Raw genomic sequence first — 56,121 nt, forward strand, 5'->3', positions numbered from 1 at the left:
CGTAGTGCATCTTGCTGTCATCCTGCGGGTTGTACTTCTGGCCGCGGATATAGAACCAGCCTGCCAGAGCAACCAGCAGCGAGATAATGACCGAGAGCAGGATCCCTTCGTTGTCGGTCAGGTGCAGACCGACGTGGGAGAGTCCCTTCTTGATGGTCACCAGGCAGATCACCAGAGAGGTGAGGAACATGTAGAAGGGGACGTAGCGCTTGGCGTTGGCGAGCGGGTTGTCGGTGTTGAAGATCAGCTTCTGCACGCTGATGAACATGAAGTAGGCGATGAGGCCGGAGAGGGCCGGGGTGATCACCCAGGAGCCGACGATGCCACCAAACTTGTCCCATTGTACAGACTCAGGGCCAATGCTCACCACGCCGAAGCCGACGATGGCGCCGACGATGGAGTGAGTGGTAGAGACAGGCCAGCCGAAGTAGGAGGCCAGGATCAACCAGGCACCGGCCGCCAGCAGGGAGGCGATCATGCCGAGCACCAGCAGATCGGGCGTATCGGCGAAAGCTGCCGGATCTATGATGCCGTTACGGATGGTCGCCGTCACTTCGCCGCCCGCCAGATAGGCGCCGGCGAACTCGAAAATCATGGCGATGATGATGGCCTGGCGGATGGTCAGGGATTTGGTCCCGACCGAGGTTCCCATGGCGTTGGCCACGTCGTTGGCACCGATCCCCCACGCCATCATGAAGCCGAACACGGCCGCAATGAGCACCAGGGTGGTGCCATAGTTCGCAATAATATCCATCAATGTCTACCAGTCTGTGGATTAAGAACGAGCCAGCATCAGTTCCAGGCGCTCGCCAACGCGTTCGGCCTGGTCTGCCAGATCTCCTACCCATTCAAGGATCTTGTACAGGAACATCATATCGATCGGGTTGTACTGCTGCTCCACTGCCTGGAGCTTCTGGCGCAGCCCAATCTGCATAACATCCGTGTCGTCCTCGATCAGATCCAGTTGATGGATCATCTCTGCAACCAGCTCAACCTCGCGGCCCTTGAAGCCAGTCTCGAGGAGATCGTCGAGCTCTTCGATGGCTTTCTTGGCCTGTGCCGTGGCATCGATGCAGCGCTTGAGATAGGCCATGAAGTCGGCCCGCATCTCGACGGGAAACTCCATATGACGGCCCAGCATGCGGCCCGAGATGTCCTTGGCGCGGTTGGCGATCTTGTCCTGCTGGGTCAGCAACTCCAGCAGATCGGTGCGCGCGACAGGCATGAAGAGACCGCGTGGCAGCTTGAGACGGATCTCGCGCTTGAGCACATCGGCTTCTTTCTCGAGCTGGGAGATCTGGGCACGAACCTGTTCGGCCTGGTCCCAGTGACCGTCGGCAACGGCGTCGAAGAAGGGAATAAGCTGCTCGCAGCAGGTATGCACTTTGGCAATATGCTTCTGCAGCGGTTTGATGGGGGACTTGGCAAAAAGTCCCAAGATAGTATTTACTGGCATAGCCAAACCTGTGTCGGTGAAAAAACACGCGATACGCTGTTGTGAGGGGCGCATGGTAACCGAACTGGGAGGGCAATAAAACCGGCAATTGGACGCGAGTTCTCTTGTGTATCCCATTCGCTATCCCCATCCCCCCGCAAACCCGCCTGCTGTCTGCCCGGAAGCCTAGATGAGCCAAGAGATTGAAATTAAATTCTGTTTGAACCGGGTCGGTTCAGAAATGTTAGCCGATTTTTTGCCGACGTTACCGATAGTGGCGCGCACTTGTTGCGAGTTGGGGAACCGCTATTTCGATACCCCGGATCTGGCGTTGCGCCACCTGGACATGGGGCTGAGGATCCGTCGCTGGGGCGAGGAGGCAGAGCAGACCATCAAGTGCCGGGGTCAGGTGGTGGGTGGACTCCATGCCCGACCCGAGTACAACACCCCTATCGAGGGAGAGGTACCGGATCTCTCCCGTTTTCCTGACGAAATTTGGCCAGATGGGGAGACGGTTACTCGTCTCCAGCCGAACTTGCAGCCACTTTTTCGTACCGATTTTCGGCGTGAGGCGCTGCAATTTGAGACTCCCGGTGTGGCCATCGAGCTGGCCCGGGATGAGGGGGAGATAGTCGGTCGCCTCGGTCGCGAACCCATCGACGAGCTGGAGCTTGAACTCAAGTCTGGCCCCGCCTCGGCCCTGTTCGATCTCGCCGAGCGTCTGGCGGCGCTGGGGGGATTGCGCCCCGGTTCCCTCTCCAAGGCGCAGCGGGGTTATCGACTGGCGGGGCAGGCCGCACCCTGGGCACTGCGGGCCAGCCATCCGGTCGCAGACGACCTGAACGCCCTCATCGACGATCTGCAGTACCACGAGTCCTGCTGGCTGGCTGGCCTGAGCGGGGCCGCAGAGCGCATGAGCGAGGATGCGCGCCGGTTGCTGCCGATGGGCGAGGGGAGTCGTTGGCAGGCGCCTCTGGCGAGCTGGCTCCAGCACTGGGAGAGATCGCCCGATGAGGCGTCGCTCTACCGAAGCGACTATGCCCTCTTCCTGCTGCGGCTGACTCGCCAGCTGCACGGTGCCTGAATCGTCACAAAAAAGCCCCTCGTCGAGGGGCTTTTCATCAGTAGCGCGGGGGCATGCCTTCCGGCACCGTCTTGAAGCGGCGATGTAGCCACATGTACTGCTCGGGGGCGCGGCGTACCGCGGCCTCGACCACCTGATTGGTGCGGGCCGCATCGGCCATGTCGTCGCCGCTGGGATAACCCTCGAGGGGGGCGCCGATGTGCAGCACATAGCCTTGCTCGTCACGGATGTTGTAGCAGGGCAGGGTCACCGTGTTTTTGACCCGGGCCAGAGTTGCCGTGCCTGTGATGGTGGCGGCCTGCGCGACGCCGAAGAAGGGGACAAAGACGCTGGCGTGGCTGCCATAGTCGTGATCCGGTGCGTACCAGAGGGCGTCGCCATTGCGCAGTGCCTTGATCATCCCCTTCACATTGATGCGATCGACCAGATACTTGTTGGACTTGCAGCGCCCGTGGTACTGGGCGAACTCCAGCACCGGATTGGTGTTGGGGCGATAGACGCCAACACCGGGGCGCAGCAGGCCGAAGCAGCGGGCGTTGAGTTCGAGGGTCAGGAAGTGACAAGAGAGCAGCAAGATCCCCTGTCCCCGCTCCAGCGCCGCGATGAGGTGCTCTTCCCCCTCGACCCGCATCAGGCTGCGCATACGCCAGTCTGGCCAGAACCAGGCCATGCCCACCTCGAAGATGGCACAGCCGACACTCTCGAAATTACGGGTCAGCAGCGATTCCCGCTCCTGTAGCGAGAGCTCGGGGAAGGCCAGCTCGATGGAGCGACGGGCCACCTTGACCCTGGATTTGATCAGCTTCATGGCCAGACGGCCGAGCCCACGACCGAGCCGCATCTGCCAACGCCAGGGCAGCAGCACCAGCAGCCAGAGCAGCGACAGCCCGAACCAGTGCAGCCAGTAGCGAGGGTGGAACAGTCGAGGCTCCAGACGGGGAAGACGTTCGGCGGACATGGGGGCTCCTTGTGGGGATTCAGAGGGCGGATTCTAGCCGAAAAGTGCCGCACAGGGGGAGGATATGTCACGGGAAAGCTGCCCTGATGGGGGAGGCATGCTAGAATCCCGCCCAGTTTTTTTGTTCCGAGAGCTCATCAGATGAAGATCACCCTGCCCGATTTCAAGAAGGCTCGTGTCCTGGTCGTTGGCGATGTCATGCTGGATCGCTATTGGCATGGTCCGAGCAGCCGCATCTCGCCCGAGGCACCGGTCCCCGTGGTCAAGGTGGAGCACATCGAGGAGCGCCCGGGGGGCGCCGCCAACGTGGCGCTCAACGCCGCGGCGCTGGGCGCCCATGCCACCCTGCTTGGCCTGACCGGGCAGGATGAGGCGGCCGATGCCCTGGAAGGCAAGATGGCGGGCGTCAAGGTCGCCTGCGATTTCGTGCGCCTGACCGATTACCCCACCATCACCAAACTGCGCGTCCTCTCTCGCAACCAGCAGCTGCTGCGTCTGGACTTCGAAGAGGCCTTTCACTCGGTCGATGCCGGCCTGCTGATGGCGAAGATCGAGGCCGCTCTGCCCCAGAGCGATGTGATGATCCTCTCCGATTATGCCAAGGGTGCGCTCAACGATGTGCCCGGCATGATCCACCGTGCCCGCGCCGCCGGCATTCCCGTCTTGGTCGACCCCAAGGGGACCGATTTTGAGAAGTATCGCGGTGCCACCTTGCTGACCCCCAACATGTCCGAGTTCGAGGCCGTGGTGGGCAAGGTGAAGAACGAGGAAGAGCTGGTCGAGCGTGGTCTCGAGCTGGTCCGCCGTTTCGAGCTGCAAGCCCTGCTGGTGACCCGATCCGAGAATGGCATGACCCTGATCCGTGCCGGTCAGAGCGAGCTGCATATGCCGGCTCAGGCCCATGAGGTGTATGACGTGACCGGTGCCGGTGATACCGTCATCTCGACCCTGGCCACCGCCCTGGCGGCCGGCACCTCGCTGGAGGAGGCATGTGCCCTGGCCAACACCGCCGCCGGCATCGTGGTCGGCAAGCTGGGTACCTCCACCGTCAGCCCGGTCGAGTTGGCCAATGCCCTCTACAACGAGCATGAGACCGGGTTCGGCGTGCTCTCCGAGGAGCAACTCAAGGTGGCCGTGGCGGCCGCGCGTAGCCGTGGCGAGAAGATCGTCATGACCAACGGTTGTTTCGATATCCTGCACGCCGGCCATGTCTCCTATCTCGCCAGTGCGGGCAGGCTGGGCGATCGCCTGATCGTGGCCGTCAACACCGACGAGTCGGTGCACCGCCTCAAGGGGCCGGGCCGTCCGGTCAATCCGACCGAGCGTCGCATGGCTGTGCTGGCAGCGCTGGGTGCGGTGGATTGGGTGGTGCCGTTTGGTGAAGACACCCCGCAGCGCCTCATCGGTGAGATCCTGCCGGACCTGCTGGTCAAGGGCGGCGATTACAAGCCCGAGGAGATCGCCGGTTATGCCGAGGTGACGGCCAATGGCGGAGAGGTGAAGGTATTGAACTTCGAGGATGGCTGCTCCACCACCGACATCATCAAGACTATTCGCGAGCGCGGCTGACGCGGCGCGCGACCCCGAAAAGACCGGCCCTTGGGCCGGTCTTTTTTATTGGCCTGGGGCACGGCGACGCCGTGCCAGGCGCGGTTATTCGCGCTGTGCTTGAGAGAGGGGGCCGGGCAGCAGGCGTGCGCGCAGGGCCGGCCAGCTGTCCGGGGTGGCAACCAGGCGCTCCTTGGTGGCGCGGGTCTGGCGCTTGAGGCGGTATTCGAGGCGAAGGGCCTGACCATGGTCGCCCACCTCGGCCTGCCAGGCCAGGGTGAGGGGGCCCTTGCCACGCAGGTTGCGTGCGCCTCGCCCTGCCTGGTGCTCGGCCAGGCGGCGGACCGGATCGGTACTGATCCCTGTGTAGAGGTGCCCCAGTCGGGTGCGAACCAAGTAAAGATGCCAGATGCTCATGGACGGCAGCCTAGCGGTCCGGGGCGCGCCTGACAACTGGGCGGCGGCATCTGTGCCATGCTTTTCGGTGAATAGGGGGGTGGCATGGCGAAAGGATGGTGGCTCTGTTTGTGGCTGTGGCTCGCCTGCGGGTGGGCCGAGCCGGTGCGCCTCTACAACTACCACCAGCATCCCCCCTTCATGACTGGCCCGCAGAGCGGGCTCACGTGGGAGCTTGCCGATTACCTCAACGCCAAGTTAGGGGAGAGGGTCTTCGAGGTATGGACGGTCAATCGCTACCGGCTGCAGCTCGAGATGAAAGAGCCGGACTTTCGCGGTGTGGTGGCCTGGGTCAATCCCTCCTGGTTCGATGACCCGGCCCGGGTGCGCTACCTCTGGAGTCTGCCCATGATGCGTGACACCAATGAACTGGTGTCGAGCCGCGACCGCCCGGTCGACTATCGCGGACTCGACAGCCTGCTTGGTCTGACCTTCGGCGGCATCATAGGTTACCACCTGGTGGGGGTGGATGAGGCGGTGGCGCGCGGCGAGATGAAGCGGGTGGATGCCAAGCTTGCCAAGACCAATCTGGATCTGCTGCTGCGCCATCGTATCGACGCCACTCTGATCCCGGGATCCGCTTTGGGCTGGTTTATCGACCGGGCCGAGTACCGGGGAAAGCTGTACGTCTCTCCGTTTCCCCACTCCAGCTACACCCGTCACCTGCTGCTCTCAACCAACTTGGGTGAACTGCAGCGACGCCTGATCCCCATCATAGACGCCATGGACACGGACCCCGCCTGGCACCGTGTTCTCGATAGCTACCGTCACTGAACGGGTTGGCGCCGACGCAGGCGGTGCAGGGGTAACAGACTCACCAGCAGGCCCGCCCAGACGAACATGAAGCCAACCTCCTTGACCGGGTCGGGGCGCTCGCCAAACCAGAACACGGCCAGCAGGAAGGCCAGGCTCGGCTCTATGTACTGGAGCAGGCCGACTGTGCTGAGGCGAGTACGGATCATGCCATAGCAGAAGAGCCCCACCGGGATCAGGGTTGCCGGTGCGCTGCCGATCAGCATCAGCCTGTCGCCCCAACTGCCATCCATGAAGAGGCTGGGGTGGCTTGACAGGGTCAACCAGAGCACGAACAGGAGCGCCAGTGGTAGCTGCACCAGAGCCTCAAGATAGAGACTCTGATCGGTCGGGTAGTGAATCTTCTTCTTGATGAGGCCATAGACGGCGAAGTTGCCCCCCATCAGGATGGAGAACCAGGGCAGCTCCCCATACTGGAACAGCATATAGGCGAGTCCGGCCAGCGCCAGGGCGACGGCCAGATGTTTCTGGGGCGTGAGCCGCTCCTTCAGAAAGATCACCGCCAGCACTATGTTAAACAAGGGGGTCATGAAGAAGGCGAGGCTGGTGGCGAGTACCTGACCCGTGGTGAGGCACCAGGTAAACATGCTCCAGCTGATCGACATCACAGGGCCGGCACAGAGGATCAGCAGCAGTTGACGCGGCTCTGCCCGCAGCCTGGCCCAGGGCATGGGGCGTGCGGTCAGCTGCATCAGCAGGGCCAGCAAGACCACGGACCAGATCACCCGGTGCGAGAGTAGCTCCCACATGTTGATGGTGGGCAGGAACTGATAGTAGAGGGGCAGCAATCCCCACAGGACGAAGGAGAGGGCAACCACGCCTGGTCCGAGTATGAGTGGCATCATGTGTCTATTAAATTAAACGGTTGTGGCCCAGTTTAGGTCTCTCACCCCTCGTGGACAAGCGGTCACGAAGGAAAAAATCGGTTAGCATGGGCGAATGGAAACCTTGCCCTGTCTGTTTGAGCGTATCCGCGCCTGTCGCCTCTGTGAGGCACAACTTCCCTTGGGTCCACGTCCTGTCATCCGTGGCAGCGAACAGTCACGCCTGCTCATCGTGGGTCAGGCACCGGGTACCCGGGTGCATGCCAGCGGCATCCCTTGGGATGATGCCTCCGGTGAGCGACTGCGTCACTGGCTGGCCCTGGACAAGGATCGCTTCTATGACGAGTCACATATTGCCATCATGCCCATGGGGCTCTGTTACCCGGGGCGCGGTCGTTCCGGCGATCTGCCGCCGCGTCCCGAGTGTGCCCCCCTCTGGCATCATCAGGTGTTAGCCCTGATGCCCAACATAGAGTTGACCCTGTTGGTGGGGCAATATGCCCAACAGTTTTATCTGGGGAAGGGCTTTCGCGGCTCACTGACCGAGACGGTTACTCACTGGCGAGCCTTTGCGCCAACCCTGGTCCCCCTGCCTCACCCCTCACCGCGCAATACTCTCTGGCTCAAGAAAAATCCCTGGTTTGAGGTCGAGGTGGTGCCCTTCCTGCGGCAGCGTGTCGCTCAGCTGTTGGCCACCTGAGGCTGAGTCTCGGGCGCCTTGCGCCCTCCACGGGCCATGGCCACCAGGGGCAACACGATACAGAGCCCCCCCAACAGCAGGGGCAGACCGGGTTGCTCGTTAAAGAGCCAGATGCCGACGGCCACGGCGGCCAGCAGTCCAGTGTACTCCGCCGCCGCAATCTTGCTGGCCTCTGCCTTGCGGTAAGCCAATACACACAGGCCCGCATAGACGACGATGAGGGCCGATGAGCCGAACGCCGGCCACAGCATCTGCCATTGCCAGGGGGCGCCCTCCCACCAGACCAGCCCAAGCACCAGAGGCATGCTCAGCACGTTGGTGAGAAACAGGGTCTGCACCACGGGTTGTTGCTGGGGCAGGCGTTTGATCAGCAAGTTATTCACGGCCATGGTCAGCGCGACCCCGAGCGCCGCCAGGGCGGCCCAGTTAATCTCGGTCGGACGCAACACGATGAGCACGCCGGCAAAGCCGAGCAGGGCGGCCACCACCTTCTGGCGCGACAGGGCCTCCCCCGCCAGCCAGACCGCGAGCGGGACCATCAAGAGCGGCGCGGCATAGAAGAGGGCGTTGGCGGTGGCGAGCGGCAGCCGGGTCAGGGCGACCACCATCATCACCACGCCGACGGCCCAGATATGGGAGCGCAGCAGATGCCAGCGCAAGGCCACCGGTGGATGGCGGCGCAGAGACCAGAGCAGCAACGGCAGCAGCATGATGGCGGCCGACACCTGGCGAAAGAAGACAAACTGGAACACGGGTTGATCCGGCTCCAGCACCTTGACCAGGGCATCGGAGAAGACTGCGACTATGTTTCCCAGCACCAGATAGAGGATGCCGATCCCGACTGCGTTCATACCACCTCCACGATCATTGGGGGTAGGGTAGCCAGGGCTATGCCATCTAGTAAAATGATGAAAAATGACGACCCATGAGGTTTTTAGATAATGAAACTGCCCCCCCTGCGCGCCGTGCACTATTTCGAGGCGGTGGCCAGACTGCAGAGTTTCTCGCGAGCCGCGGCCGAGCTGATGGTCAGCCAGAGCGCCGTCAGCCATCAGATTCGTCTGCTGGAAGACTATCTGGGGGAGGCCTTGCTGCTGCGTCAGGGGCGGCGCGTCTCTCTCACGGCGGCAGGGGAGAGCTATCTGGAGGGGATCACGGCAGGATTGGGGATGATCGCCCAGGCGAGCGAACAACTGCGTGGCGGTGGTGAGATGCGGGTTCGCCTGGCGCTCTATAGCTCGTTTGCGGTCAAGTGGCTGATCCCACGTCTGAACGGACTGCGCCAGCAACATCCTGAGCTGGAGCTGGATCTGGAGATGGTGGCCGAAGATCCCCAGCTCTCGGATCGGGTGGCCGACTGCTTCATCACTGTATCGCCTCAGGCGCGCGGGTATAGCCACGATCTGCTCTATCGGGAGCGGCTGATGCCGGTGTGCAGCCGCCGTCTCTGGCAGCAGCTAGAGGGGGAGTGGCCCGCCTCTCTGTGGCAGTTGCCTCTGCTCTCGATTCAGGCCATCTACAAGGAGAAGGGGGAAGATTGGCGGCGCTGGGCCGAGGTCGGTGGACTAACCATTCCCCCCGAGGCGCGCATGCACCACTTCAGTCATATTTTGTTGGCGTTGGAGGCGGCCAACTGGGATCAGGGGGTGGCGCTCATCAACGATTACATGCTGCGCTCTGATGAGCCCAATCTGGTCAGGCTCCCTCTCCACCCCCTGGAGACGGGAGACAGCTTTTACTTCGTCTGCAAGCGCTCGCGCCTGCACGAGCCGGCCATCAGCCGGCTGCGCCAATGGCTCTGGATGGAGACCGAGGGAAGCCTGCGTCCACGGGACTAGCTGCGCTTGAGCTGCGCCGCCACAAACAACAGGGCGGCACTCACCACCACCGAGGGGCCGGCCGGAGTGTCCTTGAACCAGGAGAGCAGCAGCCCCCCCACCACGGCCAGGCAACCGATCAGGGAGGCCAGCGCGGCCATCTGCTCTGGCGTGCGACTGAAGCGGCGCGCCGTAGCGGCCGGGATGATGAGCAGAGAGGTGATGATGAGGGCGCCGACAAACTTCATCGCCACCGCGATCACCAGGCCAATGAGTAGCATCAGGAGGGCGCGCAGCAGATCGACCCTGACCCCCTCGACCCTGGCGAGCTCTTCCGAGACCGTCATGGCCAGCAGCGGATTCCACCATCGCCACAAGACCAACAGCACCAGAGCGCCACCACCGTAAATCCAGAGTAGGTCTTGGGGTTGCACCGAGAGCAGATCCCCGAACAGATAAGCCATCAGATCCACCCGGACACTGTCCATGAAGCTGAGGGTGACCAGTCCCAGAGAGAGGGCGCTGTGGGCCAGAATGCCGAGCAGGGTGTCGGTGGCGACCAGCTGGTTGCGGCTCATGATGAAGAGCAGCAGGGCCATGGCCAGGCAACAGACCACGACCGCCAGGGTCAGGTTCACTTGCAACAGGATGCCCAGCGCGATGCCAAACAGGCAGGCATGGGAGAGGGTATCGCCAAAATAGGCCATCTTGCGCCAGACCACGAAGCTGCCGAGTGGGCCGGCCAGCGCGGCGATGCCGAGGCCGGCTGCCAGGGCGTAGAGAAGGAAGCTGTCCAAGGGTTACTCCTGGCGAGAGGGGATGCGGATAATGGGTGTGTCGTGATGGTGATGATGCTCCCCGTCACAGTGGTGATGGTGGGTATAGACCGCCAGTTGTTCCTGTTCGGGACGGCCGAACAGCCGGGCGAACTCGGGGTGGCGGGCAACACTCTCCGGTGCGCCGTGGCAGCAGACGTGGCCATTGAGGCAGATCACCTCGTGGGTGCTCGCCATCACCAGATGCAGATCGTGAGAGACCATGAGGACGGCGCAGTCGAGCTCTCGAGCCAGCTCGCTGATGAGCGCATAGAGCTCGACCTGGCCGCTGACGTCGACCCCCTGCACCGGCTCGTCAAGCACCAGCAGCTCAGGCTCTACGCGCAGGGCCCGGGCCAACAGGACGCGTTGCAGCTCCCCCCCGGAGAGTTGTTGCATACGATCCCCTTGCAGGTGCGTGGCTCCGACTCGGGCCAATACCTCGGGAATAGAGCGGCGTGCACCCCGTGCCAAATTGAGGAAACGCTCGACCGTCAGGGGGAGGGTGGGGTCCAGATAGATCTTTTGCGGTACATAGCCGATACGCAGACGAGGCACTCGCGTTATGCTCCCGCTACCCGGGGTGAGCAGACCCAACACCAGTTTGCTGAGGGTGCTCTTGCCGGCCCCGTTAGGGCCAACCAATGTTGTGATCTTCCCCTTCTCGAGGGAAAAGGAGACCTTGTCGAGCACGGTACGTCCCTCAAACGCGAGAGAGACATCCTTGAGCTCCACCAATGGGTTCATGAAGCAACTCCGGGGTTTACTGCAGCAAGAATTGTTATACTATAACATTTTATGACGACAATGTTACCACGCCTGCCGAGCCGCCGAGAGCCCATGAGACGCCTTTTTTTAACCCTGCTGATGCTGGGGACAAGCCTGCCCACCAATGCCATTGAGGTGTTGGCCACCCTCAAACCCATCGCCTTTATCGCCGCAGCCATCACGCGTGACGTGGCCGAGCCAGAGGTGTTGCTGCCGACCGGTGCCTCACCGCATGACTTTGCCCTGCGTCCCTCTGATCTGCGGCGTCTCAAGGAGGCGGATCTGGTCATCTGGGTCGGTCCCGAGTTGGAGAGCTTCCTGGTCAAGCCGCTGGCGGATCAACAGAGTGTGTTGACGCTGCTGACCCTGCCCGGCCTGCCGGTACATCGTTATGCCGAGGGTGAGGCGCATGATCACGACGAGCACGACGGCCATCACCATCACGGCAATCTCGATCCCCATATCTGGCTCGGACCCGATCTGGCGGGGCCGATCGCCCGGGCGATTGCTGCTCGCCTCGGTGAACTCGACCCGACCAACGCGGCTCGCTATCAGGGTAATCTGGTGCGTTTCGAGCAGGCGTTAGCCGCCAAGGATGCGCAGGTCAGAGAGAAGATGAAACCGGTACAGCAGAAGGGATACTTCGTGTTCCACGATGCTTATGGTTACTGGGAGCGCCATTACGGCATGCAGTCCAGAGGGCACTTCACCGTGAGCCCGGACCGGCGTCCCGGCGCCAAGACGTTGGTTACCATTCGCCGTGCCCTCGAGCAGCATCAGGCTCGCTGCGTCTTTGCCGAGCCTCAGTTCAGACCCGATGTGATTGAGTCCGTGGTGCGCAACACCGGGGCCAGGGTATTACTGCTCGACGAGTCCGGGGGGAGTTACCCCGTGGGGCCGGATGCTTACCTGTACTGGATGGATGGCATGGCAAATGCCTTTTCTGCCTGTCAATGACCCCATTGCTTGCTGGGGTACGGCGCAATGAGTCGATCAAACAGAGGACTGAAGTAAAAAAATAAGCAACACAGTGCTTCTTTTTGTTGTCTATAGCTGCTACCAATTTGTAACAACTTGTTATTCTTTGCTCCCGTTTAATTCGAGCGGGAGCAGAAAAATGAAAAAAAATGTATAAATTTGCCTGCTTTTCTGCGCAATCCAGCAGTTTATGCATAAAATGCTACAAATTTGCCTTATTCGCTGAACTCTCCCGGATAACCTTGGTCCAAACAAAAAGTTCAGTCGTTCAGGCAAGCCAGATCGGCTAAAGGTAACAATCGCAATGCAGGATAACGGATGAAACGTCTCCGCCCCCTCGTGGCTCAGGCGGCCAGTTGGGAGCCACCGGTTCCTAGAAAACACTTCTACGCCATCCTCCTGTTGACTTGGGTCACCCTGTCAACCGTTGCCCTGTTGCCCGCTCCCGGTGACATACTCGAACAGCCCCTGCGCCTCGAGTTACCACTGGTCTCCCATGGCACGGCGACGAACGAAGACAACACCGAATTTAACACCATCCCGGATCATGAACTGGTCGATCCGAACGCAGAACAGAATGAAGGCGATGACATTCCCGCCGTGACCGAGCCCCAGTGGCTCGAGTACAAGATCCGCAGCGGTGAGACTCTCACCACCATCTTCAACCATCTCGGTGTCTCCACCACCACCCTGTACAAGGTGCTGGATGCTGACAACAAGCACTATCTCTCCCGCCTCAAGCCCGGCCAGGTGATCGAGGTGCTCATCGATGAACAAAACCTGCTGCAGCAGGTCAAGATGCGCCTCAACATCAAGGAGACCCTGGTGTTGGAGCGTAAGGGTGAACAGTATCTGCCGCGAATGATCACCGAAAAAGTGACCTGGAAGCAGAACTCCATGGAAGGGACTGTGCGTGGCAGCTTCTACCAGAGTGCTCGTAACGCCGGCATTTCCCCCTCTCACATCCAGAAGATCGCCAACCTGTTCCAGTGGCGCATGAATCTGGCGAAGGAACTCAAGCAGGGTGACACCTTCCAGGTGCTGGTAAAGAGCGAGATGGTGGATGACCAGACTACTGGCAACAGCCAGCTGCTGGGGGTCGAGTTTGTCTCGGGTAAGCAATCGGTCTCGGCCTGGCTGGCCGATGATGGCAACTACTATGACGGTCAGGGGATGAGCCTGGAGCGCGGTTTCCGTCGCTACCCCCTGCACAGTCGTTACCGCATCACCTCCAACTTCAACCCGGCGCGTAAGCACCCCATCACGGGTCTGGTGCGGCCGCATGAAGGCACCGACTTTGCGACGCCGATCGGGGCACCTGTGCTGGCGACCGGGGATGGCGTTGTGCTCAAGGCGACCAGTCACCCTCTGGCCGGTACCTATGTGGTCATCCGCCACAGCCGGACCGTTTCCACCCGTTATCTGCACCTGAGCAAGCTGCTGGTCAAGCAGGGTCAGCGGGTGAAGATGGGCGACAAGATTGCGCTTTCCGGTAACACGGGCCGTTCAACCGGCGCCCACCTCCACTACGAGGTGCGCATCAACAACCGGCCGGTGGATGCCATGAAGGTGAAACTGCCCATGGCCGAGCCTCTGTCGGGCAAGGCCAAGCGACAGTTCCTTGCCAAGGTGAAGAGTTATCGCAAGCAGCTCAGTGCCGGTTAAGAGAGAGCCCCTCGATGAGGGGCTCTCTGTTTATGGGGCTCAGTAACCCTTGTCGAAATCTATCTTCCCCTCGAGGGGCTGCCCCTCGATGAAACGGATGTAGTTGCGCACGAAGATCTGGGCCACATCCTCGGGAAAGCTATAGGCGCTGTTATGGGGGGTGATGACCAGATTGGGCTGGTTCCAGAGAGAGGAGTTTGGCCCCAGAGGCTCCTGTTCGAACACATCGAGTACAGCGTATCCCAGCTTGCCGGTACGCAGTGCCATGAGCAGGGCGTCGCTGTCGACCGCCGCACCACGCCCGACGTTGAACAGAATGGCGCTCGGTTTGCAGTGAGCGAAGCGCTCGGCGTTGAAGATGTGGCGGGTCTCGCGGGTGGCAGGCAAGACGCTGACGATGACGTCGGCCTGGGGCAGCAGCTTGTTCAGCGCCGGCAGCTGATAGACTTGGGCAAAACCGGGGCGCTCGCGACCGCTGCGGCTCACCCCTAGCACCCGCATGCCGAAGTGCTGGCCGGTTTGGGCCAGGTGCTGGCCTATGCTGCCGGTGCCGAGGATCAGCAGGGTCTTGCCACGCAGGCTCTCGTAGGGGCGGCTCTGCCACACCTTCTGGCGTTGCAACTCACGATAGTGGGCGATCTGGCGAGTCAGGCTCAGCAGGTGGCCGAAGACATATTCGCTCATCAGGGGGCCGAAGATGCCGCGTACATTGGTGAGCTGATAGTCACGCCGCTCGCTCGGGCCGAGCAGGATATCGACGCCGGCATAGGTGGACTGCAGCCAGGTCAGTTTACGGGCCTGGGCCAACAGCGGCCTGGCCCGGGCTGGCTCGGCCATCAGGATGTGGGCCTCGGCGATGTGGGCCTGGGCCTGGGCTTCGTTGTCGGCGCGCAAGATACGCAGATGGGGCAGGTTGGCCCCCTTGAGCAGCCGCTCGTAATGGGCGTTATCCTGGCTAAGCAGGAGCAGGGTGCGTTGGCTCATCAGCAGTTCCTTTCTTGTCGAGCGTGATGATCCCATCTTACCCTACCGGGTCTCGCAAGATAGCCGACCAGCGCTTTTCGTTTCTCGCACAAAGGCGCTTGCGATACAATCTTCGCCAATTGATGAAGAGGAGTCCCCCGTGTTCGGTGAGAAGTTCTACAAGCGGCTACGAGAGCTGCAACCCTGGCAGCAGACCGTCTTTGCCCTGGCCCTGGCCGAGCGCATGTATCCCAACTACGCCCTGTTCGCCCAGGCATCCGGTTTTGGTCATGCCCAGGCCTTCCGTCAGACCCTGGACCAGATGTGGGAATACCTCACCGTCAAGGGCTCCCGCGTGAACCTGAGCGCCCTGCTCGAGGAGTTCGAGAGTAACATTCCCGAGCCCAACCGCTTCGAGAGCTATGGCGCCTATCCGGCCCTGGATGCCTGTGTGGCCCTGGGCTGCGCCTATAACTCGGTGATCTGCCGGGTAGGGGAAGAGGCGGAAGAGGCGAGCCACGCCTCCATCGGCTGTGTCGCCGGCTTCGTCGAGATGCTGGAAGGACGCGAGATGGAAGATGACGAGCTCTACGAGCACGAGCTCTTCGAGGCGGAGCTGGAGTTCCAGGTCGAGCTGCAAAAGCGGGTTGCCTTCGAGCGTGACAGCGACCGCATCCTGGCCATCAAGGCCTTCGCCGGTCAGGAGGGGGTCTCCAACATCGGCATCACCCTCGAGGATTAATATTCCTCTCATGAAAAAAGCTCCCAATCGGGAGCTTTTTTGTTTTCAGGCTTTCTCTTCGGTCAGTGCCCGGACCGTCAAGACCGGGGCGGCGTCGATATCGCTCGCATTCATCATGCTCGAGATGCGCTGGAGCGACGAGAGCAGCAGGGTCTGCTCCCACTCCTCGAGGGACTGGAAGCGCTGGATAAAGCTCTCCTGTAGCGGGGTGGGAGCATCGCTCAGTATGGTTCGGCCCGCCTCGGTCAGGCTGGCGTGAACCTTGCGCTTGTCGCTGTCGCTGCGCAGCCTCACCACCAACCCCCGGCTCTCGAGCCGGTCCATGATGGTGGTGGCGGTCGCCTGGCTCATGTTGGTGTGGTCAGCCAGTTGACGCATGGAGGCGTTTCCCAGCTGTTCGACTCCTTTGAGCAGAAAGAGTTGGGGGGCGGTCAGGCCGGCCTCCTTGATGAGTCGCTTGGAGTGCAGATCGATGGCACGGATGATCTGGCGCAGTGCGACCAGGAGCTCGTCATGTCTTTCCAATGGGGGTCGTCCGGATCAGGAAGGAAGCGGCGCATTTTCCTCCGACCCGAGCGCCTGGTCAATAATACTTTGAGCTAAAAGCTTTCTGTTCGAAGTATGTTGTGCTAGTTTATGCCTCTTTTTTCCACAAAAGTCGTTCACAAGGAGGCAAAACATGGCACAGGAGATCGACATCAAGGCCCTGGTTTCTGAGCTCAGAGTGGTGCGAGTTCGCTATGAACTCCCTGATACATCAGCCTTTGTCCGTTATCAGCCCGCCTATGACGAAGACCCGAACAATCTTAAGGTGCATCACTACGATGGCGAATTGCCCCTCTCCTGCAGCGAGACTGGTACTTTCAACCTAAAGGAGTTGGTCAACGAGCTGCGTTACGCCTACATCCTGGTGCACCTCTTCCCGAGCGAGAGCGCCATGCACTTCTACCTCTCCGGCCTCGACAACGGCCTGGCCCAGCTCGAGTTCATCGGCGGCAGCTACGACTTCAACCGCCTCTGGATCACCAGCGGGGTCTCCAACGTCGGCGTGCCCATGGCGATCTTCCTCGGCAAGCGCCACGCGGTGAACGGCCAGCCCTCGGTGACCCTGGTGGATCACCGGACGCATCCGGTCGGCCAGCTGGTCTATCGCGCCATTGGCGGGGCCGGTGAGCACGTGGGTGAAGAATTCTTCAATCAGGACTAAGGAGGGCGGATGCGAGCGACACAAGGCTTCTTCAAGGGGCTTAACCCCACTATGGCGGTCACGGCGTTGACCGTGGTCACCCTGTTTTTGCTGTTCGGCGTATTCGATCCGGACACGGCGGGGGCCTGGTTCACCGGCGCCAAGGACACCATCATTGCCGGCTTCAAGTGGTACTACATTCTGGTGGTCGCCCTGTTCCTGTTCTTCGCCATCTATCTGATGTTCAGCCGCTTTGGTAGCATCAAGCTGGGTGACGACGATCAGGAACCGGAGTTCGGCTACTTCTCCTGGTTTGCCATGCTGTTCAGCGCCGGCATGGGCATTGGCCTGGTGTTCTGGAGCATCGCCGAGCCCATCTACCACCTGCAGGCCAATCCCTTCATCAAGGAGGGGATGACCCCGGAGGCGGCCCAGGTGGCGATGCGCCTCACCTTCTTCCACTGGGGTCTGCACCCCTGGGCCATCTATGTGATCGTCGGCCTGTCGCTGGCGTTCTTCAGCTACCGGCGCAAGCTGCCGCTGGCGATTCGCTCCGTGCTCTACCCCCTGCTCAAGGAGCGCATCTACGGCTTCTGGGGCCACGCCGCCGACGTGCTGGCGGTGTTTGGCACCGTGTTCGGGGTCGCCACCTCCCTCGGCCTCGGGGTTGCCCAGATGAACACCGGCCTCAACCAGATGCTGGGGCTTGAGGTCTCCCAGAGCAATCAGCTGTGGCTCATCGGCATCATCAGCGTGATCGCCACCCTGTCGGCCATCTCAGGGGTGGGGCGCGGGGTGAAGATCCTCTCCGAGCTCAACGTCTGGCTGAGCTTCTTCATCCTGGTGCTGTTCCTCGCCATGGGGCCGACCACCTACATCCTCAACGCCTATGTGCAAAACATCGGTGACTACCTGCAGAACATCATCCGCCTGAGCTTCTGGACCAACACCGAAGCCAACGGCACCTCGGCCTGGCAGTCGGCCTGGACCGCCTTCTACTGGGGCTGGTGGATCGCCTGGGCACCCTTTGTCGGCATGTTTATCGCCCGCATATCCAAGGGGCGGACCATTCGTGAGTTCGTGCTCGGGGTGCTGCTGGTGCCCTCCCTGCTTGGCATGCTGTGGCTCACCGTGTTCGGCGGCAGTGCCATGAACCTGGAGCTGTTCGGCCCGGGCGGCGTGGCGACGGCGGTCAACAATGACGTCACCCTTGCCCTCTACAAGACGGTCGATCTGATGGATTGGGGCGCGATTGGGCTGATTGCCAAGGGGGTGCTGACCCTGCTCATCTGCACCTACTTCATCACCTCCAGTGACTCGGGCACCCTGGTCATCACCACCCTGCTCTCTATCGGGGATCAGGACCCCCCTGTGCTGCATCGCGCCGTGTGGGGGCTGGGTCAGGGACTGGTGGCCGCCATTTTGCTCATCTCCGGTGGGCTGGCCGCCTTGCAGGCGGCCAGCATCATAGCCGCGCTCCCCTTCTCGGTGATCATGCTGGCCATGTGCTATTCGCTGATGCTGGGCCTCAAGCGCGAGAGTCAACGCCAGCTGGAATACCGCCAGCACCTCAAACGTCAGGGGGGCGTGCCGCACCTCAACCTGGTGGATCGCATCGGTCCGGCCTAAGCGTCGGCCAATGCAAAGGGGAACCTCGCGGTTCCCCTTTTTTCATGGCTGTCAGACCAGCTGTTTGAGGCGATAGAGCAGATCGAGCGCCTGGCGTGGGGTGAGCTCGTCGGGGCGGATCCCCTCCAGCTCCTCCACTACCGGGTGGGGCAGGGGAGTGGGCAGGGGACGCGCGGTGGCACGTTCTGCCGGCGGGGTATGGGCACCGCTCTCGAGCTCGGCCAGCTTGTGGCGCGCCTGGTGGATGACGCTTTTGGGCACCCCGGCCAGGGCCGCCACCTGCAGGCCGTAGGAGCGACTGGCCGCGCCCTCTTGTACCGCGTGCATAAAGGCGATGGTGTCGCCGTGCTCGACTGCATCCAGGTGGACGTTGGCCAGCCCCTCGAGCAGCTCCGGCAGCCGGGTCATCTCGAAGTAGTGGGTGGCAAACAGGGTGTAGGCGCCGATTTTGCTTGCCAGCTGCTCGGCGCAAGCCCAGGCCAGCGACAGGCCGTCGTAGGTGCTGGTGCCGCGGCCGATCTCGTCCATCAACACCAGGCTCTGGGCGGTGGCGTTGTTGAGGATGTTGGCGGTCTCGGTCATCTCCACCATGAAGGTAGAGCGGCCCGAGGCCAGATCATCCGACGCCCCGATCCGGGTGAAGATGCGATCGATGGGGCCGATCACCGCCCGCTCGGCCGGGACGAAGGCGCCGATATGGGCCAGCAGCACGATGAGGGCCGTCTGGCGCATGTAGGTGGACTTACCGCCCATGTTGGGGCCTGTGATGATCAGCATGCGGCGGGCGCGGTGCAGGGTGATGGGGTTGGCGATAAAGGGATCGCTCATCACCTGCTCCACGACCGGGTGGCGCCCCCCCTCGATCTCGATGCGATCCTCGTGGATCAGCTCGGGGCAGCAGTAGTTCAGGGTCTCGGCGCGCTCGGCCAGGTTGCCGAGTACGTCCAGCTCGGCCAGGGCGGCGGCGGACTCCTGCAGCTCGGCCAGGTGCGGCAGCAGTTGATCGAGCAGCTCCTCGTAGAGGCGCTTCTCCAGCGCCAGTGCCTGGGCCTGGGCGGTGAGCACCCGGTCTTCGTATTTTTTCAGCTCGTCGATGATGTAGCGCTCGTTGTTCTTGAGCGTCTGACGGCGGATGTAATGGGCCGGCACCAGGTGGCTGTTGGCGCGGCTCACCTCGATGTAGAAGCCGTGCACCTTGTTGTAGCCCACCTTGAGGGTGCTGATGCCGGTGAGGGCCTTCTCGCGCTCCTCGATGCGGGCCAGGCTGGCGGTGGCGCCGTTGGCCAGGTCGCGCAACTCGTCGAGCTCGGCGTGGTAGCCGTCGTTGATGACGCCGCCGTCGCGGATCACCACGGGCGGGTTCTCCATCACGGCACGCTCGAGCAGATCGCGCAGCTCCGGGAAGGTGCTGGCGCGCTCCGCCAGCCGCTGCAGCGCCTCGTGCTCGCTGCCCGCCAGCAGTTGCTGGATCTGGGGCAGCTGGCCGAAGGCCTGGCGCAGCCGCGTGAGATCGCGCGGACGGGCCGAGCGCAGTGCCAGGCGTGCCAGCACCCGCTCCACGTCACCCACCTGGCGCAGCATCTCGGCCAGCTCGTCATAGAGGTTCTGGTCGATGAGTTCCTTGATGGTGCACTGGCGCCCGGTGAGGATCACCCGATCGCGGATGGGCTGGTGCAGCCAGCGCTTGAGCAGGCGGCTGCCCATGGGGGTGGCGGTGCGATCCAGCACGTCGGCCAGGGTGTTGTCGTGGCCACCGGCCAGGTTCTGGGTCAGCTCCAGATTGCGGCGGGTGGCCGCATCCATGATGACGGCGTGATCCGGCTGCTCCAGGCGCACCCCGCGGATATGGGGCAGGGCGGTGCGCTGGGTGTCTTTCACATACTGCAGCAGGCAGCCGGCGGCGCACAGGGCGGTCTCGCTCTGGTCGACGCCAAAGCCCACCAGATCCTGGGTGCCAAACTGCTGGCACAGCAGCTTGCGGGCGGTGCCAATCTCGAACTCCCACTCGGGGCGGCGGCGCAGGCCGCGGCGCCCTTCGATGTGGCGCAGGAACTCGAACGACTCGGGGTAGAGCAGCTCGGCCGGGTTGGTGCGCTGCAGCTCGGCCAGCAGTGTCTCTTCCTTGGCGAACTGGTTGATGAAGAAGCGGCCCGAGCCGATGTCCAGGGTGCCGTAGCCGAACAGGCGCCCATCGTGATAGACGGCGGCGATCAGGTTGTCCTGCCGCTCGGTGAGCAGCGCCTCGTCGGAGACGGTGCCGGGCGTCACGATGCGGATCACCTTGCGCTCCACCGGTCCCTTGCTGGTGGCCGGATCGCCGACCTGCTCGCAGATGGCGGCGGATTCGCCGAGTTGCACCAGCTTGGCCAGATACCCTTCGATGGCGTGATAGGGCACGCCTGCCATGGGAATGGGGGTACCGGCGGACTGGCCGCGCTTGGTCAATGAGATGTCGAGCAGTTGGGAAGCCTTGCGGGCGTCATCGTAGAACAGCTCATAGAAGTCACCCATGCGGTAGAACAGCAGGATCTCTGGGTTCTCTGCCTTGAGTGTCAGATACTGTTGCATCATGGGGGTGTGCTGGCTCAGGGCCGCCGACGGGGCACTGAGAGCGAAGTCGAGTTCGGTCATGGTCATTCCAGAAGGGGGGCGTTGGCCAATGGCGGCTATTCTATGTTGCCTCGCCATCGGTTGCGACCCTGATCCATAATGGCCCCTCGGCCAAGGGAGGAAAGCACCATGCATCAGCAGCAACACAACCTGGATCTGGCGGCCCGCCTGGGGGATGCCTTGCAGCGTCAGGGACTCTGGGTGGCGACGGCCGAGTCCTGTACCGGTGGCGGCATCGCCACCGCCATCACCGAGATCGCCGGCAGTTCGGGCTGGTTCGATCGCAGCTTCGTCACCTATACCAACGAGGCCAAGCAGGAGATGCTGGGGGTGGCCGCCACCACGCTGGGCGATTACGGCGCGGTCAGCGAGGCTGTGGTGCTGGAGATGGTCCGCGGCACCTTGGCTCACTCCCGGGCCGATCTGGCGGTGGCGGTGAGCGGCATCGCCGGCCCCGGTGGTGGCAGTGAGCTCAAGCCGGTCGGCACCGTCTGGTTCGCCTGGGCCTGCCGCGATGGCCGTGCCGAGGCACTGCTGGCCCGCTTTGACGGGGATCGTCACGCGGTGCGTCAGCAGGCGGTCGGTCAGGCCCTGTCGGGTCTGCTGGCGCTCGCCACCCAAAATAGACTTGATACTGTATGAATAGACAGTATACTTGTCCCAACTTTCCCATTACCTCATGACGTCCAGCGGAGATAGGCATGGATCAGAACAAGCAGAAGGCACTGGCGGCAGCGCTGGGCCAGATTGAGAAGCAGTTTGGCAAGGGCTCCATCATGCGTCTGGGCGACTCCCAGACCATGGACATCGAAGCCATCTCCACCGGTTCCCTCTCCCTGGACATCGCCCTGGGTATCGGTGGTCTGCCGTGTGGTCGTATCGTCGAAATCTACGGTCCGGAGTCTTCCGGTAAGACCACTCTGACCCTGCAGGTGATCGCCGAGGCCCAGAAGATGGGCAAGACCTGTGCCTTCGTGGACGCCGAACACGCCCTGGATCCTGTCTATGCCGCCAAACTGGGCGTCAACGTGGATGATCTGCTGGTTTCCCAGCCGGATACCGGTGAGCAGGCCCTGGAGATCTGCGACATGCTGGTGCGCTCCGGCGCGGTGGACGTCATTATCGTCGATTCCGTGGCGGCCCTGACCCCGAAGGCGGAAATCGAGGGTGAGATGGGGGATTCCCACGTCGGTCTGCAGGCCCGTCTGATGTCCCAGGCCCTGCGTAAGCTGACTGCCAACATCAAGAATGCCAACTGCCTGTGCATCTTCATCAACCAGATCCGGATGAAGATCGGCGTCATGTTTGGTAACCCCGAGACCACCACAGGTGGTAACGCCCTGAAGTTCTACGCCTCCGTGCGTCTGGACATTCGCCGCACCGGCGCCATCAAGGATGGCGAAGAGGTGGTGGGTAACGAGACCCGCGTCAAGGTGGTCAAGAACAAGGTGGCCCCCCCCTTCAAGCAGGCCGAGTTCCAGATCATGTACGGTGCCGGTATTTCCAAAGAAGGCGAGTTGGTGGATCTCGGCGTCAAGCACAAGCTGATCGAGAAATCCGGTGCCTGGTACAGCTACAACGGCGAGAAGATCGGCCAGGGCAAGGCCAACGTCATGAAGCTGCTGGTTGAGAACAAGGCGCTGGCCGGCGAGCTTGAGGCCAAGCTGCGCGAATTGCTGCTGAGTGGTGAGCACCAGGCCGGCGAGGCCAAGGCCGGTGACGAAGAGGAACTCTTCGACGAGCAAGAGCAGGAATTCTAAGTTGAGCAGGCCGGGATCATCCCGGCCTGATTGTTTTTATGCACGAAGAGAATGAGAAGAGCCTGACCGAGGCGATGAACTTCGCCATGCGTAGCCTGGCCAGCAAGGAGAGCGGCGAGCGTGAGCTGGCCGAGCGCCTGCTGCGCCAGGGGGTGGACGAGACGATGGCCGCCGAAGTGGTGGCCCGTTGTAAAGCGAGCGGCTGGGTCGACGATGCCCGCTATGCCGGTATGCTGGTGCGCTCTCTGGCCCGGCGCCACTATGGACCCCAGAAGGTACGCTTCGAACTCAGGCGCAAGGGGATCACAGGGGGGCAGGCCGAGGCCGCACTGGACGCAGAGGATATCGACTGGTTCACCCTGGCCGCCGAGTGGCTGGCGCGCAAGGGGGCGGGCGCTGACCTCGCGGATCCCAGGATGCGGGCCAAGCTGACCCGTGCCCTGCTAGGGCGGGGGTTTGCCCAGGATCAGGTGCGTCACGCCCTCGAAGAACTCAAGGCGGGCCAGCAGCAAGACGAGTGAGACAGACAGGCCCCGGTGTAAACGCGCCGGGGCCTGTTTTTTCACCCGTGGCGGGCCCCGTCTGTTTTACTTTACGAGGCAGAAAACATACATTATTGCGGTCAAAAGTCCGTTTACGTATCTAGCAGGATTTTCCATGTACATGTCCACGTCAGAGATTCGCCGCGCGTTTCTCGAGTATTTCCGTTCGCAGGGGCACCAGGTTGTCTCCTCCAGCTCCCTGGTTCCCCACAATGACCCGACCCTGTTGTTCACCAACGCGGGTATGAACCAGTTCAAGGACGTTTTCCTCGGGGGCGACAAGCGCGCCTACAACCGCGCCACCACGGCCCAGCGCTGTGTGCGTGCCGGCGGCAAGCACAATGACCTGGAAAACGTGGGTTATACCGCCCGTCACCACACCTTCTTCGAGATGCTGGGCAACTTCAGCTTCGGCGACTATTTCAAGCAGGATGCCATCAAGTTCGCCTGGGGTTTCCTCACCGAGGCGCTGCAGTTGCCGAAAGAGCGCCTGCTGGTGACCGTCTACGCCACCGACGACGAAGCCTATGACATCTGGGCCAAGGAAGTGGGTGTGCCGACCGATCGCATCGTGCGCATTGGTGATAACAAGGGCGCTCCGTACGCCTCCGACAACTTCTGGGCCATGGGCGATACCGGCCCCTGTGGTCCCTGCACCGAGATCTTCTACGACCACGGCGATCACATCTGGGGTGGCCCTCCCGGCTCGCCCGATGAGGACGGCGACCGTTTCATCGAGATCTGGAACGTGGTCTTCATGCAGTTCAACCGCCAGGCCGACGGCGTCATGGAGCCGCTGCCGCGTCCCTCCGTGGACACCGGCATGGGGCTGGAGCGTATTTCTGCCATCATGCAGGGCGTGCACTCCAACTACGAGATCGACATCTTCCAGGCCCTGATCAAGAAGGCCGCCGAAATCGTCGGCACCACCGATCTGACCAATCAGTCCCTGCGCGTCATCGCCGACCACATCCGCTCCTGCGCCTTCCTGGTGGCCGACGGTGTCATGCCCTCCAACGAGGGGCGTGGTTACGTGCTGCGCCGCATCATCCGCCGCGCCGTGCGTCACGGCCGCAAGCTCGGTGCCAAGGACGTCTTCTTCTACAAGCTGGTCGGAGAACTGGCCGCTCAGATGGCCGACGTGGGTGAAGAGCTGATCGCCCAGCGCGCCCTGGTTGAGCGCGTGCTGCGTATCGAGGAAGAGCAGTTCGTCCGTACCCTGGACCGCGGTCTGCTGCTGCTCGAAGACGTGCTGGCCAACCTGGGCGATGCCAAGGTGGTCCCGGGTGACGTGGTCTTCAAGCTCTACGACACCTATGGCTTCCCGGCGGATCTGACCGCCGACGTGGTGCGTGAACGCGATATCAGCATCGACGAAGCCGGCTTCCACGCCGAGATGGAGAAGCAGCGTGCCCGCGCCAAGGAAGCCTCCAGCTTCGGTGTGAACTACAACGAAGTGCTCAAGCTCGACATCGAGACCCCCTTCACCGGCTACAAGAGCCTGGTTGAGCAGACCCGGGTGGTCGGCATCTACAAGGGAACCGACGAGGTGAGCGGTCTCATCGCCGGTGACGAAGCCGTTATCGTGCTGGAGCAGACCCCCTTCTACGCCGAATCCGGCGGCCAGGTGGGTGACACAGGTGTCATCAAGGTCGACGACGGCGTGTTTGCCGTGACCGACACCCAGAAGGCAGGCAAGGCGATCATCCACAAGGGCTACATGGAGCTCGGCACCCTGGAGAAGGGCGCTGCCGTGCTGGCCGAGGTCGACGGTGAGCGCCGTCAGGCCATCGCCCTGAACCACTCAGTGACTCACCTGCTGCATGCCGCACTGCGTCAGGCTCTGGGTGATCATGTGACCCAGAAGGGCTCTCTGGTGGGCGCCGAGCGCATGCGCTTCGACTTCTCCCACTTCGAAGGGCTCACCATGGCGACCATCCGCCGCATTGAGGAGCTGGTCAACGCCCAGATCCGCGCCAACCATGAGGTGGCAACCCGCGAGATGGATCTGGAATCGGCCAAAGAGGCCGGCGCCATGGCGCTGTTTGGCGAGAAGTACGACGACGAAGTGCGCGTCGTGCGCATGGGCGACTACTCCACCGAGTTGTGCGGCGGTACCCACGCCCAACGCACCGGTGACATCGGCTTCTTCAAGATCATCGCCGAGAGCGGCATCGCCGCCGGTGTGCGTCGTATCGAGGCGGTGACCGGCAAGGGGGCTATCGACTTCATGCACCAGCTCGGTGAGCAGATCGAGGAAGCCGCCGCCCTGGTCAAGGGCGACCAGTTCTCCATCGGTAGCAAGGTGCGCCAGCTGCTCGACAAGTCCAAGGTGATGGAGCGCGAGCTGGAGCAACTGAAGGCCAAGTTGGCAGCCCAGGCCGGTACCGACCTGCTGGGCAAGGTGGTGGAGCTGAACGGCCAGAAGACGCTGATCGCTACCCTGGAAGGGGTCGATCCCAAGTCCCTGCGTACCACCATGGACGAGCTGAAGAATCAGCTCAAGTCTGCCGTGATCCTGCTGGCGACCGTCCACGACGGTAAGGTCAACCTGATCGCAGGGGTGACCGCCGACCTGACCGGCAAGGTCAAGGCCGGGGAGCTGGTCAACCTGGTCGCCCTGCAAGTCGGCGGCAAGGGCGGCGGTCGTCCTGACATGGCTCAGGCCGGTGGTACCGAGCCTGCCGCTCTGCCGGCGGCACTGGAAGCGGCCCACTCCTGGCTGGGCGAGCGCCTGTAACAGGGCAAGGTGAACCGTGGCACTCTATGTTCAGAAATTCGGTGGCACCTCGGTCGGCTCTCTGGAGCGGATCGAGGCGGTTGCCGAGCGGGTCAAGCTGACCCGCGCCCAAGGACACGACGTGGTGGTGGTTGTCTCCGCCATGTCGGGCGAGACCAACCGGTTGCTGGGCATGGCCCAGCAACTGGATCCCGATGCGGATCGCCGCGAGGTAGATGTACTCATCTCGACCGGTGAGCAGGTCACCATAGCGCTGCTGGCTATCGCGCTGAATCAGCGCGGTTGTCCGGCCGTCTCCATGACCGGCGATCAGGTGCGGATCCACACCGATTCGGCCTATGGCAAGGCGCGTATCACCCATATCGATACGGACCCGGTACGTGCCCAGCTCGATGCTGGCAAGGTGGTGGTGATCGCCGGCTTCCAGGGCCGTGATGAGCACAACGCCATCACGACCCTGGGACGGGGAGGCTCCGACACCACTGCGGTGGCGGTCGCGGCCGCCATCAAGGCGGATGAGTGCCAGATCTTTACCGATGTGGACGGGGTCTACACCACGGATCCTCGCATCGAGCCAAAGGCCAGACGCCTTGCTACCATCACCTTCGAGGAGATGTTGGAGATGGCGAGCCTGGGGGCCAAGGTCTTGCAGATTCGTTCGGTGGAGTTTGCCGGTAAGTACCGGGTACCGCTTCGGGTGCTGTCGAGCTTTACTGACGGGGAAGGAACCCTCATCACATACGGAGGTGAACGGATGGAAGCACCCCTAGTTTCCGGGATTGCGTTCAATCGCAACGAGGCCAGCCTGACCATACTTGGTGTGCCCGACAAGCCCACCGTCGCGGCCAGGATCCTGGGGCCGATCAGCGACGCCAACATCGACGTCGATATGATCGTTCAGAATTCGTTGGGCGATGGCAGTGCAGATTTTACTTTCACGGTGAACCGGGATGACTACCGGCGTGCTCGTGCCCTGTTGGAAGCCACGGCCACCGAGCTGGGAGCTTCCTGCGTGCAGGGTAATGAGGCGATCGCCAAGGTCTCCATCGTGGGCGTCGGCATGTGGAACCATCCCGGGGTGGCCCGGACCATGTTCCGTGTGCTGGGCGAGAACGGCATCAACATGCAGCTCATCTCCACCTCCGAGATCAAGATTTCGGTGGTCGTGGATGAGAAGTATCTGGAGCTGGCGGTGCGGGCACTACACGATGCCTTTGAGCTCGATCATGAGCCGCATGAGCAGCCCATGGGGTGATTCCCGGGTGAGTTAGTTTCAATCATTTACTATTTTGGCCAGTTTGTTGGATAATGGCTTCAACAGATTGGCTAAAAAATGACAGGATACAGGAGCAAGCGAATGCTGATTTTGACTCGTCGTGTTGGTGAAACCCTGATGATCGGTGACGAAGTGACCGTGACCGTGTTGGGTGTGAAGGGCAACCAGGTACGTATCGGCGTGAACGCCCCGAAGGAGGTCTCCGTTCACCGTGAGGAGATCTACCAGCGCATTCAGGCAGAGAAAGAGCCGGGGCAATCCGGTTACTGAGAAAGAGGCGACCCGGGGGTCGCCTTTTGTTTTCTTGGGGTGTCCCCATGAAAACATGGGTAGAAGGGGTCATGTGGGTGATTTTGTGTGAAATTCCCACACTTTGACCGGTTAGTGACCGAACAAACTGTTTTGTCGAAAAAAAGTTTGACTAATCTGCCCTGTGAAGTAATATCTGGCCCCGCAACGGTGAGGTGGCCGAGAGGCTGAAGGCGCTCCCCTGCTAAGGGAGTATGCGGCTTATACCCGCATCGAGGGTTCGAATCCCTCCTTCACCGCCATTTAGCGCCCGTAGCTCAGCTGGATAGAGTACCTGGCTACGAACCAGGCGGTCAGAGGTTCGAATCCTCTCGGGCGCGCCATTTCAGTCCAAGGTGGACTTGCCGGGAAACCGGTGATTTAAGAAAGGCTTACTGGTCGGTAAGCTTTTTTTTATCGCTCTAAAACGACGCGCTCGTAGCTCAGCTGGATAGAGTACCTGGCTACGAACCAGGCGGTCAGAGGTTCGAATCCTCTCGAGCGCGCCATCTAGAGTGAGCCTTGCTGAAAGACAATATGACCAATTTGCGCGCTCGTAGCTCAGCTGGATAGAGTACCTGGCTACGAACCAGGCGGTCAGAGGTTCGAATCCTCTCGAGCGCGCCATCATTACTACGGTTTGCGAACGTTTGTTCGGGGGCCGACAATTTGAAAAGTTTTCTGCGCGCTCGTAGCTCAGCTGGATAGAGTACCTGGCTACGAACCAGGCGGTCAGAGGTTCGAATCCTCTCGAGCGCGCCATTATTACTACGGTTTGCGAACGCTTGTTCGAGGGCCGACAACTTGAAAAGTTTTCTGCGCGCTCGTAGCTCAGCTGGATAGAGTACCTGGCTACGAACCAGGCGGTCAGAGGTTCGAATCCTCTCGAGCGCGCCATTCTTCAAGAGGCCCTGCTAACGCGGGGCCTTTCGTTGTCCGCGGTGAGGTGGCCGAGAGGCTGAAGGCGCTCCCCTGCTAAGGGAGTATGCGGCTTATACCCGCATCGAGGGTTCGAATCCCTCCTTCACCGCCATTCCTTCTGATGCCTCTGGTATACTCCTGGCTCACGCCCTCGTCGGAGCCATGCCATGAAGCACTCTCCTCTGTTAGTTTCTGCCCTGTTGCTCTTGCCCCTCTCTGCGATTGCCTCGCCTGCCGAGTTGAGAACCCCTGCACCGGGTGTCTTGTGTGACCGCTATGTCTGCGCCAATGAGAAGGGGCTCTCCGAAGCCCTGACACGTCACCATATGGGCGACAAGGCGGCCGATCGGATTTTCAATCAGGGAGAGTTCGATCTCACCGAGTTCACCTTCTCCAACGGCGTCTTCTGCGATGTGAAGGAGCGGCTCTGTCGTGAGGACCGGTACTTTGGCGATGATGGTAAGCGAAGTGGTGCCGTCTCGAGGCGTTATACCGAGCTGCTGTTTGGGCAGTGAGAAGATGCAGAAATGACAAAGGGGCGCAGTGCGCCCCTTTTTCGTATCCGACGGATCAGGCTGGATTGATCTGCTGGGGCAGACCCGAGCGCTGCTCCAGCGCCTGCTTGACCAGTTTCGAGTCGGTTTCTTTATGCGCGATGAAGCGGGTTACCGCCTGTGTCATCGGCAGTGAGGCCGGCACATCGGAGTTGAACTCGGCTTGCGAACGGGAGAGCGGCTGATGCACCTCCATGTAGCGCAGACCACCCGGCTCGACTGTGGTCTTGATCGGTTGGTTAACGAACTGGACGCGGGTCCCCACCGGTACCTTCTCGAACAGATACTCGATGTCTTCGTTACGCAAACGCACGCAGCCGTGGCTCACGCGCAGGCCGATACCAAATTTGGCGTTGGTGCCGTGCAGGGCGTACATGCGACCGATGTAGAGGGCATAGAGTCCCATCGGGTTGTCCGGGCCGGCCGGCCACACGGCAGGCAGGCTCTCGCCACGGGCGGCGTACTCGGCGTGCATCTTGGCGGTCGGGGTCCAGGTCGGGCCCGCCTTCTTGCGCTCCACCTTGGTCACCCAGTTCTCCGGCGTGTCGGTGCCGAGCTGACCGATGCCGATCGGCAACACGTCGACCACCTTCTTGCCTTTCGGGTAGTAGTACAGACGCATCTCGGCCACGTTGATGACGATGCCGTCGCGCGGGGCGTCTGGCAGGATCAGCTGGTGTGGAATGGTCAGATTTGTGCCGGCCTTCGGCAGGAAGGGGTCGACGCCGGGGTTGGCTTCGATGAGGTTGGTCAGCCCGAGCTGAAACTGGGCTGCAACCGCCTCTAGGGGTCTGCCATCGTTGGGCATCACATACCCGAGATTCTCACCGACCAGCCGACTGTTGGCGGGGGGGAGAGGGTATTCGACGGCCTGGGCGCAGAGCGCGATAAGCGCAAGACTGCCCAGCAGAGTGCGTGTGGCAAGGCGAAGGATATGCATAAATTAACCTGTTGGCTGTTGAAAGACATGGACTCGGTCTGGGCCCATGGCAGCGGCGACGTAATGAGGTCATAACCGGGTGCGGCATTTTTCCTCGGCGCGGGCAAAATTTCAACGGCCATTGTGGATTATTCCACCTTTGTCAGCCTTGGCGAGGGCAAAGCGGCCGCCGGTTCATGAAATAGACAGGCAGCACGAGAAAAAATGGTGTGCCTTATGCACTCGGCCGTTGAATTTCCGCTCGACTCACGGAAGAATGCGCAGCTCTAACACCAATTCGACCCGTGCCGAACATGGGCCGACCCCTTGAGTAATGGAGTAGACGTGATGAACCCCCTTCGCGCCATCGCAGCGACCCTGCTGTGTGGTCTTGCCTTGAGCAGCCTGCCTGCCGTGGCTGTGGAATATGCGTTGCCGCCTGCGGGCAGCCGCATCATCGGTGAGAATCTGGAATACGTGGTCCCCAACGACGGGCGAGCACTGGAGGCCATTGCCGCCCAGTTCCAGCTTGGTTTGACCAACCTGATGGAGGCGAACCCCGGTGTGGACCCCTTCCTGCCCAAGGCTGGTACCAAGCTCATCATTCCGCATCAGCTGATCCTGCCGGACACGGTGCGCGAGGGGATCGTGCTCAACGTGGCCGAGATGCGCCTCTACTACTTCCCCAAGGGTAAGAAGGTGGTGCACGTGCTGCCGATCGGCATCGGTCAGCTGGGTGCCGATACCCCGGAGAACTGGGTTACTTCGGTACAGCGCAAGCGTGCCAACCCGACCTGGACCCCGACCGAGAACATCCGTCGCCGCTACGCCGCCCAGGGCAAGACCCTGCCTGCCGTGTGGCCGGCCGGCCCGGACAACCCCATGGGCCTGTTCGCCCTCTATATCGGCAAGCTCTACGCCATCCACGGTACCAACGCCGCCTTCGGCATCGGCCTGCGGGTGAGCAGCGGCTGCGTGCGCCTGCGTAACGATGACATCGAGTTCCTGTTCAACAAGGTGCCTGTCGGTACCCGGGTCGAGTTTATCAACCGCCCCGTCAAGTTCAGTGTGGAGCCGGATGGGAGCCGCTACCTCGAGGTGCACCAGCCCCTGTCGCGTAACGAGGCTGAGTTCAACTCCAACATGGTGGTGCCGCTGCCCATGAGCCAGGCGCTGACCCGTTTCATTGCCCACGGCGAGAACGACTCCAAGCTGGTCAAACAGGTGCTGGAGCAGCGCTCCGGCATGCCGACCCGTCTCAACCCCTGAGGCAGTGACGCACCATGAAACGGCGACCCTAGGGTCGCCGTTTTGCATCATGCAGCGGGAGGCGCGTAGAGGGCGAGTCGGTTGCCCTCTGTGTCTTCGATGATGACCCGGGAGCCGTGGCTGCCCATGGTGTGCAGGGGCTCGAGCACCTTGCCGCCGAGGGCGGGTACCCGCGCCTCGGCTTCCTTGAGTCGATCGTTGAGTCCCAGATAGATGAGGGGGCCACCGCCTCCCGGCTGATGATACTGATCCATGGGGCCGAGGCAGGCAGCCGCGTTGCTGCCGTCGTGGCGCAGCATGGCAAAGTCCATCCCCTCTTCGTGCTGTGCGTGAACGGGCACGTCCAGCAGGCCGGCATAGAAGGCCATGGCGCGCTCGAGATCCCGTACCGGAATGTCGGCCCAGACCAGGGTGTTGTCCATCGCCGTAATCTCCTGTGTGACCGGCCGATGCGACCGGCGGCCCTTAGAGGGTAGGAAGGGGCGGGGTAGGGCGCCAGGGGCCCCAAAAGGCGCGGCGCCCGAAGGCGCCGCGAGAGGTTACTTGCCGGTGACCGCAAGGTCGCCGAAGCGGATGAGGGGCGCGTAGAAGCCCTTGCCGTCGTCGTGGTGCAGTCGGTTGCCCACTGCTTCCACCTCCTTGAGCAGGCGATAGAAGTTGCCGGCCACCGTGATGCCGCGTACCGGCTGGATACGCTCGCCGTCCTGGCACAGGAAGCCCGAGGCACCGAACGAGAAGTCGCCGCTCACCGCATCGGCCCCCGAGTGCAGGCCATCGAGCTTGACCAGCTCCAGATAGCGGCCACTCACGACCTGCTGCTCTTGGTGGGGGCCAAGGCCGAAGACCAGGTGGCGCGGGGCCACGTCCAGGCTCGAGCGGGCACCACGGGCGGCGCAGCCGTTAGGGGCCACACCGAAGTGGTGGGCGGTGGCGCTGTTGTGCAGCAGGGTCTTGAGCTCCCCTTCACCGATCAGCAGCAGATCGGTGGTGGCGGCCCCTTCGCCGTCGAAGGCGCGGATCTTCATGCCACCGGGCATGTGGGCGCGGCTCTCCAGGGTGAGCAGGGGGCTGGCGACCGACTGGCCCAGTTTGTCCCGCCATGGGTTGATCCCCTGCATGGCCCACTTGCCGGAGAGGGCGGCGCTAAAGCAGCCCAGCAGTTCGCTGAAGGCGTTGGTGCTAAACACCACGCTATAGTGACCGGTCGGCACCGCTTCGCCCTCGAGCAGGCCAAGGGCGGTGCCGTAGATGGTCTCGATAAGGCCGTCGACGGCCAGATCCGCGAAACGGCGCTCGCTCAGTCCCTGGTAATACATGGACTGACGCCCACCCAGCTCGATCAGGGCCGTGGTGTAGCAGCCGACGCTCGCCTCCCTGTGATGACACAGGGTGCCGAGGCTATTGGCCAGCCACAGCTCGCTACTTCCCTCGTAATAGGCGTTGTAGGGCGCGCCCTTGACCCCTTCCCGGCGCAGCATCTCCCCCTCGAGGCGCAGGGCCAGGGCAATCTTGTCGTCGACCGGGGTCTCGTCCGGCTGCAAGATGGTCGGATCCCGGGTTTCCAGCCGGCTGCCGGCGACCCTGATGCGCTGATCCGGGTCTGCCTTGGCGAAGCGGCTGGCGTCCAGTGCGTCCTGCACCATGGCGTCCAACGCCGGCTCGTCGAGGGCCTCCGAGTAGGCGATGCCGACCCGGCCATCCTTGATGAGACGGATGCCGATCTGCTGGCTGCCGGTCACCTTGTACTCCGACAGCTCCCCCTTGTCGGCCTTGAGGGAGAAGCTGCGATCCTGGCTGGCGATAAGATCGGCCTCGGCGCCCAGATCCGCCACCTTGCCGAGCAGGCGCTCGAGCCGTTGGTTCATCTCGCTCATCAGCCGTTCCCTCCTACCAGAATGTTATCGACCTTGAGGGCCGGCTGACCCACCGTGGTCGGGACCGAGCCCGATACCGAGCCGCACATGCCGGCGGCCAGCGCCAGGTTGTTGCCGACCATGGAGATCTCCTTGAGCACCTGCGGGCCTGTGCCGATCAGGGTGGCCGACTTGAGGGGCCGGGTCACCTTGCCCTTCTCGATGAGGTAGGCCTCTTGCACGTTGAAGTTGAACTCGCCGGTGCCCGGTTGCACCGAGCCACCGCCCATCTTCTTGGCGTAGATGCCATAGTCGACCGTGGCCAGCATGTCGTCCAGGCTGTGAGGACCGGCCTGGATGTAGGTGTTGCGCATGCGCGAGGTGGGGGCGAACTTGTATGACTCGCGCCGGCCGGAGCCGGTGCGGGCATAGCCGGTCTTGAGTGCCCCCATACGATCGACCAGGAAGCCGGTCAGCACGCCATCCTGGATGAGCTGGGTGTTTTGGGTCGCCATCCCCTCGTCGTCGATATTGATAGAGCCCCAGGCGTTGGGGCTGAGCCCCTCGTCGATGGCGCTGACGGCGGGGTTGGCGATGAGCTGGCCCATCTTGTCGTGGAACACCGAGGCCTTCTTGGCCACCGAGGTGGTCTCGAGCAGGTGGCCGCACGCCTCGTGGAAGATCACGCCGCCAAAGCCGTTGTCCATGATGACCGGCAGGGTGCCGGAGGGGCAGGGTGCTGCACCGAGCTTGATCAGGGCCTGGCGGGCCGCGGTCTGGGCCAGCTGTTGCGGGTCGATGAGGGCGCTGTGCTCCCACCCCATCAGTGCGCCGGGCGCCTCGTAGCCGACGCTCTGCTCGCCGTCCTTCATGGCGATGGCGCGGGCCATCAGGCGGTTGTAGTGGCGACGATCGCGCACCTCCAGCCCTTCGGAGTTAAAGATGGCCACCTCCTGCTCCCAGCCCAGGGCGTCGCCGCTGAACTGGCTGATGAGGGGGCTCTCGGCACGGGCGATCCGATCCATAGTCTGCAGGTAGGCGATCTTGGCCTCCAGCATGCGGTCGCGCGCCAGGGGCTCGCGCACCGGGTGACGGTCGGTCAGGGCGGTGAAGTCGAAGGCGGTGCGGGTGACCAGGGGATCGCGGCGATCCTTGGCCGCCAGCAGGGTCACGATGCGCAGCAGCTCCTCGCGGTCACTGCTGTTGGTGTAGCCGTAGAGCACCTTGTGGCCGTAGCACAGGCGTACGCCGATGCCGAAGTCGAGGCCGCCGCTGATGCTTTCGATCTGGCTCGAGAGCAGGCTGACCTGGCTGCGCCGGCGTCGCTCCACAAACAGTTCGGCAAAGTCGGCACCGAGGGTCAGGGCGTGATCGAGCACGGCCCCGGCCACCTCACTGCCGAGCAGTATGGGGTGGGTCATGGAAAACTCCTTTTTCTGATTTCTCGTCCGTTTGCTTCTGGCCCCTTGTCACCCGGGGCCTGAAAGAAAGAGTGACAGAGTTATGGCAACCTGTCACGGACGAGCATCACCGGGTGATGCTGATGGGGTCTCATGGAGCCAGAATATGCGCCCAAGGTCAGAGCAGGCTTTCGATCTCGCCGAGGATTTGCTCGACCCACTGACCGATCCGTGCGTCGGTCTGGTCGTACTGGTTGGCTTCGTCGATGGCCAGGCCTACGAAGTGGCGGCCATCGTCAATGAGGGCCTTGGAGGCGTCAAATTCGTAGCCTTGGTTGGGCCAGTAGCCGACCAGGGTGACCGGTTTGACGATGAGGGCGTCGTGCAGCATGCCGAGGGCATCTTGAAACCACTCGCCGTAACCGAGCTGATCGCCGAGGCCAAACAGGGCGATGATCTGGCCGTCGAGGGGCAGGGTGTGTACCTCGTCCCAGTGGGACTCCCAGTCCTCTTGCAGCTCGCCGAAGTCCCAGGTGGAGATGCCGAGGATCAGCACCTCGTAGTCGCGCATCCGGGTGAGCGGCACGTCCTTGATGTTGTGGATATCGACCAGATCGGGGCCGATCAGATCGCGGATCTTCTCGGCCACCATCTCGGTGTAGCAGGTGGTGGAGCCGTAAAACAGACCTATCTTCATCGTGGTGTCAGGCTGGTGGACATGAGGCTTATCTTAACAAAATGCGCCGCCCCCTGCAGGCTCGGTTACAATGGCCGCAAAACAGCGTGGAGTGTCCATGAGCCAGCCCCTGATCCAGCAATTTCTCGACGCGCTCTGGCTGGAGCGCGGTCTCTCTGACAACACCATCGTCTCGTACCGCACCGATCTCGAGAAGTTCGCCCACTGGCTCGACGGTCAGGGCAGTTCTGTGCTGCTGGCCGATCTCGACACCCTGCAACACTATCTCGCCTGGCGCATCGATCAGGGCTTCGCCGCCACCTCCACCGCTCGTTTCCTGAGTGCCCTGCGCCGCTTCTACCAGTACCTCAACCGGGAGAAGCTGCGCAGCGATGATCCGACCGTGCTGCTGGAGGGACCCAAGCTGCCCAAGCACCTGCCGGGGGATCTCTCGGAAGCCGAGGTGGAGGCCCTGTTGGCCGCCCCGCTACACGACGACCCGGTGGAGCTGCGCGACAAGGCGATGCTGGAGCTGCTCTACGCCACCGGCCTGCGGGTCTCTGAGTTGGTGGGACTGTGCGCCGAACACCTGAGCCTGCGCCAGGGGCTGGTGCGGGTGGTGGGCAAGGGGAGCAAGGAGCGGCTGGTGCCCATGGGGGAGGAGGCGATGCACTGGCTCGAGCGCTACTATCGGGAGGCGCGGGGGCTGCTCATTCCCGAGGGGAGCAGCGACGTGGTGTTCCCCTCCAAGCGCGGGCGCATGATGACCCGCCAGACCTTCTGGCATCGCATCAAGGTGTACGCGATCCGGGCCGGCATCCCGGGGGAGCTCTCCCCCCACACCCTGCGCCACGCGTTCGCCACCCACCTGCTCAACCACGGGGCGGATTTGCGGGTGGTGCAGATGCTGCTCGGCCACTCGGATCTATCCACTACCCAGATCTACACCCATGTGGCGGGAGAGCGGCTCAAGGCGCTCCATGGGGAGCACCATCCCAGGGCCTGATTGGTCAACCGCGCAGGATGCGGTTCTTGCCCGCCTGCTTGGCCCGGTAGAGAGCCTCGTCGGCGCGTTCTAACAGCTGGGCCGGGGCGGCGCCCTGTGCCTCGGCGATGCCGCCGCTGAAGGTGACTCTCAGTCCGGGTTCACGCCACTCCAGGCTCGAAAGGGCGAGACGCCAGCGCTCCATCGCCTGCTCTGCCCCGGCAAACTCGCCCTGCTCGAAGATGGCGACCATCTCTTCGCCGCCGAAGCGGCACAGGGTGGCCATACCCGCCAACAGCTCCTCGCCTAAGGTGGCGGTGCGCCTGAGCACGGCATCCCCCGCGGGGTGGCCATGGGTATCATTGATCTGCTTGAAATTATCGATATCGATGATAGCCAGCACATAGGGGGTATTGTCCTGATGCAGGCGGATCATCAGCTCGTCCAGGTAACGGCGGTTGTAGAGGCCGGTGAGGCCATCACGCTGCGCCTTCTCCGTCTCGGCCTGCATCTGGCCCGAGATCATGGTGATCTCCTCCTCCAGTTCTTCGATCCCTGGGATATGGGGGATGGCGATCTGCTCGCCCGGTGGGGTGACCCGCAGCAGCCGCACCACCTGGACCAGCGCCGTGATGGTGTGCTCCAGGCGTTGACGGAAGATGATAGCGACCAGGGCGAAGATGGCGAGCGACATGCCTAGCCAGATGAGGGTCGTGGGGAGCAACTGTTGAAACAGATAGCTCTGGCGCAGGGGGTAGTAGCTGATCACGGCCCAATTACTGTTGTTGCTCAGGGTATGGAAGGCCACCAGATCGCCACTCTCCTTGACGATGAAATCACCTTCCTGCCGGTCGCTGAGCTGGGTGAGCCAGGGGAGGGTGAAAGGCTTGCCGTTTTCCACCTCTCTGGCGCTGGCCACCGTCTGTTGATGGCGTAGATCGACGATCTGATGCACGGCGCCGCTGGCATGCTCCAGCACCTTGCCGATGCGTTGGGACCAGCTGGGTAGGTCTAGGTCGACACCGATGACCCCCAACAGGGTGCCGTCGTCATTGAGTACGGCCTGGGAGAGGGTGACCGTGGTGTCGTGGGTGACCAGATCTTCATAGGGTTCCCCCCATACCGGTTTGCCCGGCACGGCGAGGGCGTCCCGGTACCATTGCCGATCGCTGGCCACGAAGGGAGCCGCGATGGGGTTGGGCGGATAGACCCTGAATTGACCGTCTGCCGAGGCGAAAAAGAGCGAGTGTACCGGCCCGATCTTGGCCAACTGTGGCCAGCGTTTGAGGTAGTGGGCATGCTGCTCTGCGTCGAACTGACCTCGGCTGCTGCGTACCTCATCACCAAACAGCTGTAACTCCTGGCGGGCGAGTTGCAGCGTCCCGTCCCACTGTTGGACCAGGGTATTGTTGAGCAGGCTGAGAATTCGCAGCTGGGCATGTTGCTGATTGATGACGAAGAGATAGAAGAGCCCGAAGCTGATGATCAGCAGGGGGGCTGCCAGCAGCAGCAGATAACGGACGATAAAGGCATGAGTGCGGGGTCGGCTGCTGGTCACTGAGGCTTTCCGGGGGGGAACGTTGTTGAAATATAAGACAAAGCTAAACACCCACCAGCCGTTTGTCGACCCGCATCGGCAAGGATTCGTATTTTCTGACGAGCCGTCACACGGCAGGGAGGGTGAGCTCCCTGCCGCCACAGGTCACTGGCCGCGCTCTCTCTTGAGCAGGTCACGAATCTCGGTGAGCAGCTCTTGGTCCAGGGTGGGGGCCGGCGGGGTGGCGGGCGCCTCTTCCTCGGCACGCTTGAGGGTGTTGATGGCCTTGAGCCCCATGAAGATGGCGAAGGCGATGATGAGGAAATCGATGATGGTCTGGATGAATTTGCCGTAGGCGATCACCACGGCAGGGGCATCCCCCTCGGCTGCCTTGAGGGTGATGGCGAGATCGGTGAAATCGACCCCGCCCAGGATCAGGCCGATCGGCGGCATGATGACGTCACCCACGAAGGAGGAGACGATCTTGCCAAAGGCGGCGCCTATGATGATGCCCACGGCCATGTCGATGACGTTGCCACGGGCGGCGAAAGCCTTGAACTCTTGTAACAGGCTCATACTGGAATCCTTTCGTTGTGAGAGGGGGGTCACTCCAGTCTCACATGAAAGGGACAAAATGCCCAGATTTCCGCCCGCCAGGGGATGACCTGTCATTACTGACAGTTTTAATGGTATTGCATTGTTGCTAGCGGCGATATTGGGTAGATTGTGGTGAATTCTCATTCATTATCAGAATAAAATGATAAAAACCTTCTTTCTGATAGGGATGTTGCTATGCGGTAGCATGACGGCCAGGGCGGCAGAACAGCAATTGAGTGAGCGCATTCATCAGCGGCTCGGGATCCGGATTCTCACTGTCTCCGAGACGCCCATCTCGGGTCTCTATCGGCTCGAGACTCCGGATGGCATCCTCTACAGCGATGGCGCCGGTGACTACGTCTTGCAGGGAGCGCTGCTTGATATCCGCTCCGGTGTCGTCAACATGACGCTGCGGGATCAACAGCGACTGCGCAAGCAGCGTCTTGAGCGGGAACAGCAGCCTCTACTCCAGTTGCAGGCCAGCCCGGAGCGTTACCGTCTGCAACTCTTTACCGCACTCGACTGTGGTGAGTGTCTCTCCATGGGACAGGAGCTGGCTGTGCTGCAACAGGCCGGAGTGAGTGTCAGCCTGCAACCCATAGTGGATCGACGGCAGGCGTGGCCCCAATTTCGGCAGCAGTGGTGCAGCAAGATACCGACGCTGCTCGCTTTCGATTTGCCAGAAGAGGGCTGTGATGCGATCCTCGAGCGACAAACCAGCCTGGCCGGCCAGCTGGGTATCCGCCGCTCACCGACCTGGGTGCTCCCCAACGGTGACAGGGTGAGCGGATATCGTAGCCCCAGCCAGCTGCTACAACTCTTGAAAAACAGCTGAACGATCCATGACCCTCTTGATTCGCCGTCGCCCTCGGGTGGATGACACGCATCTGCCCGCCACTCTGCATCCTTTGCTTCGCCAGATCCTTGCCAGCAGGGGAGTCGATGATCCTCGTCTGCTGGAACGCAGCGCCGCTTCCCTGCTCCCCCCCCACCGCCTGATGGGGATGGAGCCCGCCGTCGATCTGTTGGTCTCTGTGCTGCATGCTCAGCGACGGATCCTCATCGTCGGTGACTTCGACTGCGACGGGGCGACCAGTTCGGCACTGTGCGTGCTGGCCCTGCGTGCCATGGGGGCGCAGCAGGTGGACTTTTTGGTGCCGAACCGCTTCGAATATGGCTATGGTCTCACCCCCGAGATCGTCGAGCTGGCGGTGGCGCGCGGCGCCGAGCTGCTGATCACGGTCGATAACGGCATCTCCAGCATCGCCGGGGTGGCGGCGGCCAAGGCGGCCGGCATGCAGGTGCTGGTTACCGATCACCACCTGCCGGGCCATGAGCTGCCCCAAGCCGATGCCATCGTCAATCCGAACCAGCGAGGCTGTGATTTCGACTCCAAGTCGCTGGCCGGGGTGGGGGTTGCGTTTTACCTGATGGCAGCCCTCAACACTCGCCTCAAGCAGACGGGCTGGTTTGAGGCGCGGGGACTCACGGCACCCAATGTGGCCGACTACCTGGATCTGGTGGCTCTCGGCACGGTCGCCGACGTGGTGGCGCTCGATGGTAACAACCGCATCCTGGTGCACCAGGGGCTGCAGCGCATTCGTTCCGGTCGCTGCCGTCCCGGCATCCAGGCCTTGATCGAGGTATCGCGCCGGGAGGCTCGCCGCCTCACCGCAGCCGATCTCGGCTTCGCCCTCGGCCCGCGCCTCAACGCGGTCGGTCGCCTCGATGACATGTCCCTCGGGGTCGCTTGTCTGTTGTGCGATGACATCCACCTGGCACGCCAGTTGGCGACCGAGATGGACTCGCTCAACCAGGAGCGCAAGGAGATCGAGCAGGGGATGCAGCAAGAGGCCCTGGCGACGCTGGAACAGATCCGCTTTCGCGACGGTGAGGTGCCCTCCGGCATAGTGCTGCACCGTAACGACTGGCATCAGGGGGTCGTCGGGCTGGTGGCCTCCAAGGTCAAGGAGAAGTACTACCGCCCGGTTATCGCCTTCGCCGAGAGCAGCGAGACCGAACTCAAAGGTTCGGGGCGCTCCATTCCCGGCGTGCACCTGCGCGACGCCCTCGAGCTGCTCGATACCCGTCACCCCGGCATCATCAGCAAGTTTGGCGGCCACGCCATGGCGGCCGGCTTGTCGCTGCCCAAGGATCGCATCGAGGCGTTTCGCAGCGCCTTCGAGGCCGTCATCGCCGAGCTGGTGACCCCGGAGATCCTGACCGGCGAGCTGCTCACCGACGGCGCCCTGCTGGATGACGAGCTGAGCCTGGAGATGGCCGAGCTGATCCGCGCCGCCGGCCCCTGGGGCCAGGCCTTTCCCGAGCCCCTGTTCGACGGGGAGTTCGTGCTGGTGCAGCAACGTCTGGTGGGAGAGAAACACCTCAAGATGATGTTGACCACAGACGCCGGCCTCGCCATCGATGCCATCGCCTTCGGGGTGGATGTGCGACGCTGGCCCGACGCCTCGGTCAAACGAGTGCGCCTGGTCTATCGACTCGACATCAACGAGTGGCGCGGCAACCGCAACCTGCAGCTGCTGGTGGAACATCTGGAAGCCCAGTGAAACCCTGAGACGAAAAAGCCCGGCATGATGCCGGGCTTTTGTTTTTCTCTCGGTAACCTAGAGGATGAAGGTGGCTACCTGATGATTCAGATCGTTGGCCCGTCCCTTGAGGCCGTGAGCCTGATCCAGGTCGCGCATGGCGGCGGCGGTGATCTCGTCGGTCACATCCTTGATGGCGGTGGTGTTCTGGGTTATCTCGCCGGTCACCTGGGTCTGCTCCTCGGCGGCGGTCGCTATCTGGCCCGCCATGTCGGAGATGAGGGCGATGGCCTGGGTGATCTCCTCCAGCGCCCGTGCTGCCGCATCGGCGTCTTCGACGCTGTTGTCGGCCAGCCCCTGGCTGGTCTGCATCAGGCTGACCGCCCGGTTGGTGGTCTGCTGCAGCGTCTCGATGGTGGCGTGGATCTCCTGGGTCGAGTCCTGAGTGCGCTTGGAGAGCACCCGTACCTCGTCGGCCACCACGGCGAAGCCGCGGCCCTGCTCACCGGCACGAGCCGCCTCGATGGCGGCGTTGAGCGCCAGCAGGTTGGTCTGCTCGGCGATCCCCTGGATGGTGGAGAGGATCCCGGAGATGGCCTGGGCGTGGCGGCTCAGCTCGCCGATCACTTCGGTCGCCTGACCCACTTCGTTGGCCAGATTGTTGATGGAGGCGCGAGTCTTGTTCACCAGCTGCTTGCCCTGTTCGCTGCTCTGGGCCGACTGCTGGGCGGCGGCGGCGGTGCTCTCGGCGTTGTTGGCGATCTCCTGGGTGGCGCTGGCCATCTCGGTCACAGCGGTAGCGACCATGGTCACCTCCTGCTGCTGGCGTTGCAGCTCGCCCACTGCCTCCTGGTTGGTGATGAGGCTGCGCTCGGCATCCCCGTCCAGCTCCTTGGCCAGGGTACGGATGTGGCTGATCAGCTGGTGCTGGCTACCGACGAAACGGTTGAAGCTTTCGGCCAGCTGGCCCACCTCGTCGCGGGTATCGATCTTGATGCGTTGGGTCAGGTCGCCGTTGCCGTCGGCGATGCGGGCCAGGGCTTGGGAGACCTTGGCCAGCGGGCCGAGCAGCAGGCCGATGAGCCCAGAGATGGCGGCGATGCTGGCGATCAGTACCACCAGAGCCAGACCTAGCTGGCTCATCAGCAGGGAGGAGAGCGGCGCTTCCAGGGTCTCTTTATCGAGCACCAGCACCAGTTCCCAGTCGGTACCCGGCACGTCGGTGGCCCACATCAGCTTGTCGCGCCCTTCCCCTTCGAAGAAGACAGGGGTCAGGGTTTGGCCACGCTTACTCTGCTCTATGATGGCGTTGCTCAGGTCGTTGTCGATCTCGGTGGCCGGCTTCATTGCCTTGGCCGGATCCTTGTAGGCGATGACGGTACCGTCCTTGTGCATCAGGATGGCGTAGCCGTCGGCTGGCAGGGTCATCTTGTTGACGTCCTCGACCAGGGTTGCGATGGAGAGATCCCCCCCGACCACACCGCCAGACACGGGTTGTGCCAGGGTGACGACCAGGGTGTTGTAGGCCACATCCAGATAAGGCTGGGTGACCACCAGGGCCCCCTTGCTCATCGCCTCTTGATACCAGCCACGTGAGCGTGGGTCATAACCCGAACGATCGATGGAAGGATCTGAGTCGTGCATCTTGCCGTTGGCTTCACCGAAATAGGTGAGCTGGAAGCGGCCGGAAATTTGGGCCTGTTGCAGGGCGTCGAGGGGAGTGCTGCTCGCCTTGCCGGCCAGCGCCTTGACCACATCCTGACGGGCCGAGAGCCAGTCGGCTATGCGTTCTGCCTGTTGAGTGCCGAGACGGCTTGCCTGCTCCTGGCCATCTTGCAGCAGCATCTCTCGCTGCGCCGAATAGCTGCGCCAGGAGAGCAGGGTGATGACCAGCGTCAGGGCCAGCACCACGGACAACAGTATCTTCTGCTTGAGTGATAGATTGTTCATTTTGCGTTCTTCTTATATTCCATCAGGGAGGGGGTGTGAAATTCCGCTTTTCTTGCGATAGCGCAACACTAGTAGCGGCCATTTTCGGGAAAACTGAATGCTCAGTAGCCGATGGCGCTCAATTATCTGCCGCCTGCGGGAGCAAGCACAGAAAAATGTAAATTTGCATCCCCTTGATAGGGGGCTTGCCCTGTTTATTCCTTCCGCGATTGGCTAGAATGTTTCGCTTTACATGCACATCGATCTCGAGAGTTTTTACGATGTTTGAAGTCAATCCCGTATTGAACAAGCTTAAGGAGCTGTCTGAGCGGACAGAGCTCCTTAGGGGGTACCTTTGACTATGACGCCAAGAAAGAGCGTCTAGAAGAGGTTAACGCCGAGCTGGAACAGCCCGACGTCTGGAATGAGCCCGAGCGCGCACAGGCGCTGGGCAAGGAGCGCGTCAGCCTGGAAACCGTGGTCAGCACCATCGATGCCCTGACCCAGGGTGCCGATGACGTGGCCATGCTGGTCGAACTCGCCGTCGAAGGCGAGGATGAGGATACCTTCAACGAGGCGGTGGCCGAGGCCGAGCTGCTCGAAGGCAAGCTGGCCGAGCTGGAGTTCCGTCGTATGTTCTCCGGTCCCCACGATTCCGCCGATTGCTATCTGGACATCCAGTCCGGCTCCGGTGGTACCGAGGCCCAAGACTGGGCCAACATGGTGCTGCGCATGTACCTGCGCTGGGGTGAGGCCCACGGCTTCAAACCCGAGCTCATCGAATGCTCCGAAGGGGAAGTGGCCGGCATCAAGTCCGCCACCATCAAGTTCACCGGCGAGTACGGTTATGGCTGGCTGCGCACCGAGACCGGCGTGCACCGTCTGGTACGCAAGTCGCCGTTCGACTCGGGTGGTCGTCGCCATACCTCCTTCTGCTCGGTGTTCGTCTATCCCGAGATCGATGATGACATCGAGATCGAGATCAACCCGGCCGATCTGCGTATCGACGTGTACCGCGCCTCCGGCGCCGGTGGTCAGCACGTTAACCGGACCGAATCCGCGGTGCGGATCACCCACATCCCGACCAACATAGTGGTACAGTGCCAGAACGACCGTTCCCAGCATAAGAACAAGGATCAGTGCATGAAGCAGCTGAAGGCCAAGCTCTATGAGTTTGAACTTCAGAAGCAAAATGCCGAGAAGCAAGCACTGGAGGACTCCAAGTCCGACATCGGCTGGGGTAGCCAGATCCGCTCTTACGTGCTCGATGATGCCCGTATCAAGGATCTGCGCACCGGCGTTGAAACCCGTAACACTCAATCGGTGCTCGACGGGGATCTGGACAAGTTTATCGAAGCCAGCCTGAAATCAGGCCTGTAAAACGAAGTAGCAGGAATCACCATGTCTGAACAAACCATGACTCCGGAAGTAGAACTCGGCCAGGAACTCAACAATGAGATGGCAGAGCGTCGCTCCAAGCTGGCCGCCCTGCGCGCCCAGGGCAATCCCTTCCCCAACGACTTCCGTCGTGACAGCCTCTCTGGCGACCTGCACGCCGAGTTCGGCGATAAATCGGAAGAAGAGCTGGCGGCCCTGGGTAAACGGGTGAGCATCGCCGGTCGTATCATGACCCGCCGCATCATGGGCAAGGCGGCGTTTGCCACCCTGCAGGACATGGCTGGCAAGATCCAGATCTACGTGACCCGTGACGATCTGCCGGAAGGCTTCTACAACGAGCAGTTCAAGAAGTGGGATCTGGGTGACATCGTCGGTGTCGAAGGGACTGTGTTCAAGACCAAGACCGGTGAGCTCTCCGTGCACGTCTCCACTGTCCGCCTGCTGACCAAGGCGCTGCGCCCGCTGCCCGAGAAGCATAAGGGCCTGACCGACCAGGAAGCTCGCTGCCGCCAGCGTTACCTGGATCTGATCGCCAACGAAGAGTCCCGCAAGACCTTCGTGACCCGCACCAAGGTGGTGGCCGGTATTCGCAAGTTCCTGAACGACAAGCGCTTCATGGAAGTGGAAACCCCCATGATGCAGGTGATTCCGGGCGGCGCCTCCGCGCGTCCCTTCATCACCCACCACAATGCGCTGGACATCGACATGTACCTGCGTATCGCTCCGGAACTCTATCTGAAGCGTCTGGTCGTGGGTGGCTTCGAGCGGGTGTACGAGATCAACCGTAACTTCCGTAACGAAGGCATCTCGGTGCGTCACAACCCCGAGTTCACCATGCTCGAGTTCTACATGGCCTACGCCGACTACATCGACCTGATGGATCTCACCGAAGAGATGCTGCGTACCCTGGCGCAGGACATCCTGGGCGACACCAAGATCCGCTACGCCAAAGAGGGCGAAGAGGGCCTGACCATCGACTTCGGCCAGCCGTTCCAGCGTCTCTCCATGGTTGATTCCATCCTGAAGTACAACCCGGATGTGACCCGTGACGATCTGGCGACCCTGGAGAAGGCCACCGCCGTCGCCAAGCGCCTGAAGATCGAGCTGATGAAGAGCTGGGAGCTGGGCCACGTGATCACCGCGATCTTCGAAGAGACCGTGGAACACATGCTGCTGCAACCGACCTTCATCACCGAGTACCCGGCCGCCGTCTCCCCGCTGGCTCGCCGTAACGACCAGAACCCGGACGTGACCGACCGCTTCGAGTTCTTCATCGGTGGCCGCGAGCTGGCCAACGGCTTCTCCGAGCTGAACGATGCCGAAGATCAGGCCGAGCGCTTCCAGGCTCAGGTTGACCAGAAGGCTGCCGGCGACGACGAAGCCATGTTCTACGACGCCGACTTCGTCACCGCGCTGGAACACGGCCTGCCGCCGACCGCCGGTCAGGGTATCGGTATCGACCGTCTGGTCATGCTGTTCACCAACAGCCACACCATCCGTGACGTGATCCTGTTCCCGGCCTTGCGTCCGCAGAAGTAAGCGAGCAGGTCATTATGCATCCCAAGCCCCGGTTTTCCGGGGCTTTTTTGTTTCCCTCTCCCGGCTTGAGCACCTGCCTTGCTTGGGGCATGCTGTCTCACTCCCCTGACTGAAGGAGCCGTCATTCATGAACCTGCGCGATCTCGAATACCTGGTGGCCTTGGAAGAAGAGAGGCACTTTCGCAAGGCGGCCGAGCGCTGCTTCGTCAGCCAGCCGACTCTGAGCGGCCAGGTCCAGAAGCTGGAGAACGAGCTCGGGGTGATCCTCATCGAGCGCACCTCGCGCAAGGTGCTCTTCACTCCGGCCGGGGAGGCGGTTGCCCGTCAGGCCCGTCAGGTGCTTGGCGAGGTGGATGAGCTGAAGGCGCTGGCACAGCGTTTTGCCGAGCCCATGTCCGGCGAGATCCACATCGGCCTGATTCCTACGGTGGGGCCCTATCTGCTCCCCCACGTGATCCAGGATCTGCGCGAGCAATTTCCCAAGCTGGAGTTCTTCCTCTACGAAGAGCAGACCCAGGTGCTGCTTAAACGGCTGGAAGCCGGTGAACTGGACTGTCTGATCCTGGCTCAGCTCGATGGTATGGAGGGGTTTGGTTCAATCCCGCTCTATCAGGAGTCCATGTGGTTGGCACTGCCCTATGGTCACCCACAGGCCGAACAGGCTGAGATCCCGTTTCAGGCCCTTAAGGGCAGAAAACTGCTGATGCTGGCCGATGGCCACTGCCTGCGTGAACAGGCGCTCGGCTTCTGTTTCGCCGCCGGAGTGGGTGAGGACCAACGCTTCCAGGGGACCAGCCTCGAGACCCTGCGCAACATGGTGGCGGCGGGCAGCGGCATGACGCTGGTGCCGGCACTGGCGGTGCCGGGAAGGGATGGGGGAGGGGTCAGCTATCGCCCCGTGGTGGATCCGGTTCCGGGGAGGACCATATCGCTCCTCTACCGGCACTACTCGGTGCGACGGCCTTGTTTCAACGAGCTGGCTGCTCGCATTGCCCAATTGATGGGAAAAAAAATGGCGGGGTGACCCGCCATTTGGTTTTCTGCTCTGTCAGAAGATGTCATCGGTGGAGATACTCTCTCCGCCTTCCAGGGGATCCCCACTTCCAACGGGTTCGGCGTAGCGGGTCGGCTCTGTGCCTTGCTTGAAGTACTCGCTATGGCTGCCGGGCCCACCATGGCTGAGCAGACCGCTCTCGTTGTCTACCGCCAGAGAGACGATATCGGCCGGTTTGATGTATTCCTGCTCCGGCATTCCCTTCAGCGCGACCTTCATGAAATCGATCCAGATGGGCTGCGCCGTGTTGCCGCCGAAGGCACCGGCACCGAGGGAGCGCTGGTGGTTGTCGAAACCGATCCAGGCGGTGGCCACCATGCCGGGGGTAAAGCCGGAGAACCAGAGATCGCGGGCCTCGTTGGTGGTCCCTGTCTTGCCGGCGATGTCGCGTCGCTTGAGCTCGACAGCCGCGCGCCAGCCGGTGCCACGCCAGCCGTCGCCGCCCCAGATAGCGGTCTTGAGGGTATCGGCGATGAGGAAGGCGCTCTGCGGGCTGATGGCTCGCGGCGCACAGGCCTGGTCGGCAACAGGCGCACATTGGGCCGGCAGGCCAACGGCTTGCGGAGCCTGATCACCCTCTATGGGGGCGCTCACGCTGTCGGAGACGGCGCAATCGACACAGGCAATCGCGGTCTTGTTCTCGAAGAGGAGGTTGCCACTGTTATCCTCGACCTTCTGGATGAAGTAGGGAGTCACCAAATGCCCGCCGTTGGCGAAGGCGGCGTAGCCGCGTACTACTTCCAACGGGGTGAACTCGGCGGCGCCCAATGCGAGCGGCTCATAGGGGGCCAGCTGATCGCGAGGAAAACCGAAGCGGGAGAGACCATCGACAAAAGTATTGATGCCAATGGCGCGCAGCAGGCGTACCGACATGACGTTCTTCGATTTGGCCAGGCCCATTCGCAGCGGTAGCGGTCCCTCATAGACGGGGGGAGAGTTCTTGGGCTGCCACGCCTTGCCTGAAGAGGGGTCCCACTGGTTAATGGGGGCGTCGTTGATGAGCGAGGCCAGGGTATAACCCTGCTCAAGCGCCGTGGCGTAGAGGAAGGGCTTGATATTGGAGCCAATTTGGCGACGCGCCTGTTCGACCCGGTTGAACTTGGAGAGTTCGAAACTAAAGCCGCCGACCAGCCCTTCTACCGCGCCGTCGTGGGGATTAAGCGCCACCAAGGCGGCGTTGGCATCCGGTACTTGCCCCAGGATGAGGCGCTCACCCTGTTCTCTGACCCAGATCTGGGCGCCGACCTTAAGTACATCGCGAGCGCTGCGCGGTGCCTGCCCCATGCGTGAGTCGTTGATGAAGGGGCGGGCCCACTTGATGGCGTTCCAGTCCAGTTCACCCTGCTTGCCAAACTTGAGGATCACCTGGGCGGTGCGATCACCCAGTTCGGTCACGACGGCCGGAATGAGTGGGCTGTAGCTGGGCTGCTTCGACAGATAGTCGGTGATCTGCTGGTATTCCCAGGCCGTTTCCCCATGCTGCCAAAGCTGCTTTTCGGGGCCCCGGTAACCATGGCGCATGTCGTAGTCAAACAGTCCGGTGAGCAGGGCGTCGCGAGCCGCCTGCTGGCGTTTGGAATCGACAGTGGTGTAAACGTGCAGGCCCATGGTGTAGGCATCTTCGCCAAACTGCTCCACCATCTTCTGGCGTACCATCTCACCGAGGTAGGGAGCATAGAGGGTCAGCTCGGCGCCGTGATAGCGGGCCACCACCGGCTTTTGCGAGTACTCGTCATACTGGGCCTGGGTGATCTTGCCGGTGTCGAGCATGCGACCGAGCACGACGTTGCGGCGATCGAAGGCGCGCTGGGGCGAGCGGATCGGGTTGAGCAGGGAAGGGGCCTTGGGCAGGCCTGCAATGATGGCGATCTGATCCAGGCTCAGCTCGGAGACCGACTTGCCGAAGTAGACTTGGGCGGCAGCCCCGACCCCGAAGGCGCGATAGCCGAGGGGGATCTTGTTGAGGTAGAGCTCGAGGATCTCATCTTTGCTGAGGCTCTGCTCGATACGCCAGGCCAGGAAGATCTCCTTGACCTTACGAATGATGGTTTTCTCATTGGAGAGGAAGAAGTTACGCGCCACCTGCTGGGTGATGGTGCTCGCGCCCTGGCTGGCATGGCCAGAGGCGGCGACGGCGAGGGCGGCTCGCAATATACCGATGGGGTCTATGCCCGGATGCTCGTAGAAACGGGCGTCCTCGGTGGCCAGCACCGCATCGATCATCTGCTGTGGAATCTCGTTGAGCTTGAGCGGGATGCGGCGCACTTCGCCATACTGGGAGATGAGTTCCCCATCACGGCTATAGACCCGCATCGGGGTGGCCAGCTGGACATCCTTAAGAGAGCTGACATCGGGCAGCTGGGGTTTGATGTAGAAGTAGATGCCGAGTAAAGAGGCTGCACCGAGTACAGCACATAACATTCCGGCAAAGAGCAGGCGCACAAGCCATTTCAACATGAAGTAACTACCGATCGTCTTAAATTTGGCCAACGGGCGCAGAGTATAGCCGTTTTGGGGGGGCAAAATCGACGTTTTTCCCCTCCCCAATGGGGAGGCGTTTTCCCCAGAAAAGACTTCATGTGAGACCTTGTCGAGGTTCTAGAGACTTAATATTGCTCGACCTGTCCAATCGGGGAATCATGGAATAGACTGAAAAATCAATAGACATGGATGTGGCAGCCTTATGATTGCACTCTTCAGGGAAGGATCCTTGGTGCCCATGCTGGGGGTCGATTTTGGAACACACTCCGTCAAAGGGGTCATATTGGCGGGACGTGCCGGCAAGTTTGCCATCGAGGGCGCGGCCGACGGGCCTATGCCAAAAGGTGTGTTGGTCGACTATCAATTGCAGGATATCGAGAAGGTTGGCCATGTACTCAAGGGGCTGAAGAGAAGCCTCCCCGGTGCCGGCCAATTTGCCGCGACGGCGGTCACTGGCTCCAATGTCATCAGCAAGGTACTGCTGCTGGATGCAGGTCTGAGCGATAGCGAGCTTAACGGTCAGGTCATGCAGGAGGCAGAGCAGCTCATCCCCTTTCCCCTCGACGAGATCAGTCTCGATTACGAGGTCCTCGGGCCCAGCAGCAACGACCCGGAGCGCAATGAGGTGTTGCTGAGTGCCGCCCGTACCGAGAGCATCAGTGGCCGAGTCAGCGCCCTTGCTGAAGCCGGATTTATCACCCGTGTGGTGGACGTCGGTGCCCATGCCCTGGGGCGTGCCGTCGTCACCTGCTATCCCCAGTTGCTTGAGAGCAGCAAGGCGACAGCCATTGTCGATATCGGTGCCAGTGCCCTCACCTTTGCGACCATGGTGAGAGGTGAAGTCATCTACTCGCGCCTGCAAAATTTCGGCGGTGATCAATATACCCAGGCGCTCTCTTCCTTTTACGGGATGACGCTCGACGAAGCCGAGCATGCGAAGCAGACCCGTCAACTTCCAGCAGGCCATGAAATGGATGTCACTGAACCTCATATGGCGACGCTTTTGCAGCACATTAAGCGCAATACGCAGCTCTTTTGCAGTTCATCCGGATTTCGTGAGATCTCTGAGCTGGTCCTCACCGGCGGGGCCAGTCTCGTACCCGGTTTACCGGCCTATCTTGCCAGGGAGCTGGAGATTGAGGTGCGTCACCCCGACCCTTTTAGCGAGTTTGGCCACGATGACGTCAAGGCGCTTGGCCACGGGGCTCGGTACATGACGGCTTTTGGGCTCGCCCTACGGAGTTTTACGCCATGTCAAATATAAACCTGTTGCCCTGGCGAGAAGCGCTTAGCCAGCGGCAGAAGAAGCAGTTTGGCATTCTGCTTGTGGGCTGCCTGGTCGTGACGGCGTCTCTGGCGCTGCTGGCGAACTGGCTGGTGATGAAGCAAGTTGAGGTTCAGCAGGCTCGTAACCAACGGATCCAGAGCGAGATAGGGTTGCTCGATATCCAGCTGGCCGAGATCGCCAAGCTCAAAGAGGAGCGTCAGGCCTTGATTGCTCGTATGAAGCTGATTGAGGGATTGCAGGAGCGACGTAACCTGCCGGTGAAGGTATTTGATCAACTACCCGAAATGGTTCCAAATGGCGTCTATCTTGATACTCTGCAACTGCAGGGAGCCAAGGTCGATGTCACCGGCAAGACAGAAGCCTATGGGCGCGTCGCCAACATGATGCGGCGCATCGATGGCTCTGGATGGTTGGGGCAATCTCAGATGAATTCCATTTTTGCCACCGATAAAGGGCCGGTGGCCTTAAGCCAGTTTTCCCTGCTGTTTATGGTTCAGGGCGGGCAGGCGACGACGGGGGCGCCACAATGAATCTGCAACAGCTTAATGAACTCGACTTCAACGACATAGGTAACTGGCCACGCCTTGCCAAAGGGATCTTTATTCTCTTCTTCTGTGGTCTGCTGGCGGGGGCGCTTTACTACTATGTCATCTCGGTATCGGTCGATTCGCTTAAACAGGTTCAGGCGCAGGAGGTTGATCTCAAGAGTCAGTTTGAAGCCAAGGCTCGGCTGGCGGCCAGCCTGCCGGCTTACAAGCAGCAGATGACCGAACTGGTAAAAATGATCGATATCCAGCTCAAGCAGTTGCCCAATACCAACGAGGTGGCGGGCCTGCTCGATGACATCAGCTTTATTGCGACCGATAACGGGTTGAAACTCAACCGTATCAATTGGGAACCCGAAGTGGCGCGGGAGTTTTCCACCGAGCTGCCAATGCGAATTGAAGTGGAGGGGGATTACCATCAACTGGGGCGTTTTACTGCCGGGTTGGCGGCGCTACCCCGCATCGTCATCCTCGATACCTTCACCCTTACCGGTAGTGAAAAGGGCACTGGTATTGCCATGAGTATGCTGGCCAAGACTTACCGTTATAACGGTAAGACCGAGGAGAAGAAACCATGAACAGTGGCCATAAGGTCAGTTTACTTCTTCTTGCCTCACTCCTGATGGGCTGTGATGGGGTGAGCGATGTCGATAGCTATATCGCCGAGGTGCGAGCCCGACCGCCGGCACCGATCGAGCCGCTTCCTGAAGTTAAGCCATTTGTGCCTATGACCTATAAAGCCGGCGAAGAGCGTAGTCCATTTATTCAGCCTCAGCCTGAGCAGGGGAGTGCCCTCGCGGAGGTGAAGCCTGAGTGTCGTCGCGAGGAGCAGGATCGTGCCAAGGAGATGCTGGAACAGTATGGTCTGGAAAACCTGGCCATGACCGGCACCATGGGGCTCAAGGGGCAGTTGTGGGCCTTGGTCACTACACCGGATGGTCAGGTGGTCAAGGTGGGGTTGGATCAGCACATGGGCCTTAATAATGGGCGCGTTATCCGGATTAGCAGGAATGGATTGGATCTGATTGAGACAGTTCCGGATGGCAAGGGATGCTGGGTGACGAGGGATACCCGGTTGGCAATGGCAGGCACCAACTAGAACCATAAGCAGGGACAGTTATGAAAGGGACAGTGAGGTTTATCAGGACAGGTGTGGCACTGTTGGCTCTGGTATGCCAAGGAGCATGGGCGGTGGCTACCCTGCAGGAGGTGAGGGTTAATCCCCTGATGTCAGGACGTCTGGTGCTCGAGCTCAAGTTTAGTGAGCCAGTCTCCGGCTTCACCGACCGCTTGGCCTATCAGCCCGATCAGCTCTGGATGCATATTCCTGGTGCCGTCGGTGCCTTGCAGACGAATCCCTTGCCGATCCGTCAACAGGGTGTCGGAGAGGTCAAGGTCGAATCGAAGGGCTCGGGCCTCGATGTCCGAGTTGGTCTCGATGAGCTGATGCCATATCAGATCAACCAGCAGGGAAGCTCTCTGTTGATTGCGCTGGGAAATGAGGCCAATGCTCCTCTGCGTGCCGCCACTCCTTATGTTACTGCGTCAGCCTCAGCAACCGGCCTCACGACGGCTGCGCCCCGTCCGATCATGAGCAAGAGTGCAGGGCAGACGACCGGGGATTATTTCAATTCGGTTCGTAACCTCGATTTTCGCCGTGGTAAGGATGGGCGGGGAGAATTTCTGGTGCGCCTGGATAACAGCTCGGCAGCTATCGACATCAGTGCTCAGGGGCAGAAGGTAAAGGCCAAGTTTTTCGGCACTCGGTTGCCTGACGAGTGGCTCAATGTGATGAACGTGCGAGACTTTTCCACTCCTGTGACCCAGGTCGAGGCGTTTCGTCAGGGTCGGGACACGCTGTTTGAGTTAACGGTCAACGGCAGTTATGACTATCGCTACGATCAAGCCGAGAATCTGTTCATCATTCAGGTCGACAAGAAGGTCGCAGGGGAAGCCAAGAAGTATGCAGGCAAACCTATTTCTTTGAATTTCCAGAATATTCCCGTCAGGACTGTGCTGCAGATCATCGCTGACTTCAACCACTTCAACCTGGTGACCACAGATTCGGTCAGCGGCAATATCACGCTGCGTCTGGACGGGGTCCCCTGGGAGCAGGCGTTGGATGTCATCCTCAAGGTCAAGGGGCTCGACAAGCGGCTCGACAACAACATCCTTCTTGTGGCTCCCGCCGACGAGATCGCGGCCCGTGAGAAACAGCAGATGGAAAGCCGTAACCAAGCGGCTGAATTGGCACCGCTTCAGACCGAGCTCCTTCAAGTTAACTACGCCAAGGCTGCGGAAGTCGCTGCTTTGCTCTCGTCCGAGAGCACCAAGCTGCTCTCCAATCGGGGGGCTGTGAGCGTCGATGAACGGACCAACCTGCTCGTCATTAAGGACACCGCCGAGGTGATCGACAGTGTGAAGCGGATGCTCGAGATGCTCGATATTCCGGTGCGTCAAGTCGTGATCGAAGCGCGCATGGTGACGATCGACGATGGCCTCGACGAGGCGCTTGGGGTGCGTTGGGGCGTGACCAAGAACGATGGGCACGGCAACAGTACATCGGGCTCGATTGAAGGCAATGATGGTTCCGGAAACGACAAAGGCACCAGCCTGATAACTCGTCCGGGTATCGAAGACAGGCTCAATGTCAATCTGCCGGTGGCCAATGCGGCGGGAACCATCGCCTTCCAGGTGGCGCGTCTGGCCGATGGCACTCTGCTCGATTTGGAACTCTCTGCACTCGAGAAAGAGAGCAAGGCCGAGATCATCGCCAGTCCACGGGTCACAACGGCCAATCAGAAACCCGCGTTGATCGAGCAGGGGACCGAAATACCCTATGTTGAGTCTGCCTCTAGCGGCGCGACATCGGTGACCTTCAAGAAGGCAGTGTTGAGCCTCAAAGTCACACCCCAGATAACGCCGGATAACAGGGTGATACTGGATCTGACCGTGACTCAGGACACCAAGGGGGAGACGGTGCCGACCGGTACGGGGGATGCCGTGTCCATCAATGCCCAGTCCATTACCACACAAGTGCTGGTGGATAATGGCGAGACTCTGGTGCTGGGGGGTATCTATCAGCAGACCATACTAAATGACGTTAGTAAGGTGCCCTTGCTGGGTGATATTCCCGGCCTGGGGATACTGTTCAAGAAGACGACTAGCGAAAATAAGAAGCGGGAGTTGCTTATCTTTGTGACCCCGAGAATCGTGACCGACGACCTCTAAGCGCTTTACAGCGACTGGCAAAACACATATAACCTAACGCCCCAAAGCGGTCGGGGCGTTGGGTTGGCTGGTTGCCAGCCCCCCTTTCTATTGAGATAATTCCCCGTCTGATCCATCGAAAGATGAGGTTCACCGGCATCCCGGGGTCTTTGTTATCCGGGATCTAACACTGTGAAAGAACAAACGAAAAAACATGGCTGAGAAACGCAATATTTTCCTGGTAGGGCCCATGGGTGCGGGCAAGAGCACCATCGGCAGACATTTGGCTGAACAGCTGCATATGGAGTTCTACGACTCCGATCAGGAAATCGAACGCCGCAGCGGTGCCGACATCAGCTGGGTATTTGATGTCGAAGGAGAAGAGGGCTTTCGTGTTCGTGAAGAACGCGTGATTGGCGATCTCTCCGAGATGCAGGGGATTGTGCTGGCTACCGGCGGTGGTGCCATCAAGAGCCGCGAGACCCGTAATCGCCTCTCCGCCCGTGGTATCGTCGTCTATCTCGAGACGACTATCGAGAAGCAGCTTGCGCGCACTCAGCGTGACAAGCGTCGCCCCTTGCTTCAGACCGAGGAGCCGCCACGCGAGGTGCTCGAGCGTCTGGCCGGGGAGCGCAACCCTCTCTATGAGGAGGTTGCCGACTTCGTCGTGCACACCGACGAGCAGAGCGCCAAGATAGTCGCAAACCAGATCGTCAAACTGATTGGTATGTAAACACGGAGAGGGCCATGGAAAGGTTGGTCGTAGAGTTGGGTGAGCGTTCCTATCCTATCGAGATCGGTGCGGGTCTGTTGCAGTCTCCGGACCTGTATCGTCAGGTCATCAAGGGGCGACGCGTCATGGTTGTCACCAATGAGACCGTGGCCCCTCTCTATCTTGAGACCCTCCAGGCCCAGCTTGTCGATTATCGGGTCGACACGCTGCTATTGCCCGATGGTGAAGCCTACAAGAGCCTCGCCACCTTCGAGCGGGTGATGAGCGCGCTGCTCGAGGGCAATCACGGCCGCGACACGACTCTTATCGCTCTCGGTGGCGGCGTCATCGGCGATCTGGTCGGATTCGCCGCCGCCTGCTATCAGCGCGGCGTGCCCTTCATTCAGGTGCCGACCACCCTGCTCTCTCAGGTTGACTCCTCTGTGGGTGGCAAAACGGCCGTCAATCATCCGCTCGGTAAGAACATGATCGGGGCCTTCTACCAGCCCAAGTCGGTCATCATCGATATCGACTGCCTCGCCACCCTGCCCGAGCGCGAGTTTGCCGCCGGCATGGCTGAGGTGATCAAGTACGGCATCATCTGGGACAACGCGTTCTTTGTCTGGCTCGAGCAGAACATGACTCGTCTGCAGCGACTCGACAGCGAGGCGCTGACGCAGGCGATTCTGCGCTGCTGTGCCATCAAGGCCGAGGTGGTGGCCGAGGACGAGACCGAATCCGGAGTGCGGGCTCTGCTCAATCTGGGCCATACCTTTGGTCACGCCATCGAGGCGGAGATGGGCTACGGTAACTGGTTGCACGGCGAAGCGGTCGCAGCAGGCACCATGCTGGCTGCCGATACGGCTGTGCTGTGCGGCATGATGAGTGAGGGCGAGCGTGAGCGCATTCGTCACTTACTCCTGGCTGCACGTCTGCCGGTGCATGCCCCCGAGGAGATGGACGCGGCTGCCTTCATCGCCCATATGCGACGGGACAAGAAGGTGCTTAATGGTACTCTGCGTCTGGTATTACCTCGTGGCATAGGGCAGGCTGAAGTGGTCTCTCACGTGACCGAGGCGCAACTGGCCCAAGTCATCGAGCAAGCGCGTGG

The 56,121-nt window shown here is 61.4% G+C and carries 52 protein-coding genes and 7 tRNA genes (3 of these 59 running past the window's edge); 39 read left to right on the forward strand and 20 right to left on the reverse strand.

Translation table 11 applies throughout. From position 1 onward, the window contains the following. Both BN1121_RS12530 and BN1121_RS12535 read right to left on the reverse strand, forming a co-directional pair. Positions 1–754 carry the 5' portion of an inorganic phosphate transporter gene (locus BN1121_RS12530; RefSeq protein WP_005348685.1) on the reverse strand. It extends 512 nt beyond the left edge of the window, so 754 of the gene's 1,266 nt are visible here — the first part of the coding sequence; the start codon lies at positions 752–754; its stop codon lies off the left edge, out of view. Between the two features lie 21 nt (positions 755–775). Beyond that, positions 776–1,456 (reverse strand): TIGR00153 family protein, encoded by a 681-nt coding sequence (locus tag BN1121_RS12535; RefSeq protein WP_005348682.1) that lies wholly within the window; start codon positions 1,454–1,456, stop codon positions 776–778. Between the two features lie 169 nt (positions 1,457–1,625). On the opposite strand from BN1121_RS12535, the gene BN1121_RS12540 reads away from it, so the two are divergent. Continuing rightward, the gene (locus tag BN1121_RS12540; RefSeq protein ID WP_081606396.1) at positions 1,626–2,519 is read left to right on the forward strand and encodes a CYTH domain-containing protein; all 894 of its coding nucleotides are present in this window, start codon (positions 1,626–1,628) and stop codon (positions 2,517–2,519) included. A gap of 37 nt (positions 2,520–2,556) precedes the next feature. Here BN1121_RS12540 and lpxL read toward each other — a convergent pair whose 3' ends face one another. Then, entirely contained in the window at positions 2,557–3,477 is a 921-nt protein-coding gene (gene lpxL / locus BN1121_RS12545; protein WP_005348679.1) for an LpxL/LpxP family Kdo(2)-lipid IV(A) lauroyl/palmitoleoyl acyltransferase, read from the reverse strand. Positions 3,478–3,618: 141 nt separating this feature from the next. Between lpxL and hldE the strand changes: the two genes are divergently transcribed. Beyond that, positions 3,619–5,046 carry a bifunctional D-glycero-beta-D-manno-heptose-7-phosphate kinase/D-glycero-beta-D-manno-heptose 1-phosphate adenylyltransferase HldE gene (gene hldE, locus BN1121_RS12550; RefSeq protein WP_005348678.1) on the forward strand — a complete coding sequence of 476 codons (1,428 nt, stop codon included), beginning with the start codon at positions 3,619–3,621 and terminating at the stop codon, positions 5,044–5,046. Between the two features lie 84 nt (positions 5,047–5,130). On the opposite strand, the gene BN1121_RS12555 is transcribed toward hldE, so the two are convergent. Next, positions 5,131–5,442 (reverse strand): GIY-YIG nuclease family protein, encoded by a 312-nt coding sequence (locus BN1121_RS12555; RefSeq protein ID WP_005348677.1) that lies wholly within the window; start codon positions 5,440–5,442, stop codon positions 5,131–5,133. Positions 5,443–5,526: 84 nt separating this feature from the next. On the opposite strand from BN1121_RS12555, the gene BN1121_RS12560 reads away from it, so the two are divergent. Continuing rightward, complete coding sequence (locus BN1121_RS12560) at positions 5,527–6,255, forward strand: transporter substrate-binding domain-containing protein (RefSeq protein WP_043157195.1); 729 nt, start codon at positions 5,527–5,529, stop codon at positions 6,253–6,255. On the opposite strand, the gene rarD is transcribed toward BN1121_RS12560, so the two are convergent. Then, positions 6,249–7,139 (reverse strand): EamA family transporter RarD, encoded by an 891-nt coding sequence (rarD, locus tag BN1121_RS12565; protein WP_005348673.1) that lies wholly within the window; start codon positions 7,137–7,139, stop codon positions 6,249–6,251. The genes BN1121_RS12560 and rarD overlap by 7 nt on opposite strands. 94 nt (positions 7,140–7,233) lie before the next feature. Between rarD and BN1121_RS12570 the strand changes: the two genes are divergently transcribed. After that, positions 7,234–7,818: a uracil-DNA glycosylase family protein gene (locus tag BN1121_RS12570; RefSeq protein WP_005348669.1), complete on the forward strand. Its 585-nt coding sequence runs from the start codon at positions 7,234–7,236 to the stop codon at positions 7,816–7,818. On the opposite strand, the gene BN1121_RS12575 is transcribed toward BN1121_RS12570, so the two are convergent. Then, the gene (locus tag BN1121_RS12575; protein WP_005348667.1) at positions 7,800–8,669 is read right to left on the reverse strand and encodes a DMT family transporter; all 870 of its coding nucleotides are present in this window, start codon (positions 8,667–8,669) and stop codon (positions 7,800–7,802) included. The genes BN1121_RS12570 and BN1121_RS12575 overlap by 19 nt on opposite strands. Before the next feature lie 90 nt (positions 8,670–8,759). Between BN1121_RS12575 and BN1121_RS12580 the strand changes: the two genes are divergently transcribed. After that, complete coding sequence (locus BN1121_RS12580) at positions 8,760–9,656, forward strand: LysR family transcriptional regulator (protein ID WP_005348666.1); 897 nt, start codon at positions 8,760–8,762, stop codon at positions 9,654–9,656. On the opposite strand, the gene znuB is transcribed toward BN1121_RS12580, so the two are convergent. Together znuB and znuC are read right to left on the reverse strand one after the other, a co-directional pair. Beyond that, positions 9,653–10,432, reverse strand: a complete 780-nt coding sequence (gene znuB / locus BN1121_RS12585) for a zinc ABC transporter permease subunit ZnuB (protein WP_005348664.1) — start codon at positions 10,430–10,432, stop codon at positions 9,653–9,655. The genes BN1121_RS12580 and znuB overlap by 4 nt on opposite strands. A gap of 3 nt (positions 10,433–10,435) precedes the next feature. Then, entirely contained in the window at positions 10,436–11,197 is a 762-nt protein-coding gene (gene znuC, locus BN1121_RS12590; protein WP_005348662.1) for a zinc ABC transporter ATP-binding protein ZnuC, read from the reverse strand. A gap of 93 nt (positions 11,198–11,290) precedes the next feature. On the opposite strand from znuC, the gene znuA reads away from it, so the two are divergent. Continuing rightward, on the forward strand, positions 11,291–12,175 hold the full coding sequence (gene znuA / locus BN1121_RS12595; protein WP_005348659.1) for a zinc ABC transporter substrate-binding protein ZnuA: 885 nt from the start codon (positions 11,291–11,293) through the stop codon (positions 12,173–12,175). Positions 12,176–12,514: 339 nt separating this feature from the next. Then, complete coding sequence (mepM, locus tag BN1121_RS12600) at positions 12,515–13,861, forward strand: murein DD-endopeptidase MepM (protein WP_005348657.1); 1,347 nt, start codon at positions 12,515–12,517, stop codon at positions 13,859–13,861. 39 nt (positions 13,862–13,900) lie between these two features. Here the strand turns inward: mepM and BN1121_RS12605 are convergent, their stop codons facing one another. Beyond that, positions 13,901–14,845 (reverse strand): D-2-hydroxyacid dehydrogenase, encoded by a 945-nt coding sequence (locus BN1121_RS12605; protein ID WP_005348654.1) that lies wholly within the window; start codon positions 14,843–14,845, stop codon positions 13,901–13,903. Between the two features lie 139 nt (positions 14,846–14,984). On the opposite strand from BN1121_RS12605, the gene BN1121_RS12610 reads away from it, so the two are divergent. Then, positions 14,985–15,566, forward strand: a complete 582-nt coding sequence (locus tag BN1121_RS12610) for a YjaG family protein (RefSeq protein WP_005348649.1) — start codon at positions 14,985–14,987, stop codon at positions 15,564–15,566. A gap of 45 nt (positions 15,567–15,611) precedes the next feature. On the opposite strand, the gene BN1121_RS12615 is transcribed toward BN1121_RS12610, so the two are convergent. Further along, on the reverse strand, positions 15,612–16,091 hold the full coding sequence (locus BN1121_RS12615) for a MarR family winged helix-turn-helix transcriptional regulator (RefSeq protein ID WP_005348646.1): 480 nt from the start codon (positions 16,089–16,091) through the stop codon (positions 15,612–15,614). A 154-nt stretch (positions 16,092–16,245) separates the two neighbouring features. Between BN1121_RS12615 and BN1121_RS12620 the strand changes: the two genes are divergently transcribed. After that, positions 16,246–16,773 carry a hypothetical protein gene (locus BN1121_RS12620; protein ID WP_005348643.1) on the forward strand — a complete coding sequence of 176 codons (528 nt, stop codon included), beginning with the start codon at positions 16,246–16,248 and terminating at the stop codon, positions 16,771–16,773. 9 nt (positions 16,774–16,782) lie between these two features. Continuing rightward, the gene (locus BN1121_RS12625; RefSeq protein WP_005348640.1) at positions 16,783–18,381 is read left to right on the forward strand and encodes a BCCT family transporter; all 1,599 of its coding nucleotides are present in this window, start codon (positions 16,783–16,785) and stop codon (positions 18,379–18,381) included. Between the two features lie 51 nt (positions 18,382–18,432). On the opposite strand, the gene mutS is transcribed toward BN1121_RS12625, so the two are convergent. Further along, positions 18,433–21,012: a DNA mismatch repair protein MutS gene (gene mutS, locus BN1121_RS12630; RefSeq protein WP_043597935.1), complete on the reverse strand. Its 2,580-nt coding sequence runs from the start codon at positions 21,010–21,012 to the stop codon at positions 18,433–18,435. A 108-nt stretch (positions 21,013–21,120) separates the two neighbouring features. Between mutS and pncC the strand changes: the two genes are divergently transcribed. The 14 genes from pncC to BN1121_RS12700 all read left to right on the forward strand — a co-directional run bounded on the left by pncC (position 21,121) and on the right by BN1121_RS12700 (position 29,033). After that, a complete protein-coding gene (gene pncC / locus BN1121_RS12635; protein ID WP_005348637.1) occupies positions 21,121–21,633 on the forward strand; it encodes a nicotinamide-nucleotide amidase in 513 nt (170 codons plus the stop codon). Between the two features lie 59 nt (positions 21,634–21,692). Further along, entirely contained in the window at positions 21,693–22,751 is a 1,059-nt protein-coding gene (recA, locus tag BN1121_RS12640; protein WP_005348632.1) for a recombinase RecA, read from the forward strand. A 38-nt stretch (positions 22,752–22,789) separates the two neighbouring features. Then, complete coding sequence (locus tag BN1121_RS12645) at positions 22,790–23,272, forward strand: regulatory protein RecX (protein ID WP_005348628.1); 483 nt, start codon at positions 22,790–22,792, stop codon at positions 23,270–23,272. A gap of 136 nt (positions 23,273–23,408) precedes the next feature. Next, positions 23,409–26,033, forward strand: a complete 2,625-nt coding sequence (gene alaS / locus BN1121_RS12650) for an alanine--tRNA ligase (protein WP_005348624.1) — start codon at positions 23,409–23,411, stop codon at positions 26,031–26,033. A 16-nt stretch (positions 26,034–26,049) separates the two neighbouring features. Beyond that, positions 26,050–27,288, forward strand: coding sequence for an aspartate kinase (locus BN1121_RS12655; RefSeq protein ID WP_005348622.1), 1,239 nt, complete (start codon positions 26,050–26,052; stop codon positions 27,286–27,288). A gap of 102 nt (positions 27,289–27,390) precedes the next feature. After that, on the forward strand, positions 27,391–27,579 hold the full coding sequence (csrA, locus tag BN1121_RS12660; RefSeq protein ID WP_005348616.1) for a carbon storage regulator CsrA: 189 nt from the start codon (positions 27,391–27,393) through the stop codon (positions 27,577–27,579). A gap of 188 nt (positions 27,580–27,767) precedes the next feature. Further along, positions 27,768–27,860, forward strand: a tRNA-Ser gene (locus BN1121_RS12665). 4 nt (positions 27,861–27,864) lie between these two features. Next, positions 27,865–27,941 (forward strand) — tRNA-Arg (locus BN1121_RS12670). 88 nt (positions 27,942–28,029) lie between these two features. Then, positions 28,030–28,106 (forward strand) — tRNA-Arg (locus tag BN1121_RS12675). Between the two features lie 41 nt (positions 28,107–28,147). Continuing rightward, a tRNA-Arg gene (locus BN1121_RS12680) sits at positions 28,148–28,224 on the forward strand. 58 nt (positions 28,225–28,282) lie between these two features. Then, positions 28,283–28,359: transfer RNA gene (locus BN1121_RS12685), tRNA-Arg, on the forward strand. 58 nt (positions 28,360–28,417) lie between these two features. Further along, positions 28,418–28,494 (forward strand) — tRNA-Arg (locus tag BN1121_RS12690). 43 nt (positions 28,495–28,537) lie between these two features. Further along, positions 28,538–28,630 (forward strand) — tRNA-Ser (locus BN1121_RS12695). Between the two features lie 55 nt (positions 28,631–28,685). Then, positions 28,686–29,033 carry a YcgJ family protein gene (locus BN1121_RS12700; RefSeq protein ID WP_005348614.1) on the forward strand — a complete coding sequence of 116 codons (348 nt, stop codon included), beginning with the start codon at positions 28,686–28,688 and terminating at the stop codon, positions 29,031–29,033. Between the two features lie 55 nt (positions 29,034–29,088). Here the strand turns inward: BN1121_RS12700 and BN1121_RS12705 are convergent, their stop codons facing one another. Then, positions 29,089–30,012, reverse strand: a complete 924-nt coding sequence (locus BN1121_RS12705) for a L,D-transpeptidase family protein (RefSeq protein WP_005348612.1) — start codon at positions 30,010–30,012, stop codon at positions 29,089–29,091. A gap of 327 nt (positions 30,013–30,339) precedes the next feature. Here BN1121_RS12705 and BN1121_RS12710 point away from each other — a divergent pair, with 327 nt between their 5' ends. Then, positions 30,340–31,260 carry a L,D-transpeptidase family protein gene (locus BN1121_RS12710; RefSeq protein ID WP_005348601.1) on the forward strand — a complete coding sequence of 307 codons (921 nt, stop codon included), beginning with the start codon at positions 30,340–30,342 and terminating at the stop codon, positions 31,258–31,260. Positions 31,261–31,307: 47 nt separating this feature from the next. Here BN1121_RS12710 and BN1121_RS12715 read toward each other — a convergent pair whose 3' ends face one another. The 4 genes from BN1121_RS12715 to fldB form a co-directional block, all read right to left on the reverse strand. Then, positions 31,308–31,682 (reverse strand): VOC family protein, encoded by a 375-nt coding sequence (locus BN1121_RS12715; protein WP_005348599.1) that lies wholly within the window; start codon positions 31,680–31,682, stop codon positions 31,308–31,310. Positions 31,683–31,799: 117 nt separating this feature from the next. Then, positions 31,800–33,134, reverse strand: a complete 1,335-nt coding sequence (locus BN1121_RS12720) for a TldD/PmbA family protein (protein ID WP_005348595.1) — start codon at positions 33,132–33,134, stop codon at positions 31,800–31,802. Beyond that, positions 33,134–34,534: a TldD/PmbA family protein gene (locus BN1121_RS12725; RefSeq protein ID WP_005348592.1), complete on the reverse strand. Its 1,401-nt coding sequence runs from the start codon at positions 34,532–34,534 to the stop codon at positions 33,134–33,136. Before BN1121_RS12725 ends, BN1121_RS12720 begins: the two co-directional genes overlap by 1 nt. A gap of 157 nt (positions 34,535–34,691) precedes the next feature. Then, the gene (gene fldB / locus BN1121_RS12730; protein WP_005348591.1) at positions 34,692–35,210 is read right to left on the reverse strand and encodes a flavodoxin FldB; all 519 of its coding nucleotides are present in this window, start codon (positions 35,208–35,210) and stop codon (positions 34,692–34,694) included. Positions 35,211–35,307: 97 nt separating this feature from the next. Here fldB and xerD point away from each other — a divergent pair, with 97 nt between their 5' ends. Next, a complete protein-coding gene (xerD, locus tag BN1121_RS12735) occupies positions 35,308–36,195 on the forward strand; it encodes a site-specific tyrosine recombinase XerD (RefSeq protein ID WP_005348589.1) in 888 nt (295 codons plus the stop codon). 4 nt (positions 36,196–36,199) lie between these two features. Here xerD and BN1121_RS12740 read toward each other — a convergent pair whose 3' ends face one another. Together BN1121_RS12740 and mscL are read right to left on the reverse strand one after the other, a co-directional pair. Then, positions 36,200–37,732 (reverse strand): sensor domain-containing diguanylate cyclase, encoded by a 1,533-nt coding sequence (locus BN1121_RS12740; protein WP_005348588.1) that lies wholly within the window; start codon positions 37,730–37,732, stop codon positions 36,200–36,202. A gap of 144 nt (positions 37,733–37,876) precedes the next feature. Beyond that, positions 37,877–38,287 carry a large-conductance mechanosensitive channel protein MscL gene (gene mscL, locus BN1121_RS12745; RefSeq protein ID WP_005348587.1) on the reverse strand — a complete coding sequence of 137 codons (411 nt, stop codon included), beginning with the start codon at positions 38,285–38,287 and terminating at the stop codon, positions 37,877–37,879. A gap of 226 nt (positions 38,288–38,513) precedes the next feature. Between mscL and BN1121_RS12750 the strand changes: the two genes are divergently transcribed. Together BN1121_RS12750 and recJ are read left to right on the forward strand one after the other, a co-directional pair. Continuing rightward, entirely contained in the window at positions 38,514–39,143 is a 630-nt protein-coding gene (locus BN1121_RS12750) for a disulfide isomerase DsbC N-terminal domain-containing protein (protein WP_407921520.1), read from the forward strand. 7 nt (positions 39,144–39,150) lie between these two features. Then, positions 39,151–40,875 carry a single-stranded-DNA-specific exonuclease RecJ gene (recJ, locus tag BN1121_RS12755; protein ID WP_005348584.1) on the forward strand — a complete coding sequence of 575 codons (1,725 nt, stop codon included), beginning with the start codon at positions 39,151–39,153 and terminating at the stop codon, positions 40,873–40,875. 57 nt (positions 40,876–40,932) lie between these two features. Here the strand turns inward: recJ and BN1121_RS12760 are convergent, their stop codons facing one another. Continuing rightward, positions 40,933–42,804 (reverse strand): methyl-accepting chemotaxis protein, encoded by a 1,872-nt coding sequence (locus BN1121_RS12760; protein WP_005348577.1) that lies wholly within the window; start codon positions 42,802–42,804, stop codon positions 40,933–40,935. Positions 42,805–43,064: 260 nt separating this feature from the next. On the opposite strand from BN1121_RS12760, the gene prfB reads away from it, so the two are divergent. From prfB to oxyR, 3 genes are all read left to right on the forward strand, one after another. Further along, positions 43,065–44,163 (forward strand): peptide chain release factor 2 gene (gene prfB, locus BN1121_RS12765; RefSeq protein WP_152424615.1). Its coding sequence is split into 2 segments (ribosomal slippage): positions 43,065–43,139 and positions 43,141–44,163, totalling 1,098 coding nucleotides; the frame shifts between segments, so codons are not numbered across the junction. Positions 44,164–44,184: 21 nt separating this feature from the next. Continuing rightward, a complete protein-coding gene (lysS, locus tag BN1121_RS12770; protein ID WP_005348562.1) occupies positions 44,185–45,720 on the forward strand; it encodes a lysine--tRNA ligase in 1,536 nt (511 codons plus the stop codon). 127 nt (positions 45,721–45,847) lie between these two features. Further along, positions 45,848–46,744, forward strand: coding sequence for a DNA-binding transcriptional regulator OxyR (gene oxyR, locus BN1121_RS12775; protein WP_005348559.1), 897 nt, complete (start codon positions 45,848–45,850; stop codon positions 46,742–46,744). A 24-nt stretch (positions 46,745–46,768) separates the two neighbouring features. On the opposite strand, the gene BN1121_RS12780 is transcribed toward oxyR, so the two are convergent. Continuing rightward, positions 46,769–49,231: a penicillin-binding protein 1A gene (locus BN1121_RS12780; RefSeq protein WP_043157199.1), complete on the reverse strand. Its 2,463-nt coding sequence runs from the start codon at positions 49,229–49,231 to the stop codon at positions 46,769–46,771. 226 nt (positions 49,232–49,457) lie between these two features. On the opposite strand from BN1121_RS12780, the gene pilM reads away from it, so the two are divergent. Continuing rightward, entirely contained in the window at positions 49,458–50,519 is a 1,062-nt protein-coding gene (gene pilM / locus BN1121_RS12785) for a type IV pilus assembly protein PilM (protein ID WP_043157189.1), read from the forward strand. Then, positions 50,507–51,073, forward strand: coding sequence for a PilN domain-containing protein (locus tag BN1121_RS12790; RefSeq protein WP_005348553.1), 567 nt, complete (start codon positions 50,507–50,509; stop codon positions 51,071–51,073). The genes pilM and BN1121_RS12790 overlap by 13 nt, the downstream gene beginning before the upstream one ends. Next, positions 51,070–51,666 carry a PilO family type IV pilus biogenesis protein TapO gene (gene tapO / locus BN1121_RS12795; RefSeq protein WP_005348552.1) on the forward strand — a complete coding sequence of 199 codons (597 nt, stop codon included), beginning with the start codon at positions 51,070–51,072 and terminating at the stop codon, positions 51,664–51,666. Before BN1121_RS12790 ends, tapO begins: the two co-directional genes overlap by 4 nt. Continuing rightward, positions 51,663–52,187, forward strand: coding sequence for a pilus assembly protein PilP (locus tag BN1121_RS12800; RefSeq protein WP_005348550.1), 525 nt, complete (start codon positions 51,663–51,665; stop codon positions 52,185–52,187). Before tapO ends, BN1121_RS12800 begins: the two co-directional genes overlap by 4 nt. 20 nt (positions 52,188–52,207) lie before the next feature. After that, positions 52,208–54,319: a type IV pilus secretin PilQ gene (locus BN1121_RS12805; protein WP_043157188.1), complete on the forward strand. Its 2,112-nt coding sequence runs from the start codon at positions 52,208–52,210 to the stop codon at positions 54,317–54,319. Positions 54,320–54,512: 193 nt separating this feature from the next. Next, a complete protein-coding gene (gene aroK / locus BN1121_RS12810; RefSeq protein WP_005348544.1) occupies positions 54,513–55,031 on the forward strand; it encodes a shikimate kinase AroK in 519 nt (172 codons plus the stop codon). Positions 55,032–55,045: 14 nt separating this feature from the next. Then, positions 55,046–56,121, forward strand: the 5' portion of a protein-coding gene (gene aroB / locus BN1121_RS12815) for a 3-dehydroquinate synthase (protein WP_005348542.1). The gene runs 4 nt beyond the window's last position; only the first 1,076 of its 1,080 coding nucleotides appear in the window; the start codon lies at positions 55,046–55,048; its stop codon lies beyond the right edge, outside the window. Next, positions 56,118–56,121: the start of an SPOR domain-containing protein gene (locus BN1121_RS12820; RefSeq protein ID WP_005348540.1), read on the forward strand. It continues 1,487 nt past the right edge of the window; 4 of the gene's 1,491 nt are visible here — the first part of the coding sequence; the start codon lies at positions 56,118–56,120; its stop codon lies off the right edge, out of view. The genes aroB and BN1121_RS12820 overlap by 8 nt, the downstream gene beginning before the upstream one ends.

The organism is Aeromonas diversa CDC 2478-85, assembly GCF_000819805.1.
GTDB lineage: Bacteria > Pseudomonadota > Gammaproteobacteria > Enterobacterales > Aeromonadaceae > Aeromonas > Aeromonas diversa.

What these genes read in the sequence shown, in the direction of transcription:
- tapO (WP_005348552.1), top strand. Translation starts at nt 51,070, where the DNA reads ATGAATCTGCAACAGCTTAATGAACTCGACTTCAACGACATAGGTAAC.
- recJ (WP_005348584.1), top strand. Translation starts at nt 39,151, where the DNA reads ATGACCCTCTTGATTCGCCGTCGCCCTCGGGTGGATGACACGCATCTG.
- fldB (WP_005348591.1), bottom strand. Translation starts at nt 35,210, where the DNA reads ATGAAGATAGGTCTGTTTTACGGCTCCACCACCTGCTACACCGAGATG.
- xerD (WP_005348589.1), top strand. Translation starts at nt 35,308, where the DNA reads ATGAGCCAGCCCCTGATCCAGCAATTTCTCGACGCGCTCTGGCTGGAG.
- mepM (WP_005348657.1), top strand. Translation starts at nt 12,515, where the DNA reads ATGAAACGTCTCCGCCCCCTCGTGGCTCAGGCGGCCAGTTGGGAGCCA.
- BN1121_RS12555 (WP_005348677.1), bottom strand. Translation starts at nt 5,442, where the DNA reads ATGAGCATCTGGCATCTTTACTTGGTTCGCACCCGACTGGGGCACCTC.
- BN1121_RS12750 (WP_407921520.1), top strand. Translation starts at nt 38,514, where the DNA reads ATGACGGCCAGGGCGGCAGAACAGCAATTGAGTGAGCGCATTCATCAG.
- znuC (WP_005348662.1), bottom strand. Translation starts at nt 11,197, where the DNA reads ATGAACCCATTGGTGGAGCTCAAGGATGTCTCTCTCGCGTTTGAGGGA.
- BN1121_RS12700 (WP_005348614.1), top strand. Translation starts at nt 28,686, where the DNA reads ATGAAGCACTCTCCTCTGTTAGTTTCTGCCCTGTTGCTCTTGCCCCTC.
- BN1121_RS12620 (WP_005348643.1), top strand. Translation starts at nt 16,246, where the DNA reads ATGGCACAGGAGATCGACATCAAGGCCCTGGTTTCTGAGCTCAGAGTG.
- oxyR (WP_005348559.1), top strand. Translation starts at nt 45,848, where the DNA reads ATGAACCTGCGCGATCTCGAATACCTGGTGGCCTTGGAAGAAGAGAGG.
- BN1121_RS12805 (WP_043157188.1), top strand. Translation starts at nt 52,208, where the DNA reads ATGAAAGGGACAGTGAGGTTTATCAGGACAGGTGTGGCACTGTTGGCT.
- mscL (WP_005348587.1), bottom strand. Translation starts at nt 38,287, where the DNA reads ATGAGCCTGTTACAAGAGTTCAAGGCTTTCGCCGCCCGTGGCAACGTC.
- aroK (WP_005348544.1), top strand. Translation starts at nt 54,513, where the DNA reads ATGGCTGAGAAACGCAATATTTTCCTGGTAGGGCCCATGGGTGCGGGC.
- BN1121_RS12540 (WP_081606396.1), top strand. Translation starts at nt 1,626, where the DNA reads ATGAGCCAAGAGATTGAAATTAAATTCTGTTTGAACCGGGTCGGTTCA.
- BN1121_RS12800 (WP_005348550.1), top strand. Translation starts at nt 51,663, where the DNA reads ATGAACAGTGGCCATAAGGTCAGTTTACTTCTTCTTGCCTCACTCCTG.
- lpxL (WP_005348679.1), bottom strand. Translation starts at nt 3,477, where the DNA reads ATGTCCGCCGAACGTCTTCCCCGTCTGGAGCCTCGACTGTTCCACCCT.
- rarD (WP_005348673.1), bottom strand. Translation starts at nt 7,139, where the DNA reads ATGATGCCACTCATACTCGGACCAGGCGTGGTTGCCCTCTCCTTCGTC.
- BN1121_RS12715 (WP_005348599.1), bottom strand. Translation starts at nt 31,682, where the DNA reads ATGGACAACACCCTGGTCTGGGCCGACATTCCGGTACGGGATCTCGAG.
- mutS (WP_043597935.1), bottom strand. Translation starts at nt 21,012, where the DNA reads ATGACCGAACTCGACTTCGCTCTCAGTGCCCCGTCGGCGGCCCTGAGC.
- BN1121_RS12705 (WP_005348612.1), bottom strand. Translation starts at nt 30,012, where the DNA reads ATGCATATCCTTCGCCTTGCCACACGCACTCTGCTGGGCAGTCTTGCG.
- BN1121_RS12560 (WP_043157195.1), top strand. Translation starts at nt 5,527, where the DNA reads ATGGCGAAAGGATGGTGGCTCTGTTTGTGGCTGTGGCTCGCCTGCGGG.
- BN1121_RS12790 (WP_005348553.1), top strand. Translation starts at nt 50,507, where the DNA reads ATGTCAAATATAAACCTGTTGCCCTGGCGAGAAGCGCTTAGCCAGCGG.
- BN1121_RS12605 (WP_005348654.1), bottom strand. Translation starts at nt 14,845, where the DNA reads ATGAGCCAACGCACCCTGCTCCTGCTTAGCCAGGATAACGCCCATTAC.
- alaS (WP_005348624.1), top strand. Translation starts at nt 23,409, where the DNA reads ATGTACATGTCCACGTCAGAGATTCGCCGCGCGTTTCTCGAGTATTTC.
- BN1121_RS12575 (WP_005348667.1), bottom strand. Translation starts at nt 8,669, where the DNA reads ATGAACGCAGTCGGGATCGGCATCCTCTATCTGGTGCTGGGAAACATA.
- BN1121_RS12570 (WP_005348669.1), top strand. Translation starts at nt 7,234, where the DNA reads ATGGAAACCTTGCCCTGTCTGTTTGAGCGTATCCGCGCCTGTCGCCTC.
- BN1121_RS12710 (WP_005348601.1), top strand. Translation starts at nt 30,340, where the DNA reads ATGAACCCCCTTCGCGCCATCGCAGCGACCCTGCTGTGTGGTCTTGCC.
- pncC (WP_005348637.1), top strand. Translation starts at nt 21,121, where the DNA reads ATGCATCAGCAGCAACACAACCTGGATCTGGCGGCCCGCCTGGGGGAT.
- znuA (WP_005348659.1), top strand. Translation starts at nt 11,291, where the DNA reads ATGAGACGCCTTTTTTTAACCCTGCTGATGCTGGGGACAAGCCTGCCC.
- BN1121_RS12645 (WP_005348628.1), top strand. Translation starts at nt 22,790, where the DNA reads ATGCACGAAGAGAATGAGAAGAGCCTGACCGAGGCGATGAACTTCGCC.
- BN1121_RS12535 (WP_005348682.1), bottom strand. Translation starts at nt 1,456, where the DNA reads ATGCCAGTAAATACTATCTTGGGACTTTTTGCCAAGTCCCCCATCAAA.
- BN1121_RS12725 (WP_005348592.1), bottom strand. Translation starts at nt 34,534, where the DNA reads ATGACCCACCCCATACTGCTCGGCAGTGAGGTGGCCGGGGCCGTGCTC.
- BN1121_RS12760 (WP_005348577.1), bottom strand. Translation starts at nt 42,804, where the DNA reads ATGAACAATCTATCACTCAAGCAGAAGATACTGTTGTCCGTGGTGCTG.
- pilM (WP_043157189.1), top strand. Translation starts at nt 49,458, where the DNA reads ATGATTGCACTCTTCAGGGAAGGATCCTTGGTGCCCATGCTGGGGGTC.
- csrA (WP_005348616.1), top strand. Translation starts at nt 27,391, where the DNA reads ATGCTGATTTTGACTCGTCGTGTTGGTGAAACCCTGATGATCGGTGAC.
- lysS (WP_005348562.1), top strand. Translation starts at nt 44,185, where the DNA reads ATGTCTGAACAAACCATGACTCCGGAAGTAGAACTCGGCCAGGAACTC.
- recA (WP_005348632.1), top strand. Translation starts at nt 21,693, where the DNA reads ATGGATCAGAACAAGCAGAAGGCACTGGCGGCAGCGCTGGGCCAGATT.
- BN1121_RS12580 (WP_005348666.1), top strand. Translation starts at nt 8,760, where the DNA reads ATGAAACTGCCCCCCCTGCGCGCCGTGCACTATTTCGAGGCGGTGGCC.
- hldE (WP_005348678.1), top strand. Translation starts at nt 3,619, where the DNA reads ATGAAGATCACCCTGCCCGATTTCAAGAAGGCTCGTGTCCTGGTCGTT.
- BN1121_RS12720 (WP_005348595.1), bottom strand. Translation starts at nt 33,134, where the DNA reads ATGAGCGAGATGAACCAACGGCTCGAGCGCCTGCTCGGCAAGGTGGCG.
- BN1121_RS12780 (WP_043157199.1), bottom strand. Translation starts at nt 49,231, where the DNA reads ATGTTGAAATGGCTTGTGCGCCTGCTCTTTGCCGGAATGTTATGTGCT.
- BN1121_RS12625 (WP_005348640.1), top strand. Translation starts at nt 16,783, where the DNA reads ATGCGAGCGACACAAGGCTTCTTCAAGGGGCTTAACCCCACTATGGCG.